Raw genomic sequence first — 44,175 nt, 5'->3', positions numbered from 1 at the left:
GTGGCAGACTGAAATGGAGAGGCGTTGTCTCCACAGACTGCTGACTCGCAACAACAAGTTAGAGTCAGTATGTTAGATTCTAAGTTAGCAGCGCAGATTTTTATTTCGGGCCATAGGGTTAGCTGGCCTTCGCGTTCCCGAAGTCCCGATAGGGCTGCTCCCGAAGTCCCGATACCATGTGTTCCCGAAGTCCCGAGCGTTTCCACAGGCTTATCCACAGGGGCTGTGGATAAGTCGATCGGCACGATGCGAAGCAGCTCGCGCCGACCTTCGCGCTCGATCCGCAGGCGATAACCGGGGAGCGGTTGCCGGTGGACGATGAGCCGGATGTCGAAGGCGAAACTTCTGAGCGTCGCGAGGCTGCCGGATTTTTGATGCAGATGCGGGATATCGAAGCTCCAGCCCTGCCTCTGTCGACCGGCGTGCTTGCGGGCGACGCGATAGAGCCAGCGTTCGACGCCGCCCGTCAGCCGGAAATAGGCAGGGTCGATGGCGAGCACGAGCGATCGGTCGACGACGCCGCGGTAGAACCATTCCGGGAGAACGAATTCCATGCCTTCGACGCGGCCGTCGCGCGTCACGCATTCCTCCCATTCGTTGATCCAGGAGAACTGGCTTCGACGCCAGTGCTCGCCGTTGCGAATGGTGGTGCAGATGGCCGTCGATTGCAGGCGGGTGAGCGCGCCCTTCAGGAGCTTGTAATCGCGGGCGCCGGTCGCCCGTCCGACCGCCTTGAGGAGCTGATAGGGCGTGAAGCGCAGGAATCGGGACGTTGTGAGGCCCTGGTTCTCGGCCTCCACAATCTGGCTCGCCGCCCAGATCAGCACGTCGGCGTCCCATATGGTCGCCATGCCATGCTCAGGCATGGCGAAGACTTCCACGCGCGCGCCGGCCGCCTCGTAGAGGATCGGCGTCGTGCGCTTCGCCTTGGCGAGCGAGAAGAAGGGCCGCTCCATGAGATCGCGCTGATCGCGCGGCGACGCGTCCCCCGTCGCGATGACGAAGGGGTGGAGCCGGCTTCGCTCGCTCGAGATGACGGGGAGGCGGCGCGACATGGCGGCGTCGCCTCAGCGGTGGGAGTGCGGGCGGGCGATGCGCACGCCGGTGTCGACGCGGACGGCGTCGCGCGCTTCGACATATTGCGGATCGGATGTCGAGCGGCAGGCGGCCCCATCGGCCCAGGCCTGAATATCCTCGATCGCGTAGACGACACGGCCGCCGAGCTTGCGGAACGTCGGGCCGGCGCCGTGACAGCGGTATTTTTCGAGCGTGCGCGCGGAGAGGCTGAGCATTCGTGCGGCTTCATGCGTCCGGACGAAGCGCGTGGCGCCCTCGGGTGATTTGTCGCGCAAGAGACGCCTCCGTAGCGGTGAGGTGCGCCGCAGAAAGGTCGCGGCGTTTCGAGATCACCGTGGCGGAGAAGAGAAGCGCAGGGGGAGGACGAAGTTTTGATGCCGGTCCGTGTCCCCCCTTCCGCGAGGCGCACGCTGGGATGTCCTAGGAAACGGAGAACGCGGAAGGTTCATCAGCCGCCGCGCAGCAGCCGCTTGTAGCCGCCGTTCATCAGCGCGATGGAATCATGGATGAGACGGTTCGCCTTGCGGCGCGTCGCCGAACTCTTCCACTCGAGCGCGGGAAGAGCGGCGTCCGCGGCGTCGATCAGGGACGCGGCGATGTCGCGTGGTCCCGCGCCGCTGAGCCGGAAATCCAGTGCGTGCAGCAACAGGATGAGACGTGCGCGTCGCTGCGCGGTCAATTGAAGCGCGCGAGGTAGCGGACCTGCGGCCCCGCCCTGAAGGAGCCGAACGAAACGCGACGCGATTTCGAGCCGGATTTCGAGCGACGCGTCGAGCGGCAAAATGATCGCGGGACGGCTCGGCGCACCTTCGTTCATCCAGACATGAATGTAGCCTCGGGCGCCGCCGACGACGAGCCGCCTTCCGCCATCGTCGGACTTATCCGCGACGATGGTGCCCAATGCGGTCGGATCAAAGGTCCCGTCCGCCGCGAAGCGGGGCGGCGCCGAAGCGATGATCAGCGTGCCAGGATCGATCTCAGGGAGCCAGAGCGCTTGCTTCATTCCCGCCGGAGATTCCGGATCATGAGCGAAACTGCAACCCCCAGCGATGCGCGAGGCTCGAAAGCGCGGTCGCTTCGTCGACGGCGCCGCGTTCGATCCGCCTCAGCGTCTCGCGATAATCTTGGCGATATTTCGAATTCCGACGCAGGAATTCGAGCGCGAAACCGGAAGGGTCCAGGTCGTTCAATTGCTTGATAGAATCAGGAGTTTTCCAGAAATTCGTCGGCATGAAACGCTCCTCGGCTTGGCCTCGTAGCTCGAGCGGCGACTTCGACGATCCCGGAATGGCAGAACCAAAACTAGCCCAAAGGGTTGCATCGCGTGCCGCGAGCGCCCGTGACCTTTTTATGGCAGGCGAGAAGAGAGACTATTGCGCGCGCGTGCCCAAAAGCTGCCGATAGCCGACGGCGGACATCCATCTCGCTCTGGCCAAATGGCTTTCATGGATGATCTTCGCCCGTTCCGGCTCGCGCTCCGGATCGATCCCGAAAATCACCGCGACGACCTCGCGCCAGTCGGCGCCTTCTTCGGCGGCGTCCAGCAGCCGCAGATAGGTCGTGAGGTGGCGGTGGTCGTAGGTGTTCACATGCTCGGTGAGCGGCGGACGATCTTCGAAGGCTGGCGTGCTCATTGCGGACCTGCCTGTCGCTCTATGCCGGCGAATTCATGGCGAGACGACAGGATTATATCCCAGGATTGGTTGGCGTTCTATTCCGATGGTGATGCAATCGGCGCATCGCGTTGTTCGCTGGGGTGGAAGACCCACCGGATCGGCGGAGGCCAAACGTAGCATGGTTGCCGACGAATAGGAATGTTCGTTCCTGGAATGAACGTTCTTGACTCGGCTTCCATGCCTCGATGGAAATCGAGGAGGTCATAGCGACGAATGTGCGTCGCCTGCGCAACGCCAGGAAATGGACGCAAGAGGCACTTGCCGAGAAGGCGCAGCTGAGTTCTCGCTACGTCGGCGCGATCGAGCGCGCCAATGTGTCTGCGAGGGTGAGCATTATAGGGCGGATCGCTGACGCGTTCGGCGTTGAACCCGCCGAGCTTCTCAAGCGCAGCAAGCCGAGAGCTCGCGGCTGAAATCGTCCACTTTCTCTGGATATCGCGGATGTTTGCGGCGCTGGACTCGCTACATATCGAAGTTCGAATCCCGCATGGGCCGCCGCTCGTCGCCGACACCATCACGCACCGCGGCGAGGATATGAGCCTTGGTGACGCGGCCGAGATAGGTCTTCTCGGTTGGGTCCAGTGCGCCGTCATGTCCAGCGCCACGGCGCTCGCCAGCGTCTCCGCCGTCGCACGGGCCTGGGACTTCTGCTCCCACGGCACCCGACCGCATTGACGGTCAGCGATGCGCAATGGGTGAGCAAGGCCATGAGGCTCGCATCGTCCAGACCGGCGACGAAGGTCCACAGGTCCGCCACGTCGCGGGGCATGTCCGACGCCCATCCGGCATGACAATCTGCCAGCGCCTTCGCGGCGGGGGTATCCTCGATGCCGTCCGCGTGAGAGGCTAGAGCGTTTCACGCGTTTTTGGAATCGCGACGGATTCCCAATTTGAAGGGATCGTGATTCAAGATGCTGGCTGGGCGGAGGCCAGCATCTATGTTCGACCTCTCTCCAATAATCTTCGCGAGCGTGTCGTCGCCGCTTCGGCGGCCGGCGAGAGCTGCCGTTCTGTGGCGCAGCGTTTCGGCGTGATCGCCGTAGCTATCCTTTTGGTGGGGTGTGGCCGAGTTCGACAGCCTTGCGAGGCTGCGCAGTCGTCAATGCGCTCCAGAAGCGATGGACGCGCGCGGTCGGCATCTGTCTGAGATCGTCGATATGCTGGGCGCGACGAAGTTCGATCTGGAAGAACGACGGGTGATGATCGACGTTGAAAGCCTGAAGCTTCCAGAAAACGACGGCGGCGTATTTGGGGGTAAGCTTCTTGTTCCTGCGGTAGTAATCCAGAGCGCCCGACAGGATCGGATTGCTTTCTTTCGCGGCGAGCTGCTCCAGTGTGCGGATGCAGGATTCCAACTGCATCTGCTGGGTCAGTTTGGTGAGGTGACGCTTCGCCTCGGTCGGCGACAGACGCCGACCTTTCTCCATGACCGCCACATCGAATTGCAGTATGCAATGGGAACCGAACCAAAGTGTTGCGTCGGTATAGCGGTTAGCGATCTCGAAGCGATAGCGAAGGTCTTGCTGACCGCAGAGTTCGCAGATTTCGATTGGCTGCTCGTGATCGACCGTGTTGTCAGTGAAGGACCATTCGTCGAAAGCAGCCGGCAGGGTTCCCGCCGCAGAATACTGTCACGATGCGTGTACCCGCCCATGATGGTGCCGCCCGCTATTTAAGAGCGCTTACCTTAGCTCAACTCCTATTTTAAGCCAAGCGCCAATTGCTTAAATAACGCCGTGCCCGCATAATGGGGCATGTCCGAATCAGCTTCCAATGTCCGGCTAGGCCGCTATATCGAGACCCCTGTTGCGGGCGAAATCGTGCGCGCCTTCGTGCCGCCCTCACTGCCGCCGGAACCGCCGATCGACGTGCTGGCTCTGCTGGAGAAACTGAGCCTCGCGGAACGGGCTTTGGGGCGGCTGGACGGCATCACCATGCTGCTGCCGCGCCAGGAACTGTTCCTCTACATGTACGTGCGGAAGGAAGCCGTTCTTTCCTCGCAGATAGAGGGCACGCAATCGACACTTTCGGACCTGCTACGCTTTGAAACCGAGGCGCAGGCAGGCCAGCCAATCGACGATATCCGCGAAGTTTCGAACTACGTCGACGCCATGATGCACGGACTGGAGCGGCTGGAACACCTGCCGCTATCATTGCGCCTGATCCGTGAAATGCACGCGCGGCTGCTGCAAAGCGGCCGTGGGGGCACCAAAAACCCCGGCGAGTTCCGGCTATCGCAGAACTGGATCGGCGGTACACGCCCCGGCAACGCGCTGTTCGTGCCGCCCCCGCCGACAGATATGGACGGCTGTCTCGACGCGCTTGAGCGCTTCATGCACGAGGAAGGCTCGCGCCTGCCCGCCCTCATCAAGGCAGGGCTGCTGCATGTCCAGTTCGAGACCATCCACCCGTTTCTAGATGGCAACGGCAGGATCGGACGCTTGCTCGTCACGCTGTATCTCTGCGTCAACGGCGTGCTTCGCAAACCGCTACTTTATCTGAGCCTGCACCTGAAAACCCATCGCGCCGACTATTACCGGCTGCTTCAGGAAGTGCGCGAACATGGCGCATGGGAAGCCTGGCTCGACTTCTTTCTGACGGGCGTGGCGGATACGGCCAATCAGGCGTTCGACGCCGCCACCCGGATCGTTGATCTGTTCAAGGAAGACCGCGAACGGATCACGACGCAGAGCGACCGGGCCGGCTCGGCGCTGCGTATTCATGATCTGTTTCAGCAAAACCCGTTCCTGACAGCCAACCAGCTCGTTCAGAAGACAGGTCTCTCAGCCCCCACGGTCAATGCGGCGCTCGCCGATTTGGAGCGGTTCGGCGTCGTGGAGGAAATCACCGGGCGCAAACGGGGGCGCGTGTTCAGTTATCGGCGATATCTCGCCATTTTGAGCGAGGGAACCGACCCGCTCCCGACTACGGCCTAATGGGGGAGTCCGTGCCGCTAAAAACTATATCCGCTGCACAATTCGCGACTGCCTTCAATCTTAGGCCAAATCTTGTGGCGTGGTTCCTTGGCGCCGGCGCATCGGCCGCCTCCGGCATTCCGACCGGCTATGCCATGATCCGCGATTTCAAGGCGCAAATCTTTTGCCGCGAGACGAACCTTTCAAAGCGGGAGATCGATACGGCTGATCCAGTCTGGATCGACAGGATCGATGCCTTTTTCCGGCAAACATCACTGTTGCCGCCTGACGGCGATCCAACGGAATATGCCAAGGCCTTCGAAGCGGTGTATCCAGAAGCCCGGCATCGCCGACAATATATCGACGATGCGATCTCCAAGGGCACTCCCTGTTTTGGTCACAAGGTACTTGGCAGTCTTATGGCTGCCGGCAAGGTCGATTGCGTTTTCACGACGAACTTCGATCCGCTCATCGAGGAGTCGACGAATTCGGCAAATGCGATCCTGCTAGTAGACGACCAGAACCGCCCGACTGTGGCGGCGATCGATTCCGCCGACCGTGCCATGCGGTGCCTCAATGAATCGGACTGGCCGTTGGTCGCTAAACTCCACGGTGATTATCAGTCGATCGCGATTAAGAACACGGGATCGGAACTGGAAGAACAGGACGCCCGGATGCGGCATGTGCTGATGGAATCCGGCAAGCGCTTCGGAATGATCTTCGTCGGCTATAGCGGCCGCGACGCTTCGATCATGAAAGCGCTGAACACGGTTCTCGACGCGCCGTCGCCATTTCCCAACGGGCTGTACTGGCTCACCTCGTCAGCTTCGCGCTTACTGCCCGCAGTGATCGAATTCCTAGATCGCGCCGAAGCGGCCGGCGTGGACGTGGCCGTCGTCGAGTGCGCGACCTTCGACGAACTGGCTGCCGATATCATCAAGATAACCGATCTGCCCAAGCCGCTTTTTGATCGCGTGATGGAGGGGCGACCCACACCGCGCCTCGTACACGTTCAGATTCCGAATGCGAAAGCCCGCGCATTCCCGGTGCTGCGCTACTCGGCAATTCTGCTCCAATCGATGCCGACCGCGGCTAGGCGCATCAGGCTGAGCCAATCGACGACGTCGGCAGAGGTGCGCGAGATCTTTAAGGCGAAGGGATGTCGAGCGACGGCGGCCGCGTTGGGGCGGGAGCTAGCGGTGTTCGGGCGCGACCAAGAAATCTTGGACGCCTTCGCTCCGCTCGGCCCATCGCTCGCCGGAACGATCGACCTAGATCCGGTCGCCGATAGCTGGGCCATGGGCTTGCTATACGATACGCTTGTGCGATCTCTCGCCCGACAGCGCCCGCTCATCCCGCGCTACAGGCGTTCGGGCCATTCGCTTGTCGTCGCCACACCGCGCGACGGCGATGATCCTGAGCGAACGCGGCGTCAGCAACAAACCCTATCTCGGCTGCGCGACGCGTACGGGACGAGTCTCTTTGGCGCAGTGCCTAAGCTTGGCTACCCGTTTCAGGAGGGTGTCTACCTCAAGCTGGAGCAGGTCGATGGCAAGTGGTGGTGCGGCTTCGAACCCTACACGTTCGTCCAGCTGCCTCGACAAGACACTCCCCAAACGGAGGGTGCGGAGGATCTGGTCGCCGAAGAAGCTCCGGCTGAAATGGGTATGCAAGCCGAGCGCCGAGGTGATCCCGCCGGTGACTGGCGCCGCGAACGCTGGGCCCCGCGCTATAATAGAAATTGGGCCAGCATTATCGGGGCCTGGGCCCAGCTTCTGACCGAAACGGGAGGCACGACTCGAAGCGCCTTCGGGCTTGAAGAGGGCACTGGCGTTGATGCCGTGTTCACGGTGTCACCTGTCACAGGATATAGCCGCCCGTCGCATCATCATGCCTACTTCGACAGGAGCAAATGATGGCGAACCCAGCCCTCACCGAGCTGCCGCCATTCGCGCTCTTGGATGAGCCGGACCTGTCGTTTTCGCCATCCGACGCCACGCAGGTTGATGTCCATCCACTGCGCGGCCTCCTGAATTTCGGGCCGTATTCGAAGGGATCGTTTGGCGGATACACTTCCCGCGTGCGCATCGCCACGGTTGGCCCGGAGAGCGCTTTCCATCGTCGCGGCGACCTGATGAAGCTGTTGCGGAGCGCGCATCGGCCTTCCGACCGATCAGAATATGTGCCGGAATATCCCGGTTTCGAACGCCTGTTCCGCGTGTCGCTCGAGGCCGCGCCCGCGAGCGCACACGTCAAGTGGCCTGAACACCTCGACCAGCTGCCGGGCGACGGCAACGCGCAGCATCGCCTCTACCTTGCCATGGATGCAGCGCTCCGCCGACTTGACGCCGTTCGCAATGAATTCGACGTTGTGCTGGTCCACTTTCCCGACAACTGGGACAGGGCGACGCGCGGAAAATTCTTTGACGCACACGACGTGCTGAAGGCTCTGGGTGCCAAGTATAATATTCCGACCCAAGTCCTGAACGATCGCGTCTTCACCTTCAGCTACAAGGCCTCGCTCGCGTGGCGTCTTTCGACCGCACTGTATGTGAAGGCTGCGGGCACGCCGTGGAAGCTCGCGCCGCTGAAGGGCGTGCCGGCGGATACCGCCTACATCGGGTTGGCTTATGCCCTGCGCGGTGACCAGAAAGACGCGCATTATGTGACGTGCTGCTCGCAGGTATTCGACATGGACGGCGGCGGGATGCAGTTCGTTGCGTTCGAAGCGCGAGACCCGGTGGCCGACGTGGCCGAAGCCCGCAGGAACCCCTTTCTCAGCCGCGATGACATGCGCGCGGTCCTCGCCCGTAGCCTGGAACTCTATCAGGGGCGAAATGGCGGCAACCTACCAAAGCGCATGATCATTCACAAAACGACGGCCTTCAAGGAGGGCGAAATCGAGGGCGCGTACGACGCGCTTGCCGGTGTCGCGGAAATAGAGTGCGTCGAGGTCAGCTCGGCATCGTGCTGGCGCGGCGTTTGGCTCATCAAGTCGGGACTAGAGAAGCCGCCGTCAAAACCGTCGGGGTTTCCCGTACCGCGTGGGACGATGGTGATTCGCACGGGCAATTCTGCCTTGGTATGGGTGGCGGGCAATGCTCCCGAGGTATCAACCAAAGGCGATTACTATCAAGGCAAGAAGAGCATCCCCCGGCCGTTGCAACTGATCCGTCATGCCGGCAGCGGGCCGCTTGAACTCACAGCCCACGAGGCGTTGGCCCTCACGAAGATGGATTGGAACAACGACGCGCTTTACGACCCTGTGCCGGTCAGCATTCGCTATTCGCAAAAACTCGCCCGCACGATAGCGAACGTTCCGGACCTGCCGCGGAATGTCTATCCGTATCGCCTGTTCATGTAAGCATTCTAAAACGAGTAGGCGCTGATATGTTGCATACCGAGCCACCTCCATCTGCCACTCTTGCACGCATATTGCTTCCAACGGTTGCCGGATCGGGTGCCTATGGCCATCTGCTTCTCGAGCAGCGCATCACTGCTCTCTCAGATGCCGACATATCAGAACTGCGTCCCTATTTTGAGTCGGCCCATCAGGACGCACGCGAGGTGTTTCATGCGGCCGCCCGGATTTCGCTCCATCCTGAGGATGGCGAAACGGGAGATCATGCGACCTACCCAAATTGCCTGCCGCCAAAGACTGTCCGTGGTCTTTTCGGTGAGGTCATGTGCGGTATCGTCGCGGAGAATTACAGCCTAGTCGGAGGCAAGACATGGCGCGTGCCGATTTTCCTGTTCCGTGAGCATGCCCCGGTCGCGCGCTATATCTTTGATCTCGTGCGCGATCCCTCACGGGTTAAAGAAGTTCACGGACGTCCTGGCAATGACTTCATCGGCCTTGAACTCGCTGCGAATGGAACCGTCTTGGCTTTTATCGCCGGGGAAGCGAAATGGCGCGCCGATCTAACGGCATCGACGATCGACGGGATCATGAAGGGCGATGGCAAGGGAAAAGGCGCAGCGCGGGTGTGGGCAAACAATGGCGTCTGGAACGACATCAACACCGGGCTGCTAATCCCGCAGGGAATACAGCAGATTTGCGATCTCCTGAAGATCAAGGACCGAGACGCATATGCCCACACTGTCTTTTCGCTGGACCAAGCACTCCTAACAGATGTTGGGCCGCCGCGCACCGACATGGTGCTGATCGCCGGCAATCGCGCGGCGACGCGCTCGGCCGGCACCGCTCTGCTTCCGACAACCGCGCCGCCTGCGGACTATAAGGCCGCGCGGCCGCTGCAGATCGTCGAGATCGTGCTCGTCAGCGGCGAGGACATGATTGAACGGCTCTACGCGTCACTCTGGAAAACCAATGGCTGAGCTTGATCAGGATCGGCGGGCGCTTGCCGAAAGGTTTCGGGTAACGCATGCAATCGAAAATGCGCTAACCGCCCAGCAAGCGCGCCTGTTCGTGCGCTCCATCCAGAACAGTTGGGGCGTGCAGCCACTGGCCTGGACGCAAAGTCAGTCGATCGAGCTATTCAGTGAAGCGCGGCGCCTGTTGCACGCTGCTGGCATTTTCGAGGATACTGACGGTTCCGATAGCGAAGCGGCAACGTCCTGCTATCGTCGCGCGGGTGAACTGCTGGAATGGCTTTCGCGATCGCGCGATGAGGTCACACGCGAAGTGCCCGCTGAGATTCTTGCGGCCGGTGCCTATCAATTGGCTGGGCTCCCGGCGATGGCGACAGGCATATTGCGACTGTCGAAGGTAGACGGTGCCGGCGGCATCATCGGTGCGTTCCTGTCCTGTAATTTCGATTCCGTTCTGGAGCGCACAGCGGTCTTCTGGCGGGACCATGCCGATCTCACGGGACGAGACGGATCCGCGCGCTTGCTAAATGCAGCCGAAGACAGTGCCGAGGGCTTCCCACCGCAAGCGTCGAAACCAGACGAGGAATGGGATGCGGAGGAGGATGACGACCCACGCGAGGAGCCCTTTAGCCCGATCGCATGGTATATCGTCGTGGAGACGGTCCGGACGCTCGGTTTGCTGGCGGAAGGATTGCGGCGCGGCGAGCAGAACCGAACGGGGACCGCTCTCGAGAAATTGAAGGCGTTAGGCGATGTCGCAACTCGCTGGGCGAACGATGAGACATGGATCATGTTGCGCCTTGTCTTTGCGGCAGCCGAGCGCTTCTCGCGCAACAACTTGCATCGACGCGCCGCAGCGCTCATCACGGACACAGTGACGGCGGGAGATCGGCTCCGCCGCTTTGCGCGCGAGCAGTTTGGACGAGGGCGCGGCGTTCTGTGGGCCTCGCAGATCAAAGGTCTCGAACGACTGGCGGCGGGAAACGCCTTTGCCCTGTGTACACCGACAGGGTCGGGCAAAACGATGGTGGCCAATCTCGCGCTCGTTAAAGAGCTACTACTTACGCCGCCTGAACTCGGAGCGCCGGGTCGACTCGCCCTCTATCTGGTACCCTCGCGAGCACTCGCGGGTGAGGTCGAGGCGAAGCTCAGCGCTGAGTTTCGTGGCGAGGATATCGTGGTTACGGGCCTCTATGGAGGGACGGACTGGGGCATCACCGATAACTGGCTGACGACGGAAACGCCCACGGTTCTCGTCGCCACCGTTGAAAAAGCCGAAGCGCTGATGCGCTATGTCGGCAGGCTGCTGATTCATCGCCTGGCTTTGCTCATCATCGACGAGGCGCATCAGGTGGTGGTGGCGGGAACGCCCAAGACAATGCGCGACCTGGCGGCGCACGGTGATCGGTCCATGCGGCTTGAAAGCCTGGTGTCCCGGATCCTCGTGCTCAAGCCGAACATAGCTCGCATCGCGCTTACCGCGGTTGCCGGCGGCGCGGCGCCACCTGTATCGCAGTGGATTGAGGATGATGAAGCCGCTAATCCGGTAGGGCTCGGCTATCGTAGCACTCGTCAACTGGTCGGGGTGCTGGAATGCCGCCCCAAACAATCCCCTTTCATTACGTTAGAACTCAATAACGGGCAGCCGCTCTATGTGCGAGGTCGCGAAGCGCCCGTATTTCTTGCACTCGGCTTGCCGCCGATGCCCGACCCGCCGGCAGGAGTGAAAAACAGCCTACACCATTATGTGCAGATCCACGCGCTGTGGACTGCGCTGCATCTGGCGCCGAGCGGGCGACGTATACTGGTGTCGGTTACGCAGGGCCCAGATCGCGTCATGCGGCGCTGTGCCGAGGCGTTTGATCTGACGGGATGGTCAGCAGTCGCCCCCTTCGCACCGAAAACAGAGTACGCACAGCGGCTGTTCGATGAGGCGCGCGCGGCCTGTGTCGACTATTGCGGTGAGGGTTCGAGCGAGGTCCGCCTTCTCGATCATGGCATCGCCACAAGCCATGGTCAGATGCCGCAGCGGCTTCGGCGCTTGATGGTTGAGCTGATTGACAAGCAGGTGTGTCCCATCACGGTTGCGACCGCGACATTGACCGAAGGGGTCAATCTGCCCTTCGACCTTATCATTCTACCGAGCCTAGAGCGTATCATTGAATTCGGCACCAATGGTGCGCCGGTAACCGATATTATTCCCACGTCGGAGTTCCGCAACCTCGCGGGGCGCGCCGGGCGGCCCGGGGCGGCGGAAGCGATGGAGGGTCTTACTCTGGTCTGCGTGCCAATAACAAACAGCGCGACGGCGGCTAGCAAGCAAGACGAGCAGCGCAGGCAACGCGACGCCTATGTCGCAAACCTCAACCGGATGCTCCATCTACTGGCGCTCGAGGAATCTTCCGATCTCGTAGTCTATGCGCCGCTGCAAACATTGCTGGCTTCGATCTGGACAAAATTGCGGGATCACCTCGGGCTGCGAACCGTGGCCGATCTGCACGATTTCCTTGAACAGACAATGCCCGAGGGGGTCGGAACCGATCTCGGCGTCGGTTCACCGGCGCTGCTCGACATGCTAGGCGACAGCCTTGATGAGCTCGATGGCGTTATCATCGCTGCCATCGACGAAATCGAGAGGCTGGAAGGCTTGCCCCCTGCGTCGCTCGAAGCCGCCTTGAGCCGTGTGTGGCAACGGACCTTTACGCGATACTCAAGTGCTGTTGAGGCCTGGATGGAGGCAGCCTTCATCAAACGCGGCCAAGCTGTGGTCGAGCGTCTATATCCCGACCCGGTTCAACGGCGGACTCTCTATCAAATTGGCTTTACGCCCTTTGTCGGCGGCCAATTCCAACAGGTATCGCCTCAGATCAACGCCGCCCTCAAAGAAGCAGTCGATTATGGCCGGCGATCGCCGGAGGCGCGCTTCACACTTTTTTGGCAGATCGGGGAATTGGTAAGAACAGGTCGAGGGTTCGGATTTACTTCACGGAGTGCTACTGAAGCCGCGCTGATCGGGCGCTGGCACGAGGTAGCCGGCTGGTGGTTGCAACGCGAGGGCGCCCCACCGCCGCCGCCAGTGGAGTTGAGACGATGGCAGGGATTTGTTGCGAACAATCTGGAATTTCGTCTCGGGGTGGCCGTGGGCGCTGCCGTTGCAGAAGCGTGGAATGCGGGTGCGGGCGAACTTGAGGTGCCGAGTCTAGACACGTGGCGGGCAACGAGCGGCTTGCCATGGATCGGCTTCTGGTTCCGCGAACTGTTACGTTGGGGAACACTGGATCCGTTTGTCGCCTTTTCGCTCGCACAGGGGATCGTCGGCACAAGGGACGAAGGTGCCGCACGACGTGTGGATTATGACGTATGGCTGGTTCAACGGGGCACCCCGATCTCAGACGAGGACTTGATCGACCCGCAGCTCTTTCTCGAATGGCACAGGTCGTTGCCGAAGCCAGACCGGGCCGCAGCGACACCCAGCACGGTGAGCGCAAGCTTCACGGAAGTGGAAGGGAAACTAAGTCGGTACGCGGTGCGGCCAGTGCCTGCTCCTGATGGCGTCATTTGGCTGGATCCCGCAGGCTTTCAGATCGCACAAAGCTTATCGATGCCTGGCGACCCCGACGTGAATGCATCAAGGCGGGATTATGAACTAGTGAACGACGCCTTTGGCGTCCGAATAGTTCGAACCTACTAACAAGGGGCCTCCATGAGACAGCATTACTTGATGGCGCGCGTGTTAAGATTCGCGTCAATCAGAGTGCGCGGCAAGTTTCGGCCGTCTCTGGACGCTCGGTCGCGAGATCAAGCGGATCGGGACCCTCGTCGTGGGCGAACGAGCAGGTCGAGCGGGGGCTCAGCGCCTCGGCAGCGGCCTCATCGTCCTGCGTTCCCATCAGCCTGAGCGCGAATGCCGCGGCCTGCCTTGCCAGCCGTGAGGAGCCATCGCCGACGAACGGCGACACCGCGTCGCGCACTGCATGGGCCAAATCCGTCGGATCGGTCCGGTTGAGGCGCAGCACCCAGGCGAGCTCATCATAGGGCCAGTTGCATTAGAGCCGCCCAAGATGCCCGAAACAACTTTTAAAATCGGTGTGAATGAGCGCGCGCGAAACTATGCCTGGTGTTTAAAGGTCAGTGCCCCGCCGGGAAGGCGGGGCGCGATATCGGTCAGTCGCCATTCCGGCGGCTCGGGCGGGACCAGATCAGGCTGTAGCCTTCGCCGGCCTCATCGTCGAACAGGTTGGCGAAGATCGGGGCGTTGAAGCTCGGATCGTCGAGCTTGAGGCCGAGATAATCGCGACCCTCGTTGGAGCGCTTGGACCAGGCGGCTCCGATCTCCACTCGGCCCACATAGACGCGGTGGCTGGGCGCGTTCTCGCCGGAGCGGCTGGTTTCGGGGACAACGCGAACATTTTTCGCCTGGACGGAAAGAGTGACGATCTCGCCGGTGAACTCGTTGTTGCCGGTCTTCTTGAAAGTGCCGATGGTCGCCATTGGAATTCTCCTCGATCTGAAGTTCCGAGCCCGCGCCATTGCGGCCTCGATGGCGATCGAAGGGCCGGAGGCGATCGACGCGGCATCGCTCGCGACCGCAGCGTCAGCGGAGGATGGCGCGAGAGCGACTTTGTTGTTTCGCGAGGAATGACGGCGCAGCCGTCAGGGGAAGAAAGTCGATCGGCGCCATTGCCGCATAGGCGATCGAGGCGCAGCCGGCCTTCGGCCAGATCCGCCCATCAAAGAGGCCGTTATGGAGCGCTCGGCCTGACGGGGATCGGGGCGAATTCGGCGACGGCATGCGACCGCAAGGATCCGGCGACGAGCGCTGACGATGATGACGATTCTCTGTCCGGCTGCAAAGTTTCGTCGTCGCGTCCGAGCCGCATATCGAAATGCCTCCCGCCCCGCTGATTGTCGGACGACAATGAGGTCGCTCTCGCAAAGGATTGCTCCGATGAGCATCACAATTTCGACCGCCACGCCACGACGAGCAGAACTTGCCGCCATCATTACTGCCGTGTCACGACGATGAACGCGGAGAGATACAGATCGACATGCGCCCATAGGAGCAGCTGCAACGGCGTCAGGCCCGCGCGAGACGCGCTTCTTCCCGCCCCGGCGGGGCGGTTCCGGCGATGCGGATCAAAGCGGTGACGCCGACTGCGACCGCGCCGACGAGCGAAAAGATCATCTGCCAAGTCGCGGACGGCATAGCCATCTGGGCAATTCCGTGCGTGGCGTAATAGCCGGCAACTGTCGCGGGTGCAGCGTAGATGAGCACGATGGCAAGTCGGAGCCAGGTCCAGGGGACGAAGGCGAGCGCCAATTGCCCGACGCCAAACGTCACGCCTGCGGCGAGGACGCCGACGACGGCACCGCCGAGCCAGCCGGCGCCCGTGTGAAAAGCCCAGGCGCCGACCGTCAGGCCGGCATAGAAGGGGAACGCGAAAACCGCGAGCGTGAACAGCAGCCAGCAGAAAAATCCGATGCCGGCGATGACGAGCAGAGGTCCGAAGATGATCATGGCGGTGGTCTCCGTGAGACAAAGGTCTGACGAGCGCGCCTTCCACCACCGCCACGGCGCAGCGGCGAGTCTAGCCGGAAAGATAAGACAGGGCGAGCGGATTTTCGCTTGCCCTGGCCGCAGGTTTCTTCATGGCTGGAAGGGATCGAATTCATGCACGATGGCGGCGGGATCGCCGTCGTATTCGGTCGATGGCATGACGCCGTAGTCACCTGCGCCGTCATGGAAGACGACGACGCAGATCATGAGGGTGTTGGCGAGATCCCAACCGCGAGCGTGGGCGAATGTGAGGTTTCGAGACATCGATCGGCTCCTGTGCTGAGGCGGGGGCCATCCCCGCGCGACAGGCGCCCGATGTGTCCGGCCGATGACCGCGATCACCGCGAAGGTGAATCCGAAGCGGCGGCACGCTCGCGTAGCCGACCCCTTGAGGGTTGATGGCGTCAGGCCATCGGTCGGATAGAGGATCAGCGCCGATCAGAGCGGGGTGGCGCTCGCCGGCAGGAGTCGATTGCTTCGAAATCATGAAGCCCGGTCGCGGATTGCTCGAACCTCCTCTATTGTCGGCGGACCACGTGTATCTGCAGAGCGAACGGCTCGGGAGGTCGGCATGGCCGAGTTCAGGGGACGAGATTTCCGTCATGTGAAGAAGGCGCTCGCCATAGCGGCATTGGTGATCGAGGAACAGCCGGGCCGTTTCAGTCCGGCTCGGATTTGAGCGACATGAAGGCATTGCTCGATGAGATCATCGAGCACGATACGGAATTGGCGCATGACGCGCGCGCGGCGAGGATCGCCGTGATCGGCGCGCCCGACTGAAATCAGACTTTACGGAAAGGCGGCGACACGCTTTTGCGTTTCGGCGCATTTCCGGCTCTGATGGTCGGCGGCGCTCACGCGCCGCCTGCGCCGAAGCGCCAAACCGGAATGCCGAGCTTGCGCGCCTTGTCGGCGAGGTTCTCCTGGATGCCGCTTCCGGGAAAGGTGATGACGCCGATTGGCAGAATTTCCAGCATCGCGTCGTTGCGCTTGAAGGGCGCCGCCTTCGCGTGCTTGGCCCAGTCGGGCTTGAAGGCGATCTGCGGAACCTTGCGGTGATCGGCCCAGCGGGCGGCGATACGTTCGGCGCCTTTCGGACTGCCGCCATGCAGCAGCACCATGTCGGGATGCTTGGCGTGGACCTGGTCGAGCTTCGCCCAGATCAGGCGATGGTCGTTGAAGTCGAGGCCTCCGGTGACGGCAATCTTCGGACCGGGGGGCAACAGCACCTCGTTGTCGGAGCGCTTCTTCGCCGCGAGGAAGTCCCGGCTGTCGATCATCGCCGAGGTGAGATTGCGGTGATTGACCATCGATCCGCCGCGCGGTCGCCAGGACGATCCGGTGTGGCGCTCGTAATGCTCGGCGGCCTGATCGCGCATCAGCTCGAAAGCGTCCCGGCGCTCGAGGAGCGTCTGCCCTTCGGCGGTGAGTCGCTCCAGCTCGACGGATTTCACCTCGCCGCCATCCTGCTCGCGTTGCGAGCGGCGTTGCGCCTGTTCATTGTCGTCGAGCTCGCGCTCGATCCGCTGCACGGCGCGGTGAAAGAGATTGACGGTCGACCAGAGCAGGTCGCCGAGATCCGGCTCCAGGCGGGTGTCCTGCAATGCCGCGATCAGCGCGTCGAAGATGTCGGCGACGGCTCCAGAGGCGATGCACCCTTCCGGCAATGGCCTCGGATCGGGTTCGTCCTGAAAGGGGCGATAGCCGTAGAGCTGGAGCTCCTGGAGGATATGGTCGGTCGGGGATGACGCATGCGGCGGCTCGTGGCGGTCATCGTCGCGATTGGTGATCATGGCGCTTCCTTTCGTCGGATCGACCGCGCCCATCGCGGCCTTCATGGCGACGAAAGCGGCAGACGGAGCGGACCTGCACCCGCAGCGAAGCGAAGGGCCGGAGCGCGGCGGAGGACGGCGGAGGACGGCTATTTTGTCTCGCGATGGAAAGCGGCCGCAGGCCGCGCCGGAAAATAGCCGGCCGCAGCCGTTGCCGATCCGAGCCGCCTGCCGATCGATCGCCCTCTGAAGAAGGCCGTGGGGGCGGACCTCTCCGACAGGTCGGGAAACGTCATCATTCACCGTGAGGTAAATCCGCCGGCAGCGAGCGTCCGCCCTTCAGCCCGAGCCTATGCCGCCAGCTCCATGAAGCGCGCGACGTCCTGCGGGACGATCTGCACACGTACGGCGGCCCGGAGCGCATCGAGTCCGAGCAGCCGCAGATCTTCATTGAAGTCGCCCAGGGCCGGAGACAGCACGATCGCCTCGATCCCGAGCTGCCGAGCCCGGTCGATCAACGCCGTCACCGCGCCGTCGCCCGCCGGATCGTCGTCTCGCGCGATGTAGAGCCGGCGCAATGTGTCGGAGAAGAGGATGGCCGAGAGATGCGCCGACGAGAGCGCCGCAGCCATCGGCATGGTCGGAAGCGCCGATCGCAGCGACAGAACGGTTTCGACGCCTTCGCCCGCCGCCATGACCTCGCCCGCCACGCCGAAGCGCACAGCATGGCCGTTGAGATCGCCCATCGCCCGCCTCGGCGTTTCGATCGGCGCTTTTCCGAGCGTCGTCTCCGAGAAGCCGCGAGGATCGAGCCATGTGCGATGCACGCCGGTCAGGCGCCCATCGAGGTCGGTCACGGAAGCGATCATCGCCGGCCAGATTTCGGTCGGGGAATGCTCGTCCGGCCGGTGATAACATTGCGGATGAAAGCGGAGCGATCCGGCTTCGTGCAAAGCCGTAATGCCGCGTTTGCGCAGATACGCTTCTGCGAGAGTCCCGGAAATCGGCTGCGATATAGCGAAAAGCCGCCTTGCCGACTCCCGCGAGTCGACAGGTTTCGAAAGTGATCTCGTCCTGTTCTTCATCAACGCCGGCTCCTGAAGCGGCAGTCTCAGGAACGAGCGCGCCTCATCAACAGTGTTCTTGAAATCGGCGAAGCCGCAACTCTCCTGGATGACGTCGAGCAGATCGCCGTGCTCGCCCGTCGCGGCGTCGGTCCATTTGCCGGCGGCGCCCTTGCCGTTCTTCGTCCCGATCAGCCGGACGAACATGGAGCGGCCCGGCGTGTTCCGAACATCGCCCACCAGCCAATAGCGGCCTTCGCGATGTCCATTGTGAAGATAATGACGGCACACCGCCTCGGCATGACGGCCGAGACGCTGCGCGAGATCAGAGGCGTCAGGACGAACCATGTCACGCTGCCTCCTTTTCGCTGACGCGCTGGAGCGGATAGCGCTCCATCAGTTTCACCAGCACCGCGACGCCGCTCGCGTCGACAGGCACGAACATGCGCAGCTTCCAGGAGATGATCTCGTGGAATAGTCCATAGGCGGAAAGACGCTCGCGCATCGCGTCGGTGAATCCCGACAGCTCGATGCGGTGCGCGCCCATGACGCGAACACGGCGAAGTTGGAGGTCCTCGGCAAGGTGGAGGACGGTGCGGCCATCCATCAGGGCGGCGAATGCGTCCTCCGCAGACAGATCGACTGCGTCGCTCGCGAGAGCTCCGGCGACCCAGGCGGGCGTAACCCGGCGTCCAATGATGCGCTCGCCGTCATCGGTCTGAAGGCGATAGACCCGCGTCGAATCCTTCGACAACCGCTTCCAGATCGGTAGTAGCAGGCCCGCGACGATGTGAATCGTGCTCTCGGAAAACTCCGGAACGGCGGCGACTTCGGCGCTCCACGCAGCGGCGAAAGCGTGCCCGTCGACCTCGATCCAGTGGCTGTCCTCCATCATCTTCAAAGACGCATAATGCTGTTCCATCGGACGAACGAGGCGCACGCGCCGCTCGATTTCGCCATCGTCGAGCATCAGCGACGGCGCAGGCAGTTGGATCGCCGCTCGGCCAGAACGCTCGTTGACGAGCGGTACAGCGCGCCGATCGGCGAGAAGATCGAGCGCCCGGTCGAGCGTCAGGGGATGATTGCGTTCGCGCTGCGTGATCGTCAGCAGGCGCGTCTCCGCGCCTGTGCCGGGATGGACGTAAATGGTCCGGCGATCGGCGACGAGGAAGCTTTCGGCCCGCAGCGTCTCGAGCCCGACGTCATAGACGCCGGCGGCGATGGCGCCTTCGACCTTGGCGTTCAGCAATTGCTCGAATGCGGTGAACAGAACGCCCTGCAGTTCGATGGTCAGCGCCAGCAGTCGATTGAGGAAAGTCGTGATCGGCGGCAGATCGTCCCTGATTCCGTTGGAATCCGTCAGCGACAATCCCGTCGCCTCTTCGAAGGTCTGCAAGGAACAGCCCTCGATCTTGCCGCGGACGAGCAGCAGATAGAGCTGGCGCAGCGCGTCGCGCGCGTAATGGCTTTCGAGATTGTCCTCGGGACGGAACAGGCCCTGGCCGCCCGTTTGACGCTGCCCGCGCGTGATCGCGCCGAGCGTGTCGAGCCGGCGCGCGATGGTCGAGAGAAAGCGCTTCTCCGCCTTCACATCGGTTGCGATCGGCCGAAAGAGCGGCGGCTGCGCCTGATTGGTACGATTGGTGCGACCGAGGCCCTGGATGGCGGTATCGGCCTTCCATCCCGGCTCGAGCAGATAATGGACGCGGAGCCGCCGGTTCCGGGCGGACAGCTCGGCATGGTAGCTGCGCCCGGTGCCGCCAGCGTCGGAAAAAACTAGGATACGCTTCTGATCGTCCATGAAGGCGGCGGTCTCGGCGAGATTGGCCGAGCCGGCGCGGCTCTCGACCGCGAGGCGGTCGCCCTTGCGCACGATGCGCCGCGAGCGTCCGGTCACTTCGGCGACCATGTCGGTCCCAAAGCGCTGGACGATCTGGTCGAGCGCGCCGGGAGTCGGAGCCAGGGAGGCGAGCTTTTCGATGAGCGCAGTGCGGCGGGCGGCCGCCTCGCGGCTCTCGATCGGCTGACCGTCGCGAAAGACGGGTCGCGACGACAGATTGCCTTCGCTGTCGGTGAAGGGCTCGTAGAGCTGCACCGGGAAGGAATGGGCCAGATAGTCGAGAACATATTCGCGCGGCGTGATGTCGACCTGGACGTCGCTCCATTCCTCGGTCGGAATCTCTGACAGGCGGCGCTCCATAAGCGCTTCGCCTGTCGAGACGATCTGGACGACGGCGGCATGACCTTCCTCCAAATCCCGCTCGATCGAGCGGATCAGCGTCGGCGACTTCATGCTCGTCAGCAGATGGCCGAAGAAACGCTGCTTGGCGGATTCGAACGCGGATCGAGCAGCGGCTTTGGCCTGCCGGTTGAGCGTGCCGGTCGCGCCTGTGATGTTCGCCGCCTGCATGGCGGCGTCGAGATTGTTGTGGATGACGGCGAAGGCTTCAGCGTAGGAATCGTAGATGCGGGCCTGCTCCGGCGTCAGCCGATGCTCGACCAGCTCATATTCGACGCCCTCATAACTGAGCGAGCGCGCCGTATAGAGGCCGAGGGCGCGAAGGTCGCGGGCGAGGACTTCCATCGCCGCGACGCCGCCGGCCTCGATCGCCTCCACGAATTCGGCGCGCGTCGCGAAAGGAAAATCCTCGCCGCCCCAGAGGCCGAGGCGCTGGGCGTAGGCGAGATTATGGACCGTGGTGGCGCCGGTCGCCGAAACATAGACGATGCGGGCATTCGGCAAAGCGTGCTGGAGACGAAGTCCTGCGCGGCCCTGCTGCGAGGCGGCTTGGTCGCCGCGTTCGCCCTTGCCGCCGGCGGCGTTCTGCATGGCGTGGCTCTCGTCGAAGATGATGACCCCGTCGAAATCGGGGCCCAACCATTCGACGATCTGCCGCACGCGGGAAGCCTTCTCGCCGCGCTCGTCGGACCGCAGCGTAGCGTAGGTCAAAAATAGGATGCCTTCCTGAAGCGAGATCGGCTTGCCCTGGGGAAAGCGCGAGAGCGGCGTGACGAGCAGGCGCTCCATGCCGAGCGCGGACCAGTCGCGCTGCGCGTCCTCGAGCAGCTTATCAGATTTGGAGATCCACAGCGCCCTTCGGCGGCCCTGCATCCAATTGTCGAGGATGATCCCGGCGGACTGGCGGCCCTTTCCGGCGCCGGTCCCGTCGCCCAGCATGAAGCCGCGCCGGAAGCGAACGCTGTTCTCCGCGTCGTCACGCGCCGCGGCGACGACGTCAAAGGTTTCGTCGACCGTCCATGAGCCGGCGAGAGACGCCGAATGAGCTTCTCCGGCGTAGATGATCGTTTCCAGCTGGGCGTCGGAGAGCAGGCTGTCGGAGACGAGGTTCGCCGGCAGTCGTGGCCGATAGCTCGGCTTCGGCGGCGCGACCGAGGCCATGGCGGCGGATTGCACCAGCTTGGTGGGATGCGCCTGAGAGCCGGGAATACGGATCGGCTGCAATCCGTATTCTTCATAGATCGCATCCGTCAGGCGCGCGCCTTCCGGCGGCGTCCAGTCGACGGTCTCATAGGCAAGCTCGACACCATCTGGCGCGCTGGCGGGCGTCTCTCGGCGAACCGGAGCGTTTCGAACGGAAACGGCCGGCACCGTGCGTCGCCGCGGACTGCTGGCCGGAATCGGCAAGGCGACCGGCAAACGCGCGGGCGTCAGCTCGCCAATCCAGGCGAGGAGCGTCGCGACATCGGGCGCCATGCCGGGCGACGCCGGAAAGACAGTCGGATCGTCGGCCGGCAGCTTGTCGATAATGGTCAGCCGCGTCTCGATTGTTGTGCCGTGCTTGGCGTAGACGGCGCCATCGATCGCGGCGGAAAAGATGACGCGGCCGCGCTGCTGAAAGTGGACAAAGGCGTCTCGCCAAGCAGGCGCGTCGGGAGCGAAGTTCGCGCCGGTGATCGTGACGAGGCGTCCGCCATCGGCCAGTCGCGCCAGCGCGGAGGCTATATGGCGGTAGGCGACATCCGCCATTCGACCGGAGACATTCGCCATGGCCGAGAACGGCGGATTCATCAGCACGATGGACGGAGTGATCGCCGGATCGAGATGATCGTCGATCTGCGCCCCATCGAAGCGGGTGACCGGAACGGAGGGAAAAAGAAGAGAGAGTAGCTCCGCGCGGGTTTCGGCGAACTCGTTGAGAATGAGCGTTGCGCCAGCTATCTCGGCGAGAACGGCGAGCAATCCCGTGCCGGCCGAAGGTTCGAGAACGCGGTCGGCGGGCGAAATCGCCGCTGCGGCAAGAACCGCGACGCCGAGCGGGATCGGCGTCGAGAATTGCTGGAAGGTCTCGCTGTCTTCGGACCGGCGCGTATGCGTCGGCAGGAGGTGTGCGATCTTCGACAGCATCGGAAGTGCGGCGGCCGGAGAGCCAGCTCTGCGGAAAAGCGCCTTTCCGTATTTGCGCAGGAATAGACCCGTCGCCGCCTCGCAAGCGTCATAGCCCATTTTCCAATCCCAGGCGCCGGAGGCGTCCGATGCGCCGAAGGCGGTTTCCATCGCCGAGCGAAGAATGGCGGCGTCGACGCGTCGGCCATGTTCTAGATGGGGAAGCAGGCGGCGAGTCGCGTCGGCGATCGCGGAACCGTTGGAGGAGCGATCGATGAGAGTCGACGCAGCCGCATCGGCGGCCGCGGGAGCAGAAATTCTGGACATGGAAGAGTCTCGGGAGAGCGCGAGTGGACGAGTCGGCTGGCGCTCTCTCTCGAACCCGCCGGCTCGCCCCCTTCCGGCCGGCCTCTTCCTCTCATCGCGTTTCCGACGACTCTCGTGAGAGCACGGTTATTCGGAATGGCGTGAGGCGAGGCCACAGGCGCTCGATGATGGAACTCTCGATCGCGGGCATGAAAAACGGCGGAGCGCTTTGCAGCGCTCCGCCGAAAGATTATTCAGCCGCAATCGGAATCAGCGCTCTCGTTCGCTTCGTTGTCCGAGAGAAACTCAGGCAGCTCTTCGGACTCGTCGGCTGCTTCGCCTGCGGAGAGCTCGACCTGCACTCCGTCGTCGAGCCGCAAAGGTTCCGGCAGCCAGCCGGAGTCGACGAGCAGCCGTTCGGCTTCAACCGCCATCTCGCCCTTTTTCAAATGTTCGACGAGCTGAACCGCCCGTTCGCCCTTGGCCTCGCGGACGGCGTCCAGGATTCGTCGCTTCGGCACGCGACCGAGGTAATTGTCGACGGTCGGCTTCCAGCCGGCGTCGACCATGTTCAAGCCGACCGCTCGAGCGAGCCGGTCAGCATTCTTCAGGCGCTGCTGCACCGAATGCGCCGCGACCGCGCCGCCGCCATAGCGGTCCGTCTTCTCATGGAGCGCATTGACGCCATGGCCGACGCAATGCGCGAGCAGCGCGAGGCGATGCGCGTCGTCGAGGCCGACGAGCCAATCCCAGAGTTGCTGGTCGTCTCTGGGAATGCACGATTTCCATGCATGCTGCCGCTCCGCGATCGCCTGTGAGCTGGCGCTGTTCTTCAGATCCGTGGGCTGGATCTGAAAGGCGATCTGCCGCAAGGAAATTTCCAAGCCGGACGTCGAAATCGACGCATAATGGAAGCTGTCGGCGACGAGCTTATGCAGCAACGCCGTCATGGCAACATTCGGATTATTCGCGACGGCGTTCTGCAGCGCCAATGTCCTGTGCGCCGTCAGCTCGATCAACAGTCGCTCGGGCAATGGCGTGAGCGCGTCGGTTTCATCTTCTTCCGACTCGACCGGGCGGCCTTCGACGGTGATTACGGCCTGCTGCGTCGCGGGAGCAATGGCCGGTGAGAACTCGTCTGCGCCCGCGTCATCGTTCGTGCTTTTCTCATGAGCGGGCGGCTCGTCCTCGGGCCGCACATAGCCGCGATCGACAGATAGAAGGCCATCGGCGTCGATGCTGACGAACGCTCCAGCGCGCGCGACGTCGCCCGGATCGAAGCTCCGCGGCCGATTTTGCAGCTCAGCGAGCGCCGTTTCGATCTCGCCCAGGCGCCGGTCGACATCCTCCGGCAGTTCGTCGACTTTTTCATATTCGGTCTCCAGGCTCTCATGTTCGGCCTCGAGCGAATCGATCGTCGCCTGTTCGTCGTCGGTCAACTCGGTGGGCGCGCCGACGAGTTCTCTCAGCCCATTCGTATGTCCGAACGGAAACGAGACCGCGACCTCGACCCATTTCCAGCCCTCGGCGGCGATCGCTTCGCCCGCCGCCTTCAACTTCTCGATGACGAGGCTGTCGAGCAACGCGACATTTTCCAGCCAGCCGCCGTCGTCGTGCTGGAACAGGTCGCGCATGACGATGCCTCCTGCCGTTTCATAGGCGTCGAGGCCGACGAAGACGGCTCGCCGATCGGCGGCGCGCACGGCTTTTTCCGTCAGCATGCGACGGATCTGGTAAGGTTCCTTCGACCAGGACTTTTCCAGCGCTGTCCAGACCTGCTCCTGCCGAGCGTGGTCCGACGAAACGGCGAACGCCATCAACTGCTCCAGCGACATTCCGTCCTCGGCATAGATGTCGAGGAGCTTCTCCGACACGGTGGTCAGCCGCAGGCGCTGCTTCACGACATTGACGCCGATGAAGAAAGCTGCGGCGATGTCCTCCTCGGACTTTCCTTTGGTCCGCATCGCCTGAAAGGCGCGGAACTGATCGAGCGGATGCAGCGGCGCGCGCAGGACGTTCTCGGCGAGCGAGTCGGCTTCCGCGAGGATGTCGGTCGCGGGATCCCGGACGACGCAGGGGACGGGCGCCGTTTTGGCGAGCCGCTTCTGTTTGACCAGAAGCTCGAGCGCGCGATAGCGGCGGCCGCCCGCCGGAATCTCGAAAATGCCGGTCTCGGCGCCGTCGGCGTCGAGCACGGGACGCACGTTAAGACTCTGAAGCAGTGTGCGGCGCGCGATGTCCTCGGCGAGCTCCTCGATTGAGACGCCGGCCTTCACCCGCCGGACATTCGCCTGGGAGAGGACGAGCTTGTTGAAAGGAATGTCGCGCGAGGACGACAGTGTGATCTTCTGAACGGCAGTAGCCATGGGGATAAACTCCGTGACGGGCGGCCGAAAGCCTCTCTCTCGGCCTGAACCGTCACGAAGCGCGGCGCCGCCCTCTCACTTTGAGGACGACGCCGCGGAATCGACGATCAGCAAATGCGGAAATGCACGAAGCCGGAGATACGGATTTCCACGTCTCCGGCTTTCCGGAATTCAGGATGCGCGATCGAGGAGCTTCTTGGCGCGCGCCTCCAGATCGAGACGGGCGTCCTGATGAGTCTTGTTCCGCGCGACGGCGGTAATGCCCTGCACGAAATCGAAGATGCTCTCGGGCTTTCGACCTTCCTCGGTCAACACGGTCTCGATGATCTTCGCCGTCTCCCTCTTGGAAAAACCGCGCCGTCGCAGGAAGTCGTCTCGGTCCTCATCAGTGCGGGCGACAATCTTCTCCCGCGCGGCCTTGATGCCGTTCACGAATGGCATGGGCGAAGAATCGGCGAAGCGCGTCAACGCCGGCGCTGCCTCATGCGCGAAACGGGAGGCGGCGTATTTCGAATGGCGGATGGTGATTTCCTCGAAATCTTCGACGCCCCACAGATTCCTGTTTTGGCAGACCGCGCGGAGATAGAAGCTCGCCATGCCGAGCGTCTTGGCGCCGACTTCGGAATTCCAGCAGTAAAAGCCGCGGAAATAAAGATCGGGCGAACCGTCCGGCAGCCGACCGGCCTCGATCGGATTGAGATCGTCGACCAGAAAGAGGAAAACATCGCGGTCCGAGGCATAGAGGGTCGTGGTGTCCTGGGTGATATCGACGTGCGGATGGTAGACGCCGGTCGACCAGTCGAGCACGCCCGGCACCTTCCAGCGCGTATCGCCCGTGCCGTTGCCCGCGATGCGCTGCACGGCCTCGACGAGTTCATGGTCGTAGATGCGGCCATAGTCGGGGCCGGTCACGGCTCGCAGTTCGACGCGGCCATCTTCGATCTCCAACGTCTTCACTTGCTCGGCGCGATTCGACGTCAAGCCGTATTGGAGATTAATGCCGGCGAGTGGCGCCGGGAGCTGGCGGAGGTAGGCGGCCGGCGCGCCGACCAGGCTCGCGAGCTGACCGAAGCTCCAATGCGTCGGCGCGATCGGCGCGTCCGAGCCGGGCAATGTGAGAGTGAGGTGCTCCGCGTTACCGCGGTCGGCCTCCACCCGGATCGCCGCGCTCTCCACCGTCCGAGTGCGGCTGCGCTCGGTCCGGCCGCGCACTGCCGCGTAGAGGTCTGACAGGGACAGGAAGCGCTCGTCTGGCGGCCGGGAGAACCATTCCGAGGACACGCGGCCGATTCGTTCGCCCCGATGCACGTCCACTTTGTAGCCGGCGGCCCGATCGTGCGGAGTATCCAAAATAGCTGACTTGGTCATAGGGTTGATCTCCATGACGGGCGCTGGAGGCCTCTCCTCTAGCGCTCGACCCGTCGCGGAAATCGGTCTGACCTCTTCCTCTGGGAGCTCACACCGCTCGGCTGACTACGGCCAATATACACTGGCAGGAAGAGGTTGCGGTGGCCGAGAAGGACAGGCTCGAGTGGGTCGTATGCCGCGCGCGATGAAAGCCGAATAGCGGCGAAGGGAACCTCCGCGCTGCAATGAAACGTTGGACACAGAGGATGGGATCGCGGTCTGGACCGGTGATCGATAACCCATATCATCGGGCATTTTCCGTAAAGCGCTGCCGTGCTACCTAGGGGGCATGGCGCTATCCGCGACGGACCCCGTCAACGACAACGATCCGGACCCGTATCGGCTCGGAATTGAGGGTTTCGCGCGCGGCGTTCCCCGGCACATGAATCCCTTCGACGAGACCGACTACGGGACCACGGTGTGGGAGGCATGGTTCGACGGATGGGACGACGCGAGCGACGAATCCCGAGAGTGGCGTAAATAATTGATTAACCATAAGCCTTGTACCCTGCCGCGAATTCGGTAAGATGCTTGACTCCGAATTGAACGGCTGGACGTCGATGTTGCAAGTTCTTGATGGTAATCGCGCGGTTCGTCAGGCGGAAGCCCGATCGCGCTCATGGATGGTGGGACGGCAGGAGATTGTCCTCGGCGACTGCGAGGATGAATTGGCGCGCATGGAGGCCGGAAGCACCGACGTCGTCGTCACGTCGCCTCCTTACAACATCGGCGTCGCCTACCGGTCCTACGACGACAAGAGGCCGCGCGAGGAATATCTGGAGTGGCTGAGACGGATCGCCGCTGCGATCGAGCGCGTGATGAAGGATGACGGGTCCTTCTTCCTCAACGTCGGCAGCACGAACGCCGACCCCTGGCTTGCGATGGACGTCGCGAACGTCTTCCGCGAGGCGTTCACGCTTCAGAACAATTTCACCTGGGTGAAGTCGATCAGCATCGGCGACGATTCCGTCGGCCACTTCAAGCCGATCGCCGGCCAGCGCTTCCTCAACAACAACCACGAGTCGATCTTCCACTTCACGAAGACCGGGAGCGTGCGGCTCGACCGCCTCGCCGTCGGCGTCCCTTTCAAGGATAAGAGCAACATCGCGCGGTGGGGGCACGACCGGGACAAGCGCTGCGCCGGGAATGTGTGGTTCATCCCATACAAGACCGTGCGCTCGAAGGCGCAGAAGTTTGACCACCCCGCAGGCTTTCCGGTCGAGCTTCCCGAGCGGTGCATCCGCCTGCACGGGAAGACGGCGGCGACGGTCCTCGATCCGTTCCTGGGCGCGGGATCGACGCTGGTCGCCGCCGAGCGGCTAGGCTGCGCCGGCGTCGGGATCGAGATCGATCCGCAATACGCCGGCACGGCCATGGAGCGCCTACGCGCGTCCTAGTTTCGGTCCGAGGACCCGCTCGAACGCGCGGCGCAGCCGGTTTTCCCAGCCGCCATTGCGGTAGTCGAAGGCGTATTTCGGAATGCGCCGTAGATCGTCCGGCGTTAGTTCCAGCTCGCCAGTGAGGCGATTCAATTGCCTTTGCAATTTGACGAGGAGCCCCTGGAAGCCGCCGTCCTTGGCGGTTTCGGGAGGCTGTTTCAGAATCTCGTCGGACTCTTCCGACATCAGAATAACTTTCATCTGTCGTTCCTGGGTATCGAGGAGGAGGATGCCGGCGCGTCGGGGAGGAATCGTGGCGCTCCGACATTAAGTAGTCGAGCAGATTCCGGGGCGGCATTCAAGCAACAGATACTTCATCGCAGCTTAATCTAAACAATTGTAATAAAAAATTGCCTTGTATTTCAAGGGGCTGCTTCGGGAGCGTTAAGTAGTATATCCCCTGTGGATACCACTCTCAAAGTCGCCGGAACGGCGATGGCCGACGAATTGATGGCCGGGTTGTCGCCACGGCTGTCCGGTTCAAGCTGAGCATAGTAACAGTTCGTATTGGGGAGGATATTGATAGTGTCGGGGCGGCGGCGCGCGCATGTCGACGATGCTCTTGCGATGCATGAGGTTGGCTTTCACGAGTCTTGCGAGGTCGAGGAAGCCGCGGCTACTCTTTTCGATGCTTTGGGCGAGGCGCAGCAGCAGATGAGCGATGAGCGCGGCCGCAAGCTGGATGCGCACCGCGTTTTGCGAGCGGCCCATCAGCCGCTTGATACGAAGCGTCTGTTTCATCAAGCGAAAGAACAGCTCGATGAGCCATCGGCGCTTGTAGATGTCGGCGATCTCGTCCGCCGGCGCGTCGAGATCATTGCTGAGCAGACGCAGTGTCTTGCCGGTGTCCGTCACGACCACGATCTCGCGCACGGCGTCGGCCATCGGATTTTTGCGCGCCTTCGCCTGACGAGCGGGCAGAAAGCCGATCCGGTCGCTCATGACCCGAGTTCCCGGCGCCAGCGGCAAATCCTTCGCCGCGCAAAGCGGCGTGTTGGTCTTGAAGCGCGTGACGATGCGGCAACCGGCCGCGTCCAGCCGCGCCCACCACTCATAATCGTAATAGCCGAGATCGAACACATAGGTGGCGCCGGCCTCGATCGGCATCTCCTTCGCCGCCGTGATGTCGTTGATCTTGGCCGCCGTGAGCGAATGATAGACCGGGCGCCCGAGGTCGGGATCGAAGATCACATGCGCCTTGGCGCCGCAGACGTCTGCGGAGAACCGCGCCCATTCGCAGCCGACGCCGGCCAGATGCAGGCTGGTCGAATCGATGAGGCGCACGACGTCCTTCATCTCGCGCCGCGTCTTGCGGTCGGCCTGCGCCAGCATATGCTCGAGCAGCCCCGTGAAGACCAGCGGGCAGCGGCTGCCGTTGGCGTCGGCGAAGGTCGAGCGGGCGGGAGCCTTGCCGCCGAGATGGTAGAGCCGCGCCTGATGGCTCCCCATCGCGGTCTCGATGGCGCGCAGCGACTCGGCGCCGGAAAACTGCGCGTAGAGCAGCGCGATGAGCTGGTGGCGCGTCGTGAAGCTGCGAACGAGGTCGTCGGCGCCATGTCGAGCGACCAGCGCATCGAAGGTGTTCCACGGAACCAGTTTGAGCAGATCGTGGAAAACTGTATTTTTGTGGCGCATGACGTTGATCTCCGATCCGTGTCCCGACGAGTCGCCAAACTCAGGACCGGATTAGAATCAATGTCATGCGCTAGTACAACCAATTTTTGTGCCGGACAGCCGTGGGTTGTCGCGGGTCATGGCGCCGAGCGGTGTGGGGCACCAATCTCGACCCATCCGAGGCATTGACAAAGGTCGCGAGCCGGTGGCGATTCCAATCGGGACTGAGCCCGCGGATTCGAAAAAATGAATGCTGTAGAAATCGAGGAAGCCGTCTCGACGCTTGCCGCCGCTCCGTTCGACCCCATTGAATTCCCATACGCTTTCCTTGCCGCCTTCGGCAACAAGGAGACGACGCTCAAGCGGCTCCGCAGCGGCTCGTCCAATGCCTCGGACGTCACGGGAGGCGTTCTTCAGCGCAACAACATCCATCTCGCGGCCTGCACGGACGGCAAAGTCGGCGCGATGCTAACGGCGCTCAGGAACAGCCCAAAGACTGCATCTGCGAAGGTCAAGTTCATCCTCGCGACCGACGGCGCCGACTTCCAGGCAGAGGATCTGAACACGGGCGAGACCGTCGCCTGCGACTATTCGGATTTCCCCAACCATTTCGGCTTCTTCCTGCCGCTCGCGGGGATCACAACCGTCAAGCAGATCCGCGAAAGCTCGTTCGACATCCGGGCCACCAGTCGCCTGAACAAGCTGTATGTCGAACTGCTGAAGGACAATCCCGAATGGGGGGCCGCCAAACGCCGCCATGACATGAACCACTTCATGGCGCGGCTGATATTCTGCTTCTTCGCGGAGGACACGGACATCTTCTGCCGGGAGAGGCTGTTCACCTCCACGATCGAGACGATGAGCGAGAAGGATTCGTCCAACACCCACGAGGTGATCTGCGAGCTGTTCCGCGCCATGAATACGAAGACGGCGGAGCGTGAGAGCGCCCGGGTTCCGCGCTGGGCCGACGCCTTCCCCTATGTGAACGGCGGCCTATTTTCGGGCGACACCGACGTTCCCCGATTCAGCCGCATCGCACGGTCCTATCTCCTTCACATCGGCAACTTGGACTGGAAGAAGATCAACCCCGATATCTTCGGGTCGATGATCCAGGCCGTCGCCGACGACGAAGAGCGCGGCGCGCTCGGCATGCACTACACCAGCGTGCCCAACATCCTGAAGGTGCTCAATCCGCTCTTCCTGGATGACCTGCGGGCGAAGCTCGAGGAGGCCGGCGACAATCCACGCATGTTGCTGAACCTCCGCAAGCGCATCTCGAGGATTCGCGTGTTCGATCCGGCATGCGGCTCGGGCAACTTTCTCGTCATTTCCTACAAAGAGATGCGGGCGATCGAGGCAGAGATCAACCGCCAGCGAGGCGAAGAGGGACGCAAGAGCGACATCCCGCTCACCAATTTCCGCGGTATCGAGCTGCGCGACTTCCCCGCGGAGATCGCACGGCTGGCCCTCATCATCGCCGAATACCAATGCGACGTCCTCTATCGCGGCCAGAAAGAGGCTTTGGCCGAGTTCCTGCCGCTCGACGCGCAGAACTGGATCACCTGCGGCAACGCGCTGCGCCTCGACTGGCAGAGCATCTGCCCTCCCACCGGGACAGGGGTGAAGCACCATGCCGACGACCTATTTCATACGCCGCTCGACCAGGCGCAGATCGATTTCGAGAACGAAGGCGGGGAAACTTATATTTGCGGGAATCCGCCTTACAAAGGACGCAACAAGAAAGAAAATGACGAGCGGAGCGATACTGAGCACGTTTTTGCTGCTTATACAGGCTCATATGCATCGTTAGACTATGTTGCTAATTGGTTCATAAAGGCATCTCATTTCTGCAATTCGACCAGAGCATCTGCAGCTTTTGTTGCTACGAATTCTATTTGTCAAGGTGAGCAAGTTGCGCTCCTTTGGCCCCTTCTGTTTAAAGCAGGAATGAAAATAGTTTTCGCGCACACCTCCTTCAAATGGTCCAATCTCGCAAGCGATAATGCGGGCGTTACCGTAGTTATTGTTGGACTGTCGAAGGACGAACGAGGGGCTATAATATTCTCCGGCTCTGAAGCCCGCCGTGTCGATGTGATTGGCCCCTATTTAATTCCGGGTTCGACGGCGGTTGTCACTCAGCGTAACTCTCCAATTTCCGAACTTGGTATAATGTATCTGGGGAACATGGCTAAAGACGGCGGCAACTTGATCATGTCGTTGGATCGGGCGCGACTGCTTTTCGAGCGTCATGCTGTCCCCCGACATTTTATTAGAAAATTTTTCGGATCGGAAGAGATTATTCATTCCAGGCCACGCGCTTGCCTTTGGTTGGAGGAAGCAGAAGTCGAAGAAGCAAAAAACTACCCAATGGTAGGCCAAATTTTAGACAAAGTCAGAACCTTCCGCTCAAGCAGTAAAGCACCGTCTACTAGAGCTCATGCCTCGCAACCTCATAAATTTGTACAACTTTCCGCCTCGGGCGGGGAAAGGGCAATTATCGTTCCTAGGGTATCATCCGAGAATAGGCCATACCTTCCTGTTGATTTCTTCGAGAGAGGCCCTGTCATTGGCGACAAATGCTTTGCAATTTACGATGAGCCTTTGTGGAATATGGCTATACTAGCGTCTCGTTTGCACTTGATATGGATCGCTACAGTTTGCTCGCGACTTGAAATGCGCTTCTCGTATGGCAACAAAATCGGCTGGAATACCTTTCCAGTCCCTATGCTCACCGAGAAAAACAAGGCCGACCTGACGCGCTGCGCCGAGGACATCCTGCTCGCCCGCGAGAACCATTTCCCGGCCACCATCGCCGACCTCTACGATCCCGAGACGATGCCCGAGGATCTGCGAAGAGCGCATGAGAAGAACGATGAGACGCTCGAGCGCATCTACATCGGGCGCCGCTTCAAGAACGACACGGAACGACTCGAAAAGCTGTTTGATCTTTACACCAAAATGACCGCGGCGCAGGGGGCGGGCTCCCCGAAGGCCAAGGCGGCGAAGAAATCGAAGGCGAATTCATGACCGCTTCCCTTCCCTCCGTCTCTATGCAAGCAGCGCGCACGGGCGCGTCGAAGAAGGCCAACGAACTCGGCATGCGCGTCATGCAGGAGCGCGCATACGAGAAGCGCGGCGAGCAGTATCTGCTGATCAAATCGCCGCCAGCGTCGGGCAAGAGCCGCGCGCTGATGTTCCTCGCCTTGGACAAGCTCAACAATCAAGGAATCCGAAAGGCCATCATTGCGGTTCCTGAGCGATCCATCGGGGGCAGTTTCGCTGACGAGCCGCTCTCGAAATACGGGTTCTATTGGGATTGGACGGTGGCGCCGAAGTGGAACCTTTGCAACGCGCCGGGCGACGACAACGGCAAGGTCGCGCCGTCGAAGGTCAAGGCGGTCGGTGACTTCCTAAAGAGCGAAGACAATATCCTCGTCTGCACCCACGCGACGTTCCGCTTCGCCATCGAGGACCTGGGCATGGAGGCATTCGACGGCTGTCTGATCGCCATTGACGAGTTCCACCACGTCAGCGCCGACCAGAGCAACCGGCTCGGCGCGCAGCTCCGCGACATCATCGCGCGCGACAAGGTCCACGTCGTCGCAATGACGGGATCCTATTTCCGTGGTGACGCCGTGCCCGTCCTCGCGCCGGAAGACGAAGCCAAATTCGTGCCGGTCACCTACACCTATTATGAGCAGCTAAATGGCTACGAACATCTGAAGAGCTTGGACCTCGGATATTTCTTTTATTCGGGCAGCTATCTCGACTCGATCATGGCGGTGCTCGACCCGTCGCTGAAGACGATCGTGCACATCCCCAACGTCAATTCGCGCGAGAGCACGATGCGTGGAAAGATCGAGGAGGCCAACGAGATCATGCACGCGCTGGGCGAATGGCAGGGAGAAGATCCGTCCACGGGATTCCACCTGATCAAGCGTCCCGACGGCGGCATCCTGAAAGTCGCGGATCTCGTCGAGGACGATCCCGCCAAGCGCGACAGGGTCATCGGCGCCCTGAAGGATCCCGCGCAGCGCGACAACCGCGGCCACGTCGACATCATCATCGCCCTCGGCATGGCCAAGGAAGGCTTCGACTGGATCTGGTGCGAGCATGCGCTGACGGTCGGCTACCGGGCCAGTCTCACCGAGATCATCCAGATCATCGGCAGAGCGACCCGCGATGCGCCGGGGAAATCCACTGCGCGCTTCACCAACCTGATCGCCGAGCCAGACGCCTCGGAAGAGGCCGTCGCCGGGGCCATCAACGACACTCTGAAAGCGATCGCAGCCAGCCTGCTGATGGAGCAGGTAATGGCGCCCCGCTACAATTTCACGCCCAAAGACGCCGGCCCGCAGGAGGGATACGACTACGGCGAGGGAGGCTATAAGGAGAACGCTCCGAACGTCGGCTTCAACGAGCAGACCGGCGAGATCCACATCGAGATAAAGGGGCTGACGATGCCGCAGAGCCCCGAGGCGACGCGCATCTGCGCCGAGGACATCAACGAGGTTATCGCCGCCTTCGTCCAGGACAAGCGCACTGCGGAGCGCGGGATGTTCGACCGGGAGGGCACCATTCCCGAGGAGCTGACGCAGTTGCGGATGGGCGCCATCGTGCGCGAGCGATATCCCGAACTGGACGACGGCGATCAGGAGGCGGTCCGCCAGCACGCCGTCGCGGCGCTGAATCTGACGCAGCAGGCCAAGGCGATAGAGGCGAATGCGGCAAGCCGAGGCGACGGGGAACCCAAAGCCAACCTTGCGCTACTCCAGGGGGTGCGGCAGTTCGTCAACGTTCGCGATCTGGACATCGATCTGATCGACAGCATCAACCCCTTCCAGACGGCATACTCGATCCTCTCGAAGCGCATGAGCGAGCACAGTCTCAAACAGGTCGAGGAGATCATCGCGGCCAGGAAGATCAAGCTGCCGCTCGAAGAGGCGCGCGACCTCGCCAAGCGCGCCGTTCGGTTCAAAAACGAACGCAATCGTTGGCCGGAACTCTCGTCGCAGGATGCCTGGGAGAAGAAGCTGGCCGAGGGCAGACTGGCGTTCGCGAAAATGATGGCCGATGCGAAGAAAGCCGAGTCCACCGATGCATGACATGGACGACGATGAGCTGCTCGCGGCCCTCGAAATATCGGACGAGGAGAAAGAGGTTGGCGCGTACACGCCCCTTCAGGAACGCGTCATCGCAGGCTTCGAGGACATCGTTCGCTTCGTAAGGGAGCACGGAAGGCGCCCGTCACATGGCGAGGATCGCGACATCTTCGAGCGCCTCTACGCCGTACGTCTCGACCGTCTACGCGATCAGGGCGAGTTCCACGCCCTCCTCGCCCTGCTCGACGAGTTCGGACTTCTCTCCGGCGGCGTGGATACCGATCAGGCGCCCGAACTCGAGGACGACGAGGCGCTTCTGGCGGAGTTGGAGATCGAGGACCAGCCCGACAGCATCACAACACTCAAGCACGTGAAGCCGTACGTCGAGATCAATGCCGCCGAGGAGGTCGCGAGACGGACGCCGTGCGCCGACTTTGACGAGGTCAAGGCATTGTTCGAGCGGGTGAAGAAGGATCTGGACCAGGGCTCCCGACGGACCAGACGCTTCAAGCGCGATGCCGAGATCAAGGAAGGCGAGTTCTTCGTCCTCGGCGGACAGATGGCCTACGTCGCGAAGATCGGCGAGGAGTTCCTCACCGAGCAGGACCGCCGCAACGCCAAGCTGCGCGTCATTTTCGATAATAAAACGGAGAGTCACGGGCTCATGCGCTCGTTCCAACGTGCGCTCTATAAGGACGGGGCTGGGCGCCGCGTCACCGCCCCGGGAGCCGGCCCGCTCTTCGACGAGGATGACGACGATGATGCCCCGGAATTACCGTCGGGCGACGAGAGCGGAACGATCTACGTGCTCCGCAGCAAATCGAGCGATCCGGGGATCGCCTCCAAGCGCGCGGTGCTGCATAAGATCGGCGTTACCGGCAACGACGTCGAGAAGAGGATCTCGAATGCCGAGGTTGATCCGACATTCCTGATGGCCGGCGTCGAGGTCGTCGCGACATACAGGCTCTTCCATATCAACAGGTCGAGGCTGGAGAATCTCATCCACCGCTTCTTTTCGGCGGCGCGCCTCGACCTCGAATTGAAAGATCGCTTCGAGAAACCGGTGAGGCCGCAGGAATGGTTCCTCGTTCCCTTGCCGGTCATCGACGAGGTTGTTCACAGGATCGAGGACAGGACCATCGTCGACTTTGAATACGATCTAGCCAGCGCTTCATTGAAGCGTATCGAAAGGATCGCTGACTTATAGCGGAAGGTCGTCCTGAATGCTGCCGGGGATCACGTTGTGGACCTTTATGACTTCCGTCCGCTGGTCTATCAACTCGCCCTTTTCATCGTAGGAGTAGACGACGCGAACCGTGCACAAAAGGGCGTCGCCGGGATAAATCGGAATCTTGCGGGCATGGTATTCGTCCAGCCACGGTTCGTCCCTCATCGCCGCGCTGACGTTGCTCTTCCCGTGCATGAATTGCCACATTGTGTCCTTCAGCATGTCGGGGCGCCGGACGGTGAGGACCAGTTCGAGAATGTTTTCCTTCTCGATGGGCTGCGCGGGAACGGTCTTGAGCGTCTCGCTCGGAAGCCATGTCTCCTTCAGGTCGACGGTGTATTCGCTCTTCCCGATCTCGACGACGAGTCCGTCCCCCACCTCGAGTTCCGCCTTCGCCCTTTGAAGCTTGTCGAGGGCCGCTATCAGGCGACCGTCGTGCAGCGGCGCATAGTCTGGAAGGTGTCGGACGTCGGTCTGCACGGCGTCGGCCAGGATATCTTTCTTGAACTCGCCGAGCCGCGGCTGGGCGTCCTCTTCCTTGTCCAGGTAGCGAATGGCTCGAAGGCGGACGCCGTTCGCGAAGCCGCCGGCGAGCCGTTTCCAGTCGCCCGACTTCAAAGCGTCCTCGTCGACCGACCGCAGGGCGTTGGCGAGCCGAACGCGCAGGGAACCAGACGCCACGTCCTCCAGGACGAGCGAGGTCTCGATTTTTCCGTCGAGCGTCGGAAGGACCGCCCGGTCGAGGCTCTGGAAGGCGTCTATCAGTGCGCTGGCGGCGTCGAAGACCCGGCGGGGGTTTCCAGATCCCTTTTTAAAATCGATGACAAAGCTGAAATCGCCTTCATGCTGCATAACGGTTCCCGGAAAGGTTCTCCATCTGCCGGCGATCTAAGACAGACTTTCTATGGCGTCACAAGCGCAGACGGGAGACGCGGGTTGACCTCGGCCTGTGACAGCATGGACATCGGGACAAGGTTTTCGCAAGGGCGATTGTTGGCAGCTTGCGCCTGACCGTCGCGAGCGAGTTTTCGACGTGGCGCTCGGATCGGATCGGATCGGCGGCGCCGCGGGGGTATGGACGCTCGGGAAGGACGGATGTTTTGGCGATTTCGGCGACTGAGGGGAGATCCTCGCCTTGATCGGCCAGCACTGCTCGACGATGGATGGCGGTACGAGGTCCCGCACCGTGCTCAGCACGGCCTCGTCCGACCATGCGCCTGACAGACTAGCGTTATGATTCAACCGCTGGAAGTTCATAGCGCCAGATGTGCAAAGCGTCCTCCTCCCAGGTGACCTCCAATACTTGGTTCACGAGGTCAGCATCGGCTCCGAGTTCATCGAGCGCATGCTCGAAAAGCTCGATCTGCATGTCCAGATCCATGCCTGATGGCCCGTTGAGGCAGACAAGTCCAGCGTGGAGGGCGACGTCAGCGTACTGTCCCTTCGCCCCCGGTTGCTTCGCCGGGCCCCGGAAGTCGACAGAGTTCTTGGTGACAAAGGTCCAATCCCCACCGAGGATGATGGGCTTCAGCTCCCAGTCCTTCAGGCCGGCTCGGCTGAGCCAGACGACGTGGGACGATTCGCCGTGTCCTTTGGCGTGCGCGAGTTTGGTCAGCTCGGGGCTCAGACACTCGTCGATCAAGAACTTCATCCCGCCTTCCTGCTGCGAGGGACCCGTCGGTCGGCGACGATGGCCGCACCTTTGGGAAGCTCGTCACTCGCCTTGGGGCGACCCCGCGTAGGGTTTGCCTCGGCGTAGATCGCCGCAAGCTCGACCTTGTCCGAGTCGAGGGAGGGATAGGCCGTGAGAATGCGATCCATTTTGAGGCCGGCCGCCACGGAGGCGGCGACGTCATGAACGGGAACGCGCGTGCCACGCACGACCGGGGCACCTCCGAGCACGTCTGGATCGGATACGACGATCTCGCGGGCGGCTGCTAGACGCTCCATGCGCTCCTTGGTCCGCCGGACGAAAGGCGCCAGGTCGATGGTGAGAAATTCGTCCCGCACGGTCCAATCCTCTTCAATCAGGGATGCAAGGGCGCGAGTGCGGAACCTGTGGAGGCGCGACGCCACCTCGCGGATCGCGAAGAGGCGCTCTTCGGAGGTGAGGTGTTTTGCGCTATCGAAGTAGAACGCGATGAGTGTGCAGGCTGTCGCTGTGACGCGCCGGCCATCATCAAGCGAAAAGAACCCCTCGGGAAGGATGTGCTCGTCGATGACCCGATTGACATCGCGGAGAGCGACGCAGGCGACCACCGCAGCCTCAGACGGCTTCAGCATGTCCGTGACAGAACCCATGACGCCCTCCATTAAATCTTCCGATAGATCGGAATATATATCGGCGAGGCCTCGACTTCAATGAAACGGTCGTCAGCCGGACACGAGCAAGATGTCCACGCCCGCTAGGGTGGACACCATGTGGACACGACATCGGGAAAGCGAAAGGCCGCCTTACGGCGGCCCTATCGTAACACTCTAATTTTCTAGATGATTTTTGGAGCGGGCGAAGGGATTCGAACCCTCGACCCCAACCTTGGCAAGGTTGGGAATTCAGTCGGGACAAGGGCGTCCCGCTTGCCATGGATGCAGGCGAAGGCGAGGGACGGATCCCTTGACCCCCCAAATCTGCACCTTATCTTTGGAAGGCTGTGGTTCCCCCTGAGCTATAGCAAGCGAGACGCCCCGACCGTAGACTACGCGGCGGGGCGTTTCTTTTCTCCTCAGATTATGTCGTGCACGCGGCATAGAGCAAGCAGCAGTTGAATCCAACGCTCGCTATCTCGCCGTATGTGGAGGCGTCGGGTTTACGCTTTCGCATCCCGCTGGTAAAAAAGATCATGGTTCGTCTGCTCCGCGCGCTTCTTCCCATCCTCGTGCTGGCTTCGCTGCTGGCTGGCGGGGGAGCGGCTCCGCGCGCCGATCGCGGATGCGATGGTATGAGCGCCGCGGCTGTGGAAGATTGCCATAAAGCTGTCGGAGATCACGGCGCCCAAAGCGCCGATGATTGCGCGGCAGTGTCTTGCGGCCAAGTCCCACCAGTCGCCGGCCCAATCGAAGCATTCTTCCGCCTGCCGGTCTTCGCCGCGGTGGTCGCTATCGTCGCCGCGAGCGACGTCGATCCCGCCTCCCTGGCCGGTTCTCCGGACCTTCGACCTCCGATCGCCTGAAGCCATATTCGCCGGCTCCGCCGCTCACGCGGCGCGACGGCTTCGTGAGCTTCAACGCAATCCGCCGCCGCTGCGGCTGGAGATCGAAATCATGCCTCCTTTCGCGCCTTTGTTCGGCGCGCTCGCGCTCGCCGCGAGCGTGACCGTGTCAGTGCTTCACGCTTTCCATTCCAACGCGGCCCAATCGGGTCGCCCGATCACGGCCGCCGCGCACGACGATCCCATTCTCTTCTATCGTGATCCGATGGGCGGCGGCGAGGTCTCGCGCCATCCGCGCAAGGACGAGATGGGAATGGACTTTCTGCCGGTGCGCCGATCGCAGATCGCGCCGTTCATCGGAAAGCTTCCCGATCCGCTCGCGGCCTCGCGCGAGGAGCCGCTCTTCTATCGCGATCCGATGGGCGGCGACGATATTTCCGCAGGCCCGCGAAAGGACGGCATGGGTATGGACTATCTGCCGGTCCGGCCGGCCGATCTGCGCGCCGTCCTCCCCGAGTTCTCCGCGAAGCCGCGTGCGAAGCGAATCGTCTACTACCGCAATCCGATGGGGCTGCCCGATGTTTCGCCGGCGCCGAAGAAGGATGCGATGGGCATGGATTACACGCCCGTCTATGAGGGCGACGAGGCCGAGGCCGATGGCGCGGTGCGCATCGCGCCCGGAAAAATCCAGCGCACGGGCGTGCGCTCGGAACTCGTGAGGCGTCGGCCGCTCGTCGCCAAGATTCGCGTGCCCGGCGCGGTGCAGGTCGACGAGCGCCGCGTCGCCGTGGTCGCGACGCGCTCCGAGGCTTTCGTCGAGAAGGTCGCCGACGCCACGACCGGCGCGCGCGTCTCGAAAGGCCAGCCGCTGGTAAGGCTCTATTCTCCGGCCATCGCCGCGGCGGCGGCGGATTATTTGGTTTTCGCAGGCTCTCAGACGGGCGACGCGAGATTGCTCGACGGCGTGCGGAGGAAGCTCGAGACGCTGAACGCGCCGCCGGAATTCATCGCCGAGATCGCGCGCAGCCGGCGCGTGCCGGCGAGCGTCTCCTGGCCGGCGCCGCGCGATGGCGTCATTCTCGAGCGCAACGCCGTCGACGGAATGAAGGCCGAGGCCGGGCAGGTGCTGTTCCGCATCGCCGATCTCTCGGTGGTCTGGGCGCTCGTCGATGTCGCTGAGCAGGATTATGCGCGTCTGCGCGTCGGCCAAGCCGTCGAGATCAGAGCGCGCGGCCTGCCGGATCGCGTCTTCGCCGGCAATGTGACGGTCGTCTATCCGCAGATCAATCGCGAGACGCGCACGGCGCGCGTGCGCATCGAACTGCCCAACGCCGATCTGACCCTGCGGCCCGACATGTATGTCGAGGCGGCGATTCTGGTCGGCGACGCCGAGCAGATCGTGACCGCGCCCGAGAGCGCGGTGATCGAGACCGGCAAGCGTGCGCTTGTCCTCCTCGACAAGGGCGATGGGCGTTTCGAGCCGCGCGAGGTGATGCTCGGCCGGCGCGGCGAAGGATTCGTCGAGGTGCGGAGCGGCCTCGACGAGATGGACCGCGTGGTGACGGCGGCCAATTTCCTCATCGATTCGGAGAGCAATCTGCGGGCGGCGCTGCAAACCCTCGCCGGAGCGGAGGGGGCGCGATGATCTCCCGTCTCATCGCCTGGTCGGCGCGCAATCTCGTCCTCGTCTTTCTCGGCGCCGCTTTCGCGATCGGGACGGGAGCCTATGCGCTGCGCACGCTGCCGCTCGACGCGCTGCCCGATCTCTCCGACGTGCAGGCGATCGTCTACACGGAATATCCGGGACAGGCGCCGCAGGTCGTCGAGGACCAGGTCACCTATCCGCTGACGAGCGCCATGCTGACCGTGCCGCGCTCCAAAGTGGTGCGCGGCTTCTCCTTCTTCGGCGTCTCCTTCGTCTATGTGATCTTCGAGGACGGCGTCGATCTCTATTGGGCGCGCTCGCGCGTGCTCGAATATTTGAGCGCCGCGACCAAGAAGCTGCCGCAAGGCGTGACGCCGGCGCTCGGTCCCGACGCGACGGGGGTCGGCTGGGTCTATCAATATGCGCTCGTCGCCAAGGAGATGACGCTCGCCGAGCTGCGCTCGCTCCAGGATTGGACATTGCGCTACGGCCTCTCCAGGGCCGAAGGCGTGGCGGAAGTCGCGAGCGTCGGCGGCTTCGTCAAGCAATATAATGTGGTCGCCGATCCGAATCGGCTGCGCGCGCTCGGTGTCTCCTTGAAGCAGCTGCGCGAGGCGATCCGCGCGAGCAACGCGGATGTCGGCGGCCGCACGGTCGAGCTCTCCGAATTCGAGTTCATCGTGCGCGGCCGCGGCTATTTGAAGAGTTCCGCCGATATCGAGCATATCGGCCTGCGCGCGGAGAATGGCACGCCGCTGCTGCTGCGTGACGTCGCGCGCGTGGAGCTCGGGCCGGACGAGCGGCGCGGCGTCACCGAGCTCGACGGCGAGGGCGAGGTCGCGAGCGGAATCGTCTTGCAGCGCTACGGCGTTAATGCGCTGAGCGTGATCGACAATGTGAAAGCGGCGCTGGCCCGGCTCGCGCCCGCCCTGCCGCAAGGCGTGGAGATCGCGACCGTCTATGATCGCTCGCAGCTCATCCATGCGGCGATCGAGACGCTGCGTGGAACGCTCTTCGAGGAGAGTGTCATCGTCGCCCTCGTCTGCGCAGTGTTCCTGCTGCATCTGCGCAGCGCGCTCGTCGCGGTGATCATGCTGCCAGTCGGCGTGCTGATCGCCTTCGCTGCGATGAAGGCGCTCGGGCTCGGCTCCAACATCATGAGCCTCGGAGGTGTCGCCGTCGCCATCGGCGCGATGGTCGACGCCGCGATCGTCATGATCGAGAACGCGCACAAGCATCTGGAGCGAGCGCAGCCGGAAAAGCCCCGCATCGACGTAGTGATCGAGGCGGCGAGCGAGGTCGGGCCGGCGCTGTTCTTCAGCCTGCTCGTCATCACCGTGTCCTTCCTGCCGATCTTCACGCTGGAGGCGCAGGAGGGAAGGCTGTTCGCGCCGCTCGCCTATACGAAGACTTTCGCCATGGCCGCGGCGGCGCTTCTGTCGGTGACGCTGGTTCCGGCGCTGATGGTCGTCTTCGTGCGCGGAAGCATCGTGCCGGAGGCGAAAAATCCGATCAACCGCGCGCTCATCTTTCTCTATCGCCCGATCATCGCGCGCGTGCTGAAGGCGAAGACGGCGACGATCCTTCTCGCATTTCTCGCGATCGTCGCGACGATCGTTCCGGCGCGCGAGCTCGGCGGCGAGTTCATGCCGACGCTGGACGAAGGCACTCTGCTCTATATGCCGACGACGCTGCCCGGCCTCTCGGTCACCAAGGCGGCCGAGCTGCTGCAGACGCAGGACCGCATCATCAAATCTTTTCCCGAGGTCGCGTCCGCCTATGGCAAGGCCGGGCGCGCTGCGACCGCGACCGATCCGGCGCCGCTCGAAATGTTCGAGACGGTCGTCAGCCTGAAGCCGAAAGATCAATGGCGGCCGGGAATGACGACGAGCAAGCTCGTCGCCGAGCTCGACGCCGCCTTGCAGTTTCCCGGCGTCTCCAACGCCTGGACCATGCCGATCAAGGCGCGGGTCGACATGCTCGCGACGGGCATTCGTACGCCGATCGGCGTGAAAATCTTCGGCCGTGATCTCGCGCAGATGGAAGGCGTCGCGCGGCAGGTCGAGGTCGTGCTGAAGCGCGTTCCCGGCACGGCGAGCGCCTATGCCGAGCGCGTCAACGGCGGCTATTTCCTCGACATCGTCCCCGATCATCCGGCGCTCGCGCGCTATAATCTGATGATCGGCGATGTGCAGGAGGTGATCGCCACCGCGCTCGGCGGAGAGACGATCACGACGACGGTCGAAGGGCGCGAGCGCTATGGCGTCAACATCCGCTATCCGCGCGAGTTCCGCTCCGATCCGCAGACGATCGCGAAAGAAGTGCTCGTGCCGCTGCCGCGTGGCGGCGCGGTTCCGCTGGGCGAGGTCGCGAGGATCGAGCTCATGCGCGGGCCGACGTCGATCCGCACGGAGAACGGCCAGCTCGCGGTCTATGTCTTCGTCGATGTGCGCGACCGCGATCTCGGCTCCTATGTCGCCGAGGCGCAGAAAGCCGTGGCGCAATCAGTCTCTTTTCCCGCTGGCTCCTATGTGACCTGGAGCGGGCAGTTCGAATATATGCAGCGCGCCGAGGCGCGATTGAAAGTCGTCGTTCCGCTGACGCTCGCGATCATCTTCCTGCTGCTCTATCTCAATTTCCGTCGCTTGACTGAGACGCTGATCGTGATGGCGTCCTTGCCCTTCGCGCTGGTCGGCGGCGTGTGGGCGATGTGGCTCATGGGCTTCGACCTCTCGGTCGCGGCGGCGGTCGGCTTCATCGCGCTCGCCGGCGTCGCCGCCGAGACCGGCGTCGTCATGCTGATCTATCTGGATCAGGCCATGAAAGAGATCGCCGCCGAGCGCGCCGCGCAGGGGCGCGCCTTCACGCGCGCCGATCTGCATGAGGCGATCATGCTCGGCGCCGTCGAGCGGGTGCGCCCGAAGATGATGACGGTCACGGCCATCATCGCCGGCCTGCTGCCGATCCTCTGGAGCCATGGCGCGGGCTCGGAGGTCATGCAGCGCATCGCGGCGCCGATGATCGGCGGAATGGCCTCCTCGACCATGCTGACTCTCGTCGTCATTCCGGCGATCTATGCGCTCGTCAAGGGCTTCCGCTTGCCTCGCGCCGGAGTCACTTCGAACGCAGGCCGAGCAGCACGCGGCCGTCCGGCTCGGAATTGACGCTCGATCCCGTGACG

33 protein-coding genes and 1 pseudogene are annotated in these 44,175 nt (G+C 62.5%); 14 read left to right on the top strand and 20 right to left on the bottom strand.

Going from position 1 to position 44,175, the window contains the following annotated elements; translation table 11 throughout:
* From K3F48_RS19730 to K3F48_RS19710, 5 genes are all read right to left on the bottom strand, one after another.
* Positions 1-1,055 (bottom strand): replication initiator protein A (locus K3F48_RS19730; RefSeq protein ID WP_255609425.1); only part of this gene is annotated, 1,055 nt, incomplete at its 3' end.
* Between the two features lie 12 nt (positions 1,056-1,067).
* The gene (locus K3F48_RS19725) at positions 1,068-1,292 is read right to left on the bottom strand and encodes an AlpA family transcriptional regulator (RefSeq protein ID WP_255609426.1); all 225 of its coding nucleotides are present in this window, start codon (positions 1,290-1,292) and stop codon (positions 1,068-1,070) included.
* A 233-nt stretch (positions 1,293-1,525) separates the two neighbouring features.
* The gene (locus K3F48_RS19720) at positions 1,526-1,858 is read right to left on the bottom strand and encodes a DUF2285 domain-containing protein (protein WP_255609423.1); all 333 of its coding nucleotides are present in this window, start codon (positions 1,856-1,858) and stop codon (positions 1,526-1,528) included.
* A gap of 241 nt (positions 1,859-2,099) precedes the next feature.
* A complete protein-coding gene (locus K3F48_RS19715; protein WP_222577149.1) occupies positions 2,100-2,309 on the bottom strand; it encodes a transcriptional regulator domain-containing protein in 210 nt (69 codons plus the stop codon).
* Between the two features lie 138 nt (positions 2,310-2,447).
* Positions 2,448-2,744, bottom strand: coding sequence for a DNA -binding domain-containing protein (locus K3F48_RS19710; RefSeq protein ID WP_222577153.1), 297 nt, complete (start codon positions 2,742-2,744; stop codon positions 2,448-2,450).
* Between the two features lie 194 nt (positions 2,745-2,938).
* On the opposite strand from K3F48_RS19710, the gene K3F48_RS19705 reads away from it, so the two are divergent.
* On the top strand, positions 2,939-3,166 hold the full coding sequence (locus tag K3F48_RS19705; protein WP_222577148.1) for a helix-turn-helix domain-containing protein: 228 nt from the start codon (positions 2,939-2,941) through the stop codon (positions 3,164-3,166).
* Between the two features lie 85 nt (positions 3,167-3,251).
* Here the strand turns inward: K3F48_RS19705 and K3F48_RS24565 are convergent.
* Positions 3,252-3,603, bottom strand: a pseudogene (locus tag K3F48_RS24565) (chromosome partitioning protein ParB); the annotation flags it as partial.
* Between the two features lie 307 nt (positions 3,604-3,910).
* Between K3F48_RS24565 and K3F48_RS19695 the strand changes: the two are divergent.
* The 6 genes from K3F48_RS19695 (at position 3,911) to K3F48_RS19670 (ending at position 13,691) form a co-directional block, all read left to right on the top strand.
* On the top strand, positions 3,911-4,429 hold the full coding sequence (locus tag K3F48_RS19695) for a hypothetical protein (RefSeq protein ID WP_222577146.1): 519 nt from the start codon (positions 3,911-3,913) through the stop codon (positions 4,427-4,429).
* Positions 4,430-4,507: 78 nt separating this feature from the next.
* Positions 4,508-5,689, top strand: a complete 1,182-nt coding sequence (locus tag K3F48_RS19690) for a Fic family protein (RefSeq protein WP_222577145.1) — start codon at positions 4,508-4,510, stop codon at positions 5,687-5,689.
* Positions 5,690-5,700: 11 nt separating this feature from the next.
* Positions 5,701-7,584 (top strand): SIR2 family protein, encoded by a 1,884-nt coding sequence (locus K3F48_RS19685; protein ID WP_370631458.1) that lies wholly within the window; start codon positions 5,701-5,703, stop codon positions 7,582-7,584.
* On the top strand, positions 7,581-9,032 hold the full coding sequence (locus K3F48_RS19680; protein WP_222577144.1) for a nuclease PIN: 1,452 nt from the start codon (positions 7,581-7,583) through the stop codon (positions 9,030-9,032). Before K3F48_RS19685 ends, K3F48_RS19680 begins: the two co-directional genes overlap by 4 nt.
* Before the next feature lie 26 nt (positions 9,033-9,058).
* The gene (locus K3F48_RS19675) at positions 9,059-10,006 is read left to right on the top strand and encodes an aminotransferase (protein WP_222577143.1); all 948 of its coding nucleotides are present in this window, start codon (positions 9,059-9,061) and stop codon (positions 10,004-10,006) included.
* Complete coding sequence (locus K3F48_RS19670; protein ID WP_222577142.1) at positions 9,999-13,691, top strand: DEAD/DEAH box helicase; 3,693 nt, start codon at positions 9,999-10,001, stop codon at positions 13,689-13,691. Before K3F48_RS19675 ends, K3F48_RS19670 begins: the two co-directional genes overlap by 8 nt.
* Before the next feature lie 58 nt (positions 13,692-13,749).
* On the opposite strand, the gene K3F48_RS19665 is transcribed toward K3F48_RS19670, so the two are convergent.
* The 9 genes from K3F48_RS19665 to K3F48_RS19620 form a co-directional block, all read right to left on the bottom strand.
* The gene (locus K3F48_RS19665; protein WP_222577141.1) at positions 13,750-14,016 is read right to left on the bottom strand and encodes a hypothetical protein; all 267 of its coding nucleotides are present in this window, start codon (positions 14,014-14,016) and stop codon (positions 13,750-13,752) included.
* A gap of 148 nt (positions 14,017-14,164) precedes the next feature.
* A complete protein-coding gene (locus K3F48_RS19660; RefSeq protein WP_222577140.1) occupies positions 14,165-14,491 on the bottom strand; it encodes a DUF736 domain-containing protein in 327 nt (108 codons plus the stop codon).
* A gap of 586 nt (positions 14,492-15,077) precedes the next feature.
* The gene (locus tag K3F48_RS19655) at positions 15,078-15,518 is read right to left on the bottom strand and encodes a hypothetical protein (protein ID WP_222577139.1); all 441 of its coding nucleotides are present in this window, start codon (positions 15,516-15,518) and stop codon (positions 15,078-15,080) included.
* 129 nt (positions 15,519-15,647) lie between these two features.
* Positions 15,648-15,821 carry a hypothetical protein gene (locus K3F48_RS19650; protein WP_185966392.1) on the bottom strand — a complete coding sequence of 58 codons (174 nt, stop codon included), beginning with the start codon at positions 15,819-15,821 and terminating at the stop codon, positions 15,648-15,650.
* Between the two features lie 590 nt (positions 15,822-16,411).
* Positions 16,412-17,350, bottom strand: a complete 939-nt coding sequence (locus K3F48_RS19640; RefSeq protein ID WP_222577138.1) for a DUF2493 domain-containing protein — start codon at positions 17,348-17,350, stop codon at positions 16,412-16,414.
* Positions 17,351-17,679: 329 nt separating this feature from the next.
* Positions 17,680-18,741: a toprim domain-containing protein gene (locus tag K3F48_RS19635; RefSeq protein ID WP_222577137.1), complete on the bottom strand. Its 1,062-nt coding sequence runs from the start codon at positions 18,739-18,741 to the stop codon at positions 17,680-17,682.
* Position 18,742: 1 nt separating this feature from the next.
* Entirely contained in the window at positions 18,743-23,065 is a 4,323-nt protein-coding gene (locus tag K3F48_RS19630; protein ID WP_222577136.1) for a strawberry notch family protein, read from the bottom strand.
* A 233-nt stretch (positions 23,066-23,298) separates the two neighbouring features.
* Entirely contained in the window at positions 23,299-25,410 is a 2,112-nt protein-coding gene (locus K3F48_RS19625; protein WP_222577135.1) for a ParB/RepB/Spo0J family partition protein, read from the bottom strand.
* A 171-nt stretch (positions 25,411-25,581) separates the two neighbouring features.
* On the bottom strand, positions 25,582-26,778 hold the full coding sequence (locus K3F48_RS19620) for a DUF932 domain-containing protein (protein ID WP_222577134.1): 1,197 nt from the start codon (positions 26,776-26,778) through the stop codon (positions 25,582-25,584).
* A 581-nt stretch (positions 26,779-27,359) separates the two neighbouring features.
* Here K3F48_RS19620 and K3F48_RS19615 point away from each other — a divergent pair.
* On the top strand, positions 27,360-28,214 hold the full coding sequence (locus K3F48_RS19615; RefSeq protein ID WP_210332670.1) for a site-specific DNA-methyltransferase: 855 nt from the start codon (positions 27,360-27,362) through the stop codon (positions 28,212-28,214).
* Here the strand turns inward: K3F48_RS19615 and K3F48_RS19610 are convergent.
* Positions 28,200-28,457: an aspartyl-tRNA synthetase gene (locus K3F48_RS19610; protein WP_196408704.1), complete on the bottom strand. Its 258-nt coding sequence runs from the start codon at positions 28,455-28,457 to the stop codon at positions 28,200-28,202. The two genes, K3F48_RS19615 and K3F48_RS19610, sit on opposite strands and share 15 nt — an antisense overlap.
* A 279-nt stretch (positions 28,458-28,736) precedes the next feature.
* On the bottom strand, positions 28,737-29,891 hold the full coding sequence (locus K3F48_RS19605) for an IS4 family transposase (RefSeq protein ID WP_222577133.1): 1,155 nt from the start codon (positions 29,889-29,891) through the stop codon (positions 28,737-28,739).
* 225 nt (positions 29,892-30,116) lie between these two features.
* Here K3F48_RS19605 and K3F48_RS19600 point away from each other — a divergent pair, with 225 nt between their 5' ends.
* Genes K3F48_RS19600 through K3F48_RS19590 form a run of 3 tightly spaced genes read left to right on the top strand, consistent with a single transcriptional unit; the run spans position 30,117 to position 36,179 of the window.
* Positions 30,117-32,897 carry a DNA methyltransferase gene (locus tag K3F48_RS19600; protein ID WP_222577132.1) on the top strand — a complete coding sequence of 927 codons (2,781 nt, stop codon included), beginning with the start codon at positions 30,117-30,119 and terminating at the stop codon, positions 32,895-32,897.
* Positions 32,894-34,975 (top strand): DEAD/DEAH box helicase, encoded by a 2,082-nt coding sequence (locus K3F48_RS19595; RefSeq protein WP_222577131.1) that lies wholly within the window; start codon positions 32,894-32,896, stop codon positions 34,973-34,975. Before K3F48_RS19600 ends, K3F48_RS19595 begins: the two co-directional genes overlap by 4 nt.
* Positions 34,968-36,179 carry a GIY-YIG nuclease family protein gene (locus tag K3F48_RS19590; RefSeq protein WP_222577130.1) on the top strand — a complete coding sequence of 404 codons (1,212 nt, stop codon included), beginning with the start codon at positions 34,968-34,970 and terminating at the stop codon, positions 36,177-36,179. Before K3F48_RS19595 ends, K3F48_RS19590 begins: the two co-directional genes overlap by 8 nt.
* Here the strand turns inward: K3F48_RS19590 and K3F48_RS19585 are convergent.
* The 3 genes from K3F48_RS19585 to K3F48_RS19575 all read right to left on the bottom strand — a co-directional run bounded on the left by K3F48_RS19585 (position 36,174) and on the right by K3F48_RS19575 (position 38,501).
* Positions 36,174-37,052 (bottom strand): hypothetical protein, encoded by an 879-nt coding sequence (locus K3F48_RS19585; protein ID WP_222577129.1) that lies wholly within the window; start codon positions 37,050-37,052, stop codon positions 36,174-36,176. The two genes, K3F48_RS19590 and K3F48_RS19585, sit on opposite strands and share 6 nt — an antisense overlap.
* 379 nt (positions 37,053-37,431) lie before the next feature.
* A complete protein-coding gene (locus K3F48_RS19580; RefSeq protein ID WP_222577128.1) occupies positions 37,432-37,851 on the bottom strand; it encodes a DUF5615 family PIN-like protein in 420 nt (139 codons plus the stop codon).
* Positions 37,848-38,501, bottom strand: a complete 654-nt coding sequence (locus tag K3F48_RS19575) for a DUF433 domain-containing protein (protein WP_246722017.1) — start codon at positions 38,499-38,501, stop codon at positions 37,848-37,850. Before K3F48_RS19575 ends, K3F48_RS19580 begins: the two co-directional genes overlap by 4 nt.
* 461 nt (positions 38,502-38,962) lie before the next feature.
* Between K3F48_RS19575 and K3F48_RS19570 the strand changes: the two genes are divergently transcribed.
* From K3F48_RS19570 to K3F48_RS19560, 3 genes are all read left to right on the top strand, one after another.
* A complete protein-coding gene (locus K3F48_RS19570) occupies positions 38,963-39,370 on the top strand; it encodes a hypothetical protein (RefSeq protein WP_255609421.1) in 408 nt (135 codons plus the stop codon).
* 91 nt (positions 39,371-39,461) lie between these two features.
* Positions 39,462-40,994 (top strand): efflux RND transporter periplasmic adaptor subunit, encoded by a 1,533-nt coding sequence (locus K3F48_RS19565; RefSeq protein ID WP_222577127.1) that lies wholly within the window; start codon positions 39,462-39,464, stop codon positions 40,992-40,994.
* Positions 40,991-44,158: an efflux RND transporter permease subunit gene (locus K3F48_RS19560; RefSeq protein ID WP_222577126.1), complete on the top strand. Its 3,168-nt coding sequence runs from the start codon at positions 40,991-40,993 to the stop codon at positions 44,156-44,158. Before K3F48_RS19565 ends, K3F48_RS19560 begins: the two co-directional genes overlap by 4 nt.
* The last annotated feature ends 17 nt before the right edge of the window (positions 44,159-44,175 follow it).

The organism is Methylosinus sp. Sm6 (assembly GCF_019802345.1).
GTDB lineage: Bacteria > Pseudomonadota > Alphaproteobacteria > Rhizobiales > Beijerinckiaceae > Methylosinus.
Note: the sequence above shows the minus strand (reverse complement) of the source record. Positions and strands in the feature narration are given on the sequence as shown.

Bases quoted from the DNA above. Each gene is read 5' to 3' on its own strand.
- K3F48_RS19725 (WP_255609426.1), bottom strand. From the start codon at position 1,292: ATGCTCAGCCTCTCCGCGCGCACGCTCGAAAAATACCGCTGTCACGGC.
- K3F48_RS19715 (WP_222577149.1), bottom strand. From the start codon at position 2,309: ATGCCGACGAATTTCTGGAAAACTCCTGATTCTATCAAGCAATTGAAC.
- K3F48_RS19705 (WP_222577148.1), top strand. From the start codon at position 2,939: ATGGAAATCGAGGAGGTCATAGCGACGAATGTGCGTCGCCTGCGCAAC.
- K3F48_RS19695 (WP_222577146.1), top strand. From the start codon at position 3,911: ATGCTGGGCGCGACGAAGTTCGATCTGGAAGAACGACGGGTGATGATC.
- K3F48_RS19690 (WP_222577145.1), top strand. From the start codon at position 4,508: ATGTCCGAATCAGCTTCCAATGTCCGGCTAGGCCGCTATATCGAGACC.
- K3F48_RS19680 (WP_222577144.1), top strand. From the start codon at position 7,581: ATGATGGCGAACCCAGCCCTCACCGAGCTGCCGCCATTCGCGCTCTTG.
- K3F48_RS19675 (WP_222577143.1), top strand. From the start codon at position 9,059: ATGTTGCATACCGAGCCACCTCCATCTGCCACTCTTGCACGCATATTG.
- K3F48_RS19670 (WP_222577142.1), top strand. From the start codon at position 9,999: ATGGCTGAGCTTGATCAGGATCGGCGGGCGCTTGCCGAAAGGTTTCGG.
- K3F48_RS19660 (WP_222577140.1), bottom strand. From the start codon at position 14,491: ATGGCGACCATCGGCACTTTCAAGAAGACCGGCAACAACGAGTTCACC.
- K3F48_RS19655 (WP_222577139.1), bottom strand. From the start codon at position 15,518: ATGATCATCTTCGGACCTCTGCTCGTCATCGCCGGCATCGGATTTTTC.
- K3F48_RS19650 (WP_185966392.1), bottom strand. From the start codon at position 15,821: ATGTCTCGAAACCTCACATTCGCCCACGCTCGCGGTTGGGATCTCGCC.
- K3F48_RS19640 (WP_222577138.1), bottom strand. From the start codon at position 17,350: ATGATCACCAATCGCGACGATGACCGCCACGAGCCGCCGCATGCGTCA.
- K3F48_RS19635 (WP_222577137.1), bottom strand. From the start codon at position 18,741: ATGGTTCGTCCTGACGCCTCTGATCTCGCGCAGCGTCTCGGCCGTCAT.
- K3F48_RS19630 (WP_222577136.1), bottom strand. From the start codon at position 23,065: ATGTCCAGAATTTCTGCTCCCGCGGCCGCCGATGCGGCTGCGTCGACT.
- K3F48_RS19625 (WP_222577135.1), bottom strand. From the start codon at position 25,410: ATGGCTACTGCCGTTCAGAAGATCACACTGTCGTCCTCGCGCGACATT.
- K3F48_RS19620 (WP_222577134.1), bottom strand. From the start codon at position 26,778: ATGACCAAGTCAGCTATTTTGGATACTCCGCACGATCGGGCCGCCGGC.
- K3F48_RS19610 (WP_196408704.1), bottom strand. From the start codon at position 28,457: ATGAAAGTTATTCTGATGTCGGAAGAGTCCGACGAGATTCTGAAACAG.
- K3F48_RS19605 (WP_222577133.1), bottom strand. From the start codon at position 29,891: ATGCGCCACAAAAATACAGTTTTCCACGATCTGCTCAAACTGGTTCCG.
- K3F48_RS19600 (WP_222577132.1), top strand. From the start codon at position 30,117: ATGAATGCTGTAGAAATCGAGGAAGCCGTCTCGACGCTTGCCGCCGCT.
- K3F48_RS19595 (WP_222577131.1), top strand. From the start codon at position 32,894: ATGACCGCTTCCCTTCCCTCCGTCTCTATGCAAGCAGCGCGCACGGGC.
- K3F48_RS19590 (WP_222577130.1), top strand. From the start codon at position 34,968: ATGCATGACATGGACGACGATGAGCTGCTCGCGGCCCTCGAAATATCG.
- K3F48_RS19585 (WP_222577129.1), bottom strand. From the start codon at position 37,052: ATGCAGCATGAAGGCGATTTCAGCTTTGTCATCGATTTTAAAAAGGGA.
- K3F48_RS19580 (WP_222577128.1), bottom strand. From the start codon at position 37,851: ATGAAGTTCTTGATCGACGAGTGTCTGAGCCCCGAGCTGACCAAACTC.
- K3F48_RS19575 (WP_246722017.1), bottom strand. From the start codon at position 38,501: ATGGGTTCTGTCACGGACATGCTGAAGCCGTCTGAGGCTGCGGTGGTC.
- K3F48_RS19565 (WP_222577127.1), top strand. From the start codon at position 39,462: ATGCCTCCTTTCGCGCCTTTGTTCGGCGCGCTCGCGCTCGCCGCGAGC.
- K3F48_RS19560 (WP_222577126.1), top strand. From the start codon at position 40,991: ATGATCTCCCGTCTCATCGCCTGGTCGGCGCGCAATCTCGTCCTCGTC.